Genomic DNA, 56,573 nt, shown 5'->3' on the forward strand with positions numbered 1-56,573 from the left:
GGCGACGGCCCGTGCAACGCCCAGCGCATGGCGCACCGGCGCGCCGCGCACGAGGACGGCGCGTGGGTGCGCGAGGCCGCGACGGCGTTCGCCGAGAGGTCGGCCGCGCGGGCGCGGGAGGAGGCACGATGAGCGCCGACCGGCGGGAATGGCCGCTGTACGAGGTGTTCGTGCGCGGCAAGCGCGGCCTCAACCACGTGCACGTCGGGTCGCTGCACGCGCCCGACGACGCGATGGCCCTGCGGCACGCCCGCGACGTCTACACGCGCCGCAACGAGGGCGTGAGCATCTGGGTCGTGCGCGCCGACGCGATCACCGCGTCCAGCCCGGACGAGAAGGACCCGCTGTTCTCGCCCAGCGGCGACAAGGTCTACCGGCACCCGACGTTCTACGAGATCCCCGAGAACGTCCCGCACATGTGATCGATCCGATCGTCCCCACCGACCCCCACGACCTGAAGGCCTACCACCATGAGCGACGAACACGGCACCATCTTCGATGGCCTGATCGGCGGCGACTCCTCGCAGTGGGCGTTCGGCACCGGCTTCGAGGACCCCCTCGCCGGCGTCGACACCACCGTGCCGGACGGCGTCGTCGGCGCCGACCTCGCCGCGTACTGCCTGATGCTCGGCGACGACGCGCTCGTCATGGCGCAGCGTCTGTCGGAGTGGTGCAGCCGCGCCCCCGACCTCGAAGAGGACATCGCGCTCGCGAACATGGCCCTCGACCTGCTCGGGCAGGCGCGGCTGCTGCTGACACGGGCGGCCGCCGCCGACCCCGGCATCGTCCCCGTCCTCCCAGCGGGCTCTCCGGTGCCTGGCGAGGACGCGCTCGCCTTCTTTCGCGAGGCCGGCGAATTCCGCAATGTCCGCCTCGCCGAGGTCGCCAACGGCGACTTCGCGCACGTCGTCGTCCGCCTGCTGCTGTTCTCCGTGGCGCGGCTCGCGCTGCTGGAACGGCTCCGCGCCAGCACCGACCAAGTGCTGGCGGCCGTGGCCGCCAAGGGCGTCAAAGAGGTCGCCTACCACCGCGACTGGGCGGGCCGCTGGTTCCTCACCCTCGCGCAGGGCACCGACGAATCACGCCGCCGGCTGCTCACGGCACTCGACGCGCTCTGGCCGTACCAGAACGAGCTGGTCTCGCTTCACCCCGTCGAGTCGCGTGTCGCCGAGGCGGGCGCCGGTGTCGATCCCCGCTCGCTGCGCGGCGAAGTGGACGCCGTCCTCGACCAGGTGCTGGCCGTCAGCGGCGTCGACCGGCCGGACCGCGCGCCCCTCGCCGGGATCGGCGGGCGGACGGGACGCGACGGCATGCACACCGAGGCGCTCAGCCGGATGCTCGCCGAGATGCAGGCCGTCGCGCGCGCACACCCGGGCGGGCGTTGGTGAGCGTCCGCGAGCGCGCCCTCGAAGCGGCCGGGCGGGTGCGCGACCCCGAGATGCCGATGCTCACCCTCGCCGACCTCGGCGTGCTGCGCGGCGTCGACGTCGAGCGCGACGCCGACGGCGGAGAGGCCGTCGTCGCCTCGATCACCCCGACCTACACCGGCTGCCCGGCCCTCGCGACGATGCGCGACGACCTCGTCCACCGGCTGAACGACGCGGGCTTCGAGCGCGTGCGCGTCCGGGTCGTCCTGGACCCGCCGTGGTCGAGCGACTGGATCTCCGAGCACGGCCGGGCCGCGCTGCGGGCGGCGGGCCTGTCGCCGCCCGGCCCGGCGCCGCGCCGCACCGGGCCGGTGGCGCTCACGCTCGGGCGGGTCCGCCGTGCCCCCGCCTGCCCGCGCTGCGGCGCTGCCGCGACCGGGCTGACCTCGGAGTTCGGCGCCACCGCCTGCAAGGCCCTGTACCGCTGCAACGCCTGCCTCGAGCCGTTCGAGCACGTCAAGGAGATCTGACATGACCACCCTCGCGCCCGCGGCCGCACCCGCCCGGTCGGCCGTCTTCCACCCACTCACCGTGGCGGCGGTCGACCAGATCTGCGAGGACGCGGTGGCGATCACCTTTACCGTCCCCGATGGCCTGCGCGAGGACTACGCCTTCCGCGCCGGGCAGTCACTCACCCTGCGCCGCATCATCGACGGGCGGGAGGAACGCCGCTCCTACTCGATCTGCGCGCCCGCCGGCGACGCGCCGCGCATCGGCGTCCGCGAGATCCCCGGCGGGCTGTTCTCCTCCTGGCTCGTGCACGACGTCACGCCCGGCACGCGCATCGAGGTACAGACGCCCGCCGGCTCCTGGCGCGCCGACCCCGCGGCGGGCGAACGGCACCTGTGCATCGCCGCGGGCTCGGGCATCACCCCCATGCTCTCGGTCACCTCCACCGTCCTGACCCACCCCGACGCGCAGGTGACACTGCTGTACGGCAACCGCACCAGCCGCACCGTCATGTTCACCGAAGAACTCGGCGACCTGAAGAACCAGTACGGTCCCCGACTGCAGATCGCCCACCTGCTCTCCCGCGAACCCCGCGACGTCGAACTGTTCTCCGGCCGCCTCGACCACGACCGCCTCGCCCGCCTGCTCACCGACCTCGTTCCCGCCGAGGTCTTCGACCACGTCTGGCTCTGCGGGCCGCTGGAGATGGTGCAGGACGCGCGGCGAGTGCTCACCGGCCTCGATGTCCCCGCCGACCGTGTGCACGTCGAACTGTTCTACGTCGACGCGCCGCCGCCTCAGCCGCGGCGGACCGAGCACGGGGTCACTGCGGGCGCGACCACCGAACTGACGACGGTGCTCGACGGCTTCCAGACGACCAGCACCGTCGCCCGGGACACCACGATCCTGGACGGAGCCCAGGCCACCCGCGCCGACCTGCCGTTCGCCTGCAAGGGCGGCGTCTGCGGCACCTGCCGCGCCCGCGTCCGCGACGGCGAAACCGACATGCGCCGCAACTACGCCCTCGAACCGTCCGAGGTCGACGCCGGCTTCGTCCTCACCTGCCAGACGTTCCCGGTCAGCGAGCAGGTGACCGTCGACTTCGACTCCTGACTCCGCCCCGCCCTTTCCCTCCCGCACCTGAGCAAGGAGCATTTCCCGTGCCGGAAGCCTTTGTGGTGTCCGCGGTCCGGACACCGATCGGCCGCTACGGCGGCGCGCTCGCCCATGCACGCCCCGACGACCTGGCCGCCCTCGTCGTGAGTGAGGCCGTCACCCGCTCCGGGATCGAGCCGGACCTGATCGATGAAGTGGTGTTCGGCGCGGCCAACCAGGCCGGGGAGGACAACCGCAACGTCGCCCGGATGGCGGTGCTGCTGGCGGGTCTGCCGGACACGGTGCCCGGCTTCACCGTCAACCGGCTGTGCGCGTCCGGCCTCACCGCCGTCGCGGCCGCACGTGCCCTCATCGCCGCGGGCGACGCCGACGTCGTCGTGGCGGGCGGGGTGGAGTCGATGACCCGGGCGCCATGGGTCACCGAGAAGCCGGCCAAGGCGTTCGCCAAGCCCGGGCCCTCTTTCGACACCTCGATCGGCTGGCGTTTCACCAACCCCCGATTGGACCCGGCCATGACCGCGTCCATGCCGCAGACGGCCGAGACGGTCGCCGAGCGGTGGGGCCTGACTCGCGAGCAGTTGGACGCGTTCGCGCTGCGTTCCCACGAGCGCGCCGTCGCGGCGATCAAGGACGGCCGGTTCACCGACGAGATCGTCCCCGTGCCGGCCGGCGGCGGCGCCGTCGACACCGACGAAGGGCCCCGGGCGGACACGAGCCTGCAGCGGCTGGCCCGGTTGCGCCCGGTCAACGATCCCGAAGGGGTCGTCACCGCCGGGAACTCCAGCTCCCTCAACGACGGCGCCGCAGCGGTCGTGGTGGTCGCGACCGCTTCCTCGCCCGATCCGGGCTGACGCCGCGGGCCCGGCTGGTCGCGGCCGCCAACGCCGGGGTGCCGCCCGAGGTGATGGGGATCGGCCCGGTCCCGGCGACCCGCAAGGTTCTGGAACGCACCGGATGGTCCGTCGGCGACCTCGACGCCGTCGAACTCAACGAGGCGTTCGCCTCCCAGAGCCTGGCGTGCATCGGTGATCTGGACTTGGACCCCGACCGGGTCAACGCCGACGGCGGCGCGATCGCGCTCGGGCACCCGCTGGGGGCGTCCGGCACCCGCATCCTGGTCACCCTGCTGGGCCGCCTGGAACGCACGGGCGGCCGCCGCGGGCTGGCGACCATGTGCGTGGGCGTCGGTCAGGGAAGCGCGCTGCTGGTGGAGCGGCCATGACGAATCTGATCATCGAGCAGGCCGCCGATCGGGTGGTGTGGCGACTCAACCGCCCGCACAGGCCCGCAACGCGATCGACCAGGAGATGGTCGCCGCCCTGCACGACGCCTGCGCCGACGTTGAACAGGACCCGCGGGTCGTCCTGCTGATCGGTGAAGGCCCCGCCTTCGCGGCCGGAGCCGACATCGCCCAGCTTCGCGACCGCCGCCGCGACGACGCACTGCGCGGCATCAACTCGGGGATCTTCGACCGGATCCACCGGCTGCCGATGCCGACGGTGGCGCTCGTCGACGGGTACGCCCTGGGCGGTGGTGCCGAACTGGCCTACGCCTGCGACTTCAGGATCGGCACACCTCGCACCCGGATCGGCAACCCCGAGACCGGCCTGGGCATCCTCGCGGCGGCCGGCGCGGCCTGGCGGCTGGCCGAACTGGTCGGTGAACCCTTGGCCAAGGAGATCCTGCTCGCCGGCCGAGTGCTCACCGCCGACGAAGCCCGGGCGGTGCGGCTGCTCAACGACGTTGTCGAACCGGAGGAACTGCCGGCCGCCGGGCATCGGCTCGCCGACCGCATCACCGCCCAGGCCCCATTGGCGACACGACTGACCAAAGCGGTCTTCCACGCACCCCGCGACGCACACCCGTTCATCGACGACCTCGCCCAGGCGGTCCTGTTCGAAACCGCCGACAAACACACGCGCATGACCGCGTTCCTGGACCGTAGAAAGGCGAACGGATCATGACCCGCGACACAGGCGGGCTGCCGGACAAGGTCGGGGTCATCGGCGGTGGACGCATGGGAGCCGGGATCGCCCAGACCTTTCTCACCCGCGGTACCGGCGTCGTCATCGTCGACAGCGACCCGCAGCGGGCGGACGCGGCACGCACCCGGGTCAGCGACGGCCTGACCAAAGCCCACAGCAAGGACGGGTCCGTCGTTGCGCCCGCCGCCGCTCTGTCCCGGCTGCGCACCTGCGTCGATCCTGGTGACCTGGCGGGCTGCGGGTTGATCGTCGAGGCGGTCCCCGAGGAGCCGGTGCTCAAGGCCAAGGTGCTCCAGGCCGCTGCCGCGGCCGCGCCGGATGCGGTCCTGGCCTCCAACACCAGCAGCCTCTCCATCGACGGGCTCGCCGACGGGCTGCCCCGGCCCGAGCACTTCATCGGTCTGCACTTCTTCAACCCCGTCCCCGTCAGCGGCCTGGTCGAGATCGTCGTCGGCTCACGCACCGCGCCGACCCTGGTGTCGGCGGCGCAGGACTGGGCTCGGGCGCTGGGCAAGGCACCGATCACCGTGACCGACTCGCCGGGCTTCGCCAGCAGCAGGCTCGGGGTCTGCCTGGCGCTGGAGGCCATGCGGATGCTGGAGGAAGGCGTCGCGAGCGCCGCCGACATCGACACCGCGATGACCCTGGGCTACCGGCATCCGATGGGCCCCTTGCGCACCACCGACCTCGTCGGACTCGACGTACGGCTCGCGATCGCCGAACACCTGGCCGGCGAACTGGGGCCCCGCTTCCAGCCACCGCGGATCCTGCGCGACCTCGTCGCCAAGGGAAATCTCGGGCGCAAAACCGGACAGGGCTTCTACACCTGGTGAACCGACCGGACGTACCGGGCGCTGGTGCCCACGATCGGCGCTGTCCGCAGGCGCGTGACCGGCACCGACCCGCGCTCGGACAGGGTGAGTTCGTCGCTACTGCTCAGCCGGCGTTCCGGGCCATTCGGGGCGGAGGATGGAGTGGACGACCGAGTCCCGCCAGGCGTCGTTCACGCGGATGTGGCCGCGGATGCGGCCTTCTTCGATCATTCCGAGGTTGGTCATGAGTCGGGCCGAGGCGGTGTTGTCGGGGCTGCGAGCGCCCCAGAGCCGGTAGAGGTTCAGTTCCTCGAATCCGAGGCGGAGGAGGAGCCGGACGGTTTCGGTGCCCAGGCCCCTCCTCCAGTGGCCGGTGGCCAGGGCGAAGCCGAGCTGGCCGCTGGACTGGCCGGGGTGCTGGGCGTCGATGGCGAGGCGGGCGAAGCCGATCGCCTCGGCCGACTCCCTCGCCACGACGGCGAGGGAGTACTCCGTTCGCGGGTCGGCTGCCCCGGCTTCGATCACGCCGGTGAGGGTGGCGGCGACCTGTTCACGGTTCCGCGGTTCGAACGACAGGTGCTCGACCACGGTCGGGTCGCCGTACACCTTCAGAATCGCGTCGACGTCGTCGGGCGTGAACTCGCGCAGCGCCACGGCGCCGCCTGCGATCGATACCGGGTGCATGGGAGGACGTTAACGGCCGGGCGGGAGCGCCGGTCCATTACGGCGTGCTCAGGTTCCGTTGTCTTCTGCCGGCGTGGCAACGCAAAGTTCCCGGTACGCCTCCTGCAACTCGGCCGCCATGGGAACCTGCCGCGCTTCCATGGCCTTGATCACCTCGGCCGCACGCCAGTAGTTCGACGGCAGGAGACGGCCGCTCTCCACCGCCTCCTGCGCCGTGGCCGCCGCCTCGTCCGGCTGGTCGGCGGCGAGCAGCGCGAGCGCCAAGTCGAGGCGCGCGGACACCGCACGGCGGGGCCGGGCGGGGCCGCTCATCGGTTTCTCCAGTCGGGCGAGCACGCCGCGCGCGTACGGTTCGGCGGCCGGGTCGCCGATCCACGCGAGGGTCGTCGCGGTGTAGGCGTCGCTCTTGGCCGGGTCGTACCGGTAGTGGTGCTCGGGCCGGTCCGGCATCGGCAGGGGCGCGACGAGCCGCTCGACGCGGCCGAGCGCCCCCCGCGTCTCGGCTCCGGCACCGAGCCTCGCCCACGCCCGTCCCTCCTGCGCGGTCGCCTGGATGAACGCCGACCCAGTGCGCGGCGCGATTTCCTGCGCGCCCTGGGAGAGCATGATCGCTTCGCGGTAGTCCCCATCGGTGAGCCGCTGCCACGCTTGCGTCTCCAGCGTCCACGCCAGGATCTCGGGATGCTCGGCGTGGCGGGCGAGCTGTGCGGTCGTGCGGAGGCGCGCGGCGGCGGCCGGACGCTGTCCGAGGTCGATGTCACAGGTCGCGGCGAGCAGGGACAGCCATCCGCCGACGACCACCAGACGGCGCCGCTCACCGAGTGTCATGCGTGCGTCCATGAGCCGCGATACGTACCCGAGGTGCTGGCGGACGCGCATCAGCAGTTGGTCCGGCGGCACCTGCGGGTAGGCCGACGCGAGTTCGTCCACAGTCATCTCGAGCGCGACGAGCGTGTCGTCCCCGACATCGCTTGCGGCGACCCGTCGTGAAAGGTCGAGCGCCTCCAATTCGTCGTCGACCACGCTGGGAGAGACGACGCACCGAGTACCTCGACGGGCGGTGAGGACGGGGCGAACAGTTCGTCCTCGGTCATGTCGAATGCGCGGGAGTACAGCAGCCGGTAGCGGGGGCCGGGCTCGGTACCTGCCTCGTGCCCGCGGATCGTGCGCTCCAGGTCAACCAGCTTGGGTAGGCGACGCCGGACGTGCTCGGGCGCGACGTCGCGCCACCGTTCGGCGAGGTCGGCGACCGTGAGTCCGCGTTCCCTTCGCGCCGCGCGCAGACGTGCGCCGATGGCTTGCTTGTCGGCTGGCATGTCGCGACGCACCTCAGGCCGGATGTCCGCGGACACGGTCTCGTGTCCGTGCTCATCCGCGATTATCACGCTGACGTGCCCGGTCCGCCATGGGTTCACTAACAGTGACCGAACGCACGCTGCCCCGGCCCGCTGCGCGAACAGCGGGAGCTCCGGGGCCTGACCAGGAACGAGGTCCTGGCTATGAGCAACGTAGCCGATCCCCCGCCCGCGCCGAAGCCCGAACAGGACGGCCCGGATGAGCGGCTCGCCACGTTGATGCACCTGCTCAGGGGGCGTCCGTTCCGCCTCGAACTGGACGGCGACGTCCTGCTCGTCCGGTTGGCCGGAGCCGAGGCACCGGCTCTGCGGATCACGTGCGCGCCATGGCCACTGCGCAGGATGCATTGTGGTTCCTGGTCGACGGGCACGCGTTCGAGGCGGCCGGAGAACTCGACCACATTGAGACGGCGGCGTATCTCATCGGGGGGCGGTTGACGCAGATGGCGCGGGAAGCCCAGCGTGCCTGAGCCGTTCATGCACGTCCCGTTCCCTGTTGCTCTTCCCTCCATGAGCCATTGGAGTCCCACCCCCGATCTCGTAGGAACCGCCATGCCCGCAACGACATTGCCGCAAATTCGGGCCAAAGCCGCCTTGGAGAAGGAATTCCCTGGGTGGCGGGTCATCATCACCGACCGCTCCAACTGGTGGGCCATGCGCGGTCCGCTCCCGCCCGACCGGATGAACGAGCGGGACACGGTCGAGGCGACCTCGCCCGAAAAGCTTCGCGAGGCGCTGCAGCGCTTGGCGACGTTGGCGGGCGAAGAGCCGGCGGCGGCCGTACGTCCGGACGTCGACCATCTGTCCTCGGGTGGGAGGTCGTAGGTGATCGAGGTCGAACTCATGCCGCCTGACGTCTGTGGATTCGATCCGGCGGTACCGAACTGGCCTCGGGTGTGGAATCACTGGCTGGGCGGCCGGGACAGCTACGTAGTGGACCGTCACTACGCGGACGGGGTCGCCCGCTTCATGCCCGGCATCCGCCTCCAGGCCCGCGTGCATCGCCACTGGATGTGCCGGGTCGTGCGCTTCATGGCCGCTGAGCAGGAGATCGGTCAGTTCCTGCAGGTGGGTGTCGGGTTTCCGATGGACGAGGACGACCCGCACCGGCTCGCGCGGCGCATGAGGCAGGACGCGCGGTTCGTCCACGCCGACAGCGACCCGCTGGTCCTAGCACATGCCCGGGCCTTGGCCGCCGACGGATCGTCCGGTGCGTGCGCGGTCGTGGAGGCGGCCCTCGGCGATGCCGCAACGATCCTGGAGAGCGCCGCAGCCCACCTCGACCTGCACGTACCGGTCGGCGTCCTGTTGCCCGGCGTCCTGCACCGGCTGCCTGGCGCGGAGGCACGCGAGTTGGTCACGGGCCTCGCGGACGCGATCGTCCCGGGCAGCTTCCTCGCGATCGCGCACCCCACCGCGATCACCGCCCCCACGGCCATGCGGACGGCCGCGCACTGGTTCGAGGCCGCAGGCGGCGGCACGTTCGTCGCACTCGAACGACCGGCACGGCCGTCACCAGCGGTGCCGCCGAGGCCGCTGGGCGCGGATGGTCCGCCGACTGGCTCCGTTCCGGGCCGCGCCGGACGCGACGGCGCCGGAGCCGCGCGTTCGTCCGAGCACGGGCGGCGATGCTGTGTGGCGAGAGATCTGCGACCAGACGGCGCTGCGGATCGAGACGTTGACCGAGCAGGTCCGCCCCGCCTTGGACGCGCTGGAGAGCGACGAAGCCGACCCCGAGCGGGTGCAGCGCCTCTACGACGTGGACCACGGCATCTCCCGGATGCGCCGCACGGCCCGCGACCTGCGGATCCTGGCAGGTCGGTGCCCGGACGAGATCGGGAGATCCCCGACCTCGTTGCTGGACGTGGTGCGGGTGGCGACGTCCATGATCGAGCACTACGGGCGTGTCCAGGCCGAGGGGATCGCCGACCGGGTGGTTCTAGGGCATGCCGCCGACGACCTGGCGGCCCTCCTTGCGGCACTGCTGGACAACGCCACCCGGTACTCGCCGGTCCCCGCATGCGTCGGCACCCACGTGTTCGGCGACGGCAGCCTGCTCGTCCGCATCGAGGACGGCGGGCCCGGCATGGATCCGGCCTCGCTCGAAAAGCTCAACCGGACGCTCGCGGGGCCGGTCCGTCCGGTCGGCGCGGCCACCGTCCGGCGGACAGGTTTCGCGGTCGTGCACCGACTGGCCCGCAAGCACGGCATGGAGCTGGCGCTGGTCAACCGGGGAGCGGCCCGCGCCGTCCGAGGGCGGTGCAACACCGGAGACCAGAGCGGCACGGTGGCGATGGTGACCGTGCCGCCCGAACTGCTGACCGTCCTCGACAGACCCACCGGCGGAGCTCCGCCGCACGTCCGCGAAGGTTGCTGAACAGGGGGTACGCCCGCCCGGCGAAGTGCGGTGGTCCGGTCCTTGTCGGGGTGGTGTTGGTCGCCAGCAGCAGCCCTACGGCATGCGCGCTGCACTCGTGCGTTCCGACGGTCTCGGGGCGGACGAACGCCTGCCCGCGGCCGCCGTCCTCATAGGCCACGTCGCCGACCTACCGACGATCCTCGACGCGACCCCACAAGTGAGAAGACCGCGGGTGGAGCAACGCAGCAGCCGAGGGTGTCGGCTGCCCGTGATTTCAGCAGACGGTGCCTCCTTCGTAGGCGAACCAGCCACACTTGTTGTCCTGGTCCAGGAACTGGCAACCTCGCCGGGACATACGCCGTAAAGGGTCGTAGGCCGTTCCTTCGATCAATCAACGGCGAGGCTGATTGTAACTATGTGTTGATCATTGATAGCCAAGCGAGATGGCGCACGATGTTCCCCCGGCACCGGATGGGCAGCTCCCTCCCGAGCCCTACGACGAACCCTGGCGGGTCACTCCCCCGCCGCGTTCCGGCCGCTTTCGCTGGCGGTGGGCGATCCCCGCAACGGTCACCGGCATACTCGCAGTGTTCGGAACCGGCGCCGCCCTTCAGCTCGGCGGTACGCCGAGCGGGCCATCACCGTCGGCGCCGCCGCGGGCGGTGACCGCGACCGAGCAGGAAGCGTCACCGAGTTCGAAGGCGACCGGACGAGCGGAGAAGGCCACCCCCAGGCGGACGCCGAAGCAGCGGAAGCAGCAGAACGAGGATCGGCGTGCTCCGGATCGGCGGCGGGCCGAGACGGACAGAGACCCGGCACCGAAGAGGACGTCCGGCAGTACTCGGCCGCCCCGAGTGCCCCCGCGCCATGAAGAAAAGCCCCGGCGACGCGACGACGTGCGCGACCGTCCGCGCGTTCGCAAGCCGCGGCCCAAGCCCGGATGGATCGGCGCCGAGTGTCGCCGCCGTTTCCCCAAGGACGCCACCCGCCGCAATGCGTGCACGGCAGCCCTGCGCGGCTACTTCGGCAGGTGACCCCTCTGGATACGTCGGCGGTGGTTCGCCGCCGAACCGGCCGCCGACCACATCGAGGAGACGGTGCAACGGCCGGTCAGGGGATCTGGAAGTCGTTGGACAGGGCGACGTCGAGTGACATGTCGAGCCGACGGTCCATGAAGTCGAAGGCGGTCTCGATCATCTCGACGGCGATGTCGCGCTGCTCGGGCTTGATCGGCCGGTCCAGGAAGGGCGGCGCCGCGACTTTCCGGCGTCCGGCCAGGTAGTCGAGGCGCAGTCCGGTGTCCGACTCGGCCCTCTCCGCCAGGGGCACGAGGTTGCCGAGGAGGATGTCGGTGGCCTCCGACATCGCGCTGACGAGCCACAGGCGCAGCATCGGGTCATGATGCCCTGTCGCGAACTTGGTCATCGCGACCCGGTTGTGGCGGTGCACGTCCATCGTCCGGCTCAGGTAGTAGAACTCGAGGGTGTCACCGGCGTTCCAGCCGAGCAGTTCGTCGAGGTCGAGCCGTTTCCAGTCGTCGACGAAGAGCTCGTTGCGATCGGTCAGCTCCTCTCCCCAGACGTTCACGGTGCGCTCCAGTTCGGAGGCGGGCTCGGGGTAGCCGACGGCATAGCGGTGGAGATCGCGGTATCCCATGACGTCCATCGCCCACAGCGGGACGAACCGCTGGAGGACCTGCGTCGCGGAGATGCCGGGGCCATGGTGGCCGAGCCATGTGTAGAACGGGTGCCTGCCGCTCCGGGTCCGGCACTCCTGCAGAAACCGTACGACCGGCGCCTGGGAGGGGTGGACCGGAACATCGGCGGTCGCGATGCGCCCTGCCGGTCCGGGGGGCCGGTCCGCAGCGGGACGAGGCGGGGTGCCCGTCGCGGCGTGCTTCAGCGCGTACTCGTGGATCCCGTCCAGGATCTCCCGGAACACGTCGATCATGACATCTGCCAGCTCACGGGCCCGCCGCCGACGCTCAGGGTCCAGCACCAGCGACTCGAAGACCTCCTCGGCTCCTTCCCCCTCCGCCTCGATGTGGTGCGCGCCGAAGTAGAGCATGGCGAGGCCCGTCCGGTCCGATAGCTCCCCGGCGACCGCGGAAATGTGCTTGAAGAACAGCTCGCGCGCACACAGTTCGCCGACTTCGGCGTGTGCGAAGCGCAGCAGCGGGTCCCCGCGGTCGGCGGCGGCGATCGACAGGAAGTACATGCAGTGGCCGCGGATCACCTCGTTGGCGTCGGCCCGGAAGAGCCACCACAAGGTGTCGGAGGCGTCCCATCCCAGGCGGCGGTCGAGCCCCAGCCGTTTCCAGTCCTCGAGGAACAGCCGCGAGTGGGTCTGGTCCTCGAAGGTGTGGACGTTGATGCCGCGTTCCAGGTCGTCGGCCGCGTGGGGGTAGCGCAGCACCCATTTGTTCACGTCGCGGAAGCCCATCGCGACCGTCGCCACGCTCGGCAGGATCATCAAGCGTTGCTTGGGCGGCAGTTCGTCCGAGGCCAGCCAGGCGAACAGCGGGTGGTCGTCCAGAGCCGCGACCCGCCGCTCGACGTACGCCAGGACGTCCTTCACGGTGTCACGCTCCTTGCGGTCGGGGAGGCCGTGCCGTTCACGCGATGCCGAACTTGTTCGAGAGGGCGACGTCGAGCGAGATCTCGAGTTGTTCGTCGGCGGCGTCGAAGACGGTCTCGATCATGTGGGCCGCCACCTCGCGCGCGGCCGGTGCCAGGGGCCGGTCCTTGAAATGGACGGCGGGCGCCGCGGAGGAGGCCGGAGCCTGGTGCGCGATCTCGTGGCGGTCGCCGAGATAGTCCAGACGGACGTCCGTTGCGGCCTCGGCCTCGTCCGCCAGCGCCTTGGTCCGTCGGAAGAACGGTTCTCCGCTGGTCTCCAGCGCGTGCATGAGCCACAGCCGCAGCAGCGGGTCGTCGTTGCCGACGGCGAGCTCGGTGAACTTGACGATGTTGCGGCGGTGCACGTCGGTCTGCGGGTCCAGGTAGCAGAACTCGAGGGTGTCGCTGCCGTTCCACCCGAGGATCTCGTCGAGCCCGAGCTGCTTCCAGTCGTTGAGGAAGAGGGTGTTGTGGGTCGTGAGGTCGTCGACCCAGGAGTTGACCGCGCGGTGGAGGTCCCCCGCCGGCTCGGCGTAGCGCATGGCGTACCTGTTGAGATCGCGGTACCCCATGATGTCCATCGTCCACATGGGGATGAAGCGCTGGAGGGCCTGGAGCGCGGTGACCCGGTCGCCGCGGTTCTCCAGCCAGGAGTAGAAGGGGTGCGCCTCGCTCCTCTTCCGGCGTTCCATCAGCAGTTTCTGGAGGGGCTCCTGGCTGGGATGGACCGGCCCGTCGGCGACCGGACGCGGGCCGGGGACGCCGCCCGCGCTCCTGTCGATCATCGGCCGGGCGGCCGGGCGCGGCGGGTTGCCGCTGTCGATGTACTTCTGGGCGTACACCAGCCACATGTCGAGCTGCTCGGAGAAGATCTGGTAGATCGTCTCGGCCAGTTCCAGGGCGCGTTCGCGGCGCCGTTCGTCGAGGCGCTGCTCCTCGAACAGTTCCTCGCAGTCCATGTGGCCTGTTTCGAGCGCCAGGTGGAAGGGCCCCATGTACGGGAGTTCGGTCCCGGTCCGCTCGGTGAACCGAATCGCGATCTTGGAGGCGTGCTTGAAGAAGACCGCTCCGAGCGCCTCCATCATCTCCGACTGCGCGAAGCGCAGGAGCGGGTCCTTGGCGTCCGCGACGGCCATGGACAGGAAGTAGACGCCGTGGTCGCGGGCCACCTCGTTGACCTCGGCCCGGAACAGCCACCAGAGGGCGTCACTGGCCTTCCAGCCGAGGCGCTCGTTCAGCCCCAGCCGTTTCCAGTCTTCGAGGAACAGCCGCGAGTGGGTCTGGTCCTCGAAGGTATGGACGTTGATCCCGCGCTCCAGGTCGTCGGCCGCCTCCGGGTACCGGAACACCCACTTGTTCACGTCCCGGAAGCCCATGGAGAACGTCACCATTGCCGGCATGATCAGCAGCGGATCCGGCACCGGCGTTTCGTCGGAGTTCATCCAAGCGAACAGAGGATGCCGATCGAGGTCCTTCTGTCGTTCCGCCACCAACGCGAGCACGTTCTCCACGAAAAGCCCCTCTCTTCATGCCCTTGGAGGCCATCCCCCGGCCTCAGGCAATCGTTGACACGGCTCGGAAGAACGGCAACTTCGAGATTGCTCTCCTGCCTTGTACAGCACGATCGAAGATGCCGTTGATGTCGGTCGCGCCTAATATCCGGGATCATGCATGCGCGCTATGGGCATGCGCGCCGGGGGACAGAGGAAAGCTCTTCCGGTCCGCTCCTTTGGATACGGTTCACGGTCCCATGCGATGACCGCTTATTTCGCGGCACGGTAAGAGCACGGTGGCGGCCGAAGGCTTTGCGAAGCCTGAGTGCCGAGGTGTCCGCCGATCTCTCGGCGTGTTGCGCGGTCCACTACGGGGACCGCTTTGACCTGCGCATGAGCACATGTCGCGGAGGCGCCGGACGGACATTCCAACGGGGCTTCACGCGATCGGCATCGGCCATGCGCCGGGCAGAGAGGGAATGGCATGTCGATTCATGAGCCCCCGGAAATTCGTGACCAGCCGGAACTGTTCGGCCCCGACTTCGTCCGCGACCCTTATCCGACGTACGCGTGGCTGCGCGAGCACAGCCCGGTCCACCGGTTCACACTGCCGCAGGGCATGCCCGCCTGGCTGGTCACCCGGTACGACGACGTCCGCGCGTGGCTGAACGACCCGCGGCTGGCCAAGGGCCTGGAACGGTTCCTCCCCCCGGAGGCCCTTCCCAGCCCGGCCATCCGGGACGTGCTCACCAACAACATGCTGCAGAGCGACCCGCCCGGGCACACCCGCCTGCGACGGCTCGCCGCGAAGGCGTTCACCGCCCATCGCGTCCAGGCCCTGCGCCCGCGCATCGAGGAGATCGCCGACGAGCTGCTGGACGAGATGGGCCCCGAGGGCGAGACGGACCTGATCGACACGCTGGGCCTGCTGCCGATCAGCATGATCTACGAGTTGCTCGGCGTGCCGAAGCGCGACTGGGAGACGTTCCGGCGGTGGTCGGTTCTCGGCTCGGACGAGCAGTCGACCGGCAGCGCGGAGTTCGAGGCGGCCACCGAGGCGCTCAAGGCGTACACCCGGGAGCTGATCGCCGACAAGCGCGTGACGCCGGGTGAGGACCTGCTCTCCGACCTCATCGTCGTCCGCGACGAAGGGGACGGGCTCTCCGACGACGAGCTGACCGCGATGGCCTTCCTGCTGCTCCTCGGCGGGCAGGAGACGACGATCAGCCTCATCGCCGCCGCCGTCTACCACCTGATCGGGCATCCGGACCAGTTGGCCCTCCTGCGGGCCGAGCCGGAGCGGTTGCCGGCGGCGATCGAGGAGGTCCTGCGGTTCGACGGTCCCGCCATGAACGCGAGCATGCGGTTCGCCACCGAGGACATCGAGGTGCGGGGCGTGCCCATCCCGGCGGGCGGCGTCGTCTTCCTCGGGCTGGGGTCGGCCGGGCACGACCCGGAACGGGTGCCCGACGGCGAGCGCTTCGACATCCGCCGGACGGGCGTCAGGCATCTGGCGTTCGGGCACGGGATCCACACCTGCATCGGGTCGGCCTTGGCGAGGCTGGAGGGGGAGGTCGCGATCGGCCGCCTGCTCGACCGCTATGCCGAGCTGGAGCTCGCCGTCGCCCCGGACGAGCTGAAGTGGCGGCCGGGAATGCATTTCCGCGGACCGGCCGAGCTTCCCATCCGCTACCGGTCCGAGCCCCGATGACGACCGAGATCAGAGTGGCCCCCGAGCGTCCGCGCGACGGCCGCCTCGACGACGACATGGCGACCGTGCTCGCCTGGCTTCGCGACTACATCGGCGCCCCGTCCGAGCACCTCGGCCGGCAAGGGCTGGTCTGCCCCTTCGTGCCCGCGGCCCTCAACGCCGAGGCGATCCGTTTCAGCTTCCACTACGGGGTCGACGCGTGCGACGTCGATGAACTTCAGCGCCTCGTCTCCGCCGAACTACGCGACTTCAAGGCGGCGACCGAACCGCCGAAGAGGTCGGGCGTCTCGCTGCACAGCCTGCTGGTCGTCCTGCCGGACGCCGCCGAGGAGGGCTGGCGGAGGATCGACGAGAGTTACGACGCGCTCAAGAACCTGGCCGTCGACGCGGAGCTCATGATCGGCCAGTTCCATCCGGCCTGCGCCGAACCGGCCGTGCACAACCCCGCCTTCCGGGTGTCCCGGTCGCCGATCGCGCTCTACGCCGTCCGGCACATGGCGCCGCACGACTCGCTGTTCCTGCACGCCGAGCGGCGATGGTTCGAGAAGTACCGGGCACGGTTCCCCGTGCGGGCCCGCTCCGCGGCCGCGGACGGTTCTGTCCGGCCACGGGCTCTGCCGGGGCGCCCGGACGGGTTGAGGAGGGGCAAGTGACCATGGTGGGCGAGACGCCGGGAGCGGTGCTGGTACGGCAGATGATCTTCGGGCAGTTGCTGTCCCGCGCCGTCTGCACCGCGGCCGAACTCGGCCTGTCGGATCTGCTCGCCGACGGCCCGCTGCAGGTGACGGAGCTGGCCGACCGCGCCGGTACCGATCCCCGCCGGTTGACGCAGCTCATGCGATGCCTGACGGCGTTCGGGGTGTACTCGGCCGGCTCCGACGGTTCTTACGAGCTGACCGCGGCCGGTGCGGCGCTGCGCACCGGCGCCCCCGGGTCGGCGCTCCCGACGGCCCTGCTCGCGGCCGGCGGGGTCGGCGCCGCGTGGACGGGCATGCTCGGCACCGTGCGGACCGGCAAGACGGCGTTCGACGAGCTGTTCGGCGAGAGCTTCTTCGAGCACCTCGGCCGCGACGGGCGGCTCCGGGGGCTGTTCGACCGCTCGCAGACCCACGATCAGGAGCTGGAGATCGACCAGTTGCTGTCGGCGGTCGACTTCTCCCGGCACCGCCGCATCGTGGACGTCGGCGGCGGCGACGGCGCGCTGCTGGCACGCCTGCTCCAGGCCCACCCCCGCACGGAGGGGGTCCTGCTGGACGGCGCCAAGACCGCGGCGAACGCACGAGCACGGATGAACCGGGAGGGCCTGACGGACCGCTGCACCGCGGTCGGCGGCGACTTCTTCTCCGCCGTGCCGGCGGACGGCGACCTCTACGTGCTGCGCCAGATCCTGCACGACTGGGACGACGAGCGCTGTGTCGAGATCCTGCGCGTCTGCCGGCAGGCCATGCCTCCGGGCGCCCGGCTCCTGATCATCGAGCGCATCGTCGAGGAGGGGGCCACCGGGCAGGACGCGCGGTTCGCGGCGCTCATGGACCTCTACATGATGACCGTCGTGGGCGGTGCGGAGCGCACCGCCCGGGAGTTCGGCGACCTGCTGGCAAAGGCGGATTTCGCCGTCGAAGCCGTCCACCGCCTGCCCACGGCCGCCGCGGTGATCGACGCCCGCCCCGGGGCAACGGCCGACTGAGACGGTCGCCCCTCGAAGGCGCCGGTGAGCCGCTGCAGCGCACCGGCGCCTTTACCGATGGCGCATCCGGCCGCCGCCGGGTCGGCCTTCTCGGGAAGCTCGTGACTCCGTAGGAGGCTCACTCCGCCGCGTTCGCGCCGTTACCGCGTTCTCCCGCCTCGGGTGATCCCGCGTGCGGCTCCATCGCGTCGTTGCAGAGCCCGTCGGTGCTCTTTCCGCACCAGCCGCCGCGGCGGCGGCCGGAAGGTCGCCCACGGTGGCCGCCCGCTTGAGCGGGGACGTGGGCCGGCCCCGCACCCGCACGTGCCGGTCATCGTGAGTCTGACGCCTCCTCCGGCTCCTGACACTGCTCAAGTTCGTCGAGGGCCGTCCCGGACCCGCGCGCCATTCAGAAACCGCTGGAGTGGACGTTTTCGCGTTCGGTGCGCCCTCGCTGAACGATGCCATGGACAGTCGGGCGTGGATGGCTCATGACGAGCCATTTAGTGATCCGAGTTGCAGTTCACCTCGGCCGCCGTGCGCCAGATGACTTCGCGGCAGATTTTCCGCGATCGCGTCGCGGGGTCCGTGACGGGACAGTCGTCCACTGGTTACCGATGTTGGCACAACAAGGGCTCCTGGCCATCTTTCAAATTGCGCAGGGTGGTGCCATGTGACCCAAGCTCCGTTAGATAACGCTCATATCTCAGACAACGTGCCCCCGGGGCCGCTGGTGATCCATCGATCATACGGGCTGCTTATAGACGTTTTGCTTGTTCGGAAGTTGATGAACCAATGATTCGTCTGTGTTGGTGAGGTAAGGCCGACGCCCGCCCGCGTGACGGGGTGTCGCAATTTGTGAGATGCGCATCCTAGAGCACGATCTCAGAATGCATAGGTGGCCGGGGAGCATCCTGACCGCGGCCGAGTGTGGGGGGTGAAAGTTCGGCCATCGGAGCTTCGTATCGGCCCTGTTCGCTCAGTTATCCGCTGTCCTGGACTTCGACTCAGAAATGCGCGCGAACGATGCTGGAGTCGTTCACAGCACAGGAGGAGATGCTTTATGCAAGATGCCGTGGAGCGGGTCATTGAAATGATGAGAGCGAACCTCGGTGAGCGGATCACCGTGGACGATATGGCGCGTACGGCAATGTTCAGTAAATTCCACTTTACTCGAAGATTCCAGGAGATCACCGGCGTTTCTCCCGGACGGTTCCTGTCGGCGTTGCGGCTGGCGGAGGCGAAGCGCCTGCTGCTGACCACGTCCCTGACGGTCACGGAGATCAGCAATCGGGTGGGGTACTCCAGCGTGGGCACCTTCAGCTCCCGGTTCAAGAACAGTGTGGGCCTGGCGCCGAGCGCGTTCCGGCAGACCGGCGGCTACCGCGATCAGATGGCCGCCGGCAACGGGCGGCGTCCCGCCGAGCCGGCCATGACCGTCCAGGGACGGATCCATCCGTGGCCGATGACCGCGCACGGGCCGGTGTTCGTCGGGCTTTTCCCGGGGTGCGTCCCGGAGGGAGTCCCGGTGAGCTGCGCGGTGCTGCGGGCGCCGGGCGACTTCACGCTGGACAACGTTCCGCGAGGCACCTGGTACCTGCTCGCCCACTCCGTCGCACCGGGACACGACGGCTTCGACGAGGCCCGTTCGTTCGTCGGCGTCTACGGGCCGATAACGATGCATCCGGAAACGATCGTCAAGCCGGCGAACGTGCGGCTGCGTCCCAAGCAGGTCCTCGACCCGCCGGTTCTGCTGGCCTTCGTGGGCCCCGACCCGGTGGCCGTGGCCGTCGAAGCGAGCTGAGCGGCCGGTGCGAACGGAGCGTTCCGGCCGCTGCGGCCGGGACGCTCCGGTGCCGGCGTCCGAAGGACCACGTGAGGCGGTCAGGCTCCGATGCGGTCGCCGTCCGCGGTGAAGCGGCCCCGGATGTTCCGCCGCCAGAGTTCGTAGGCCGGCTCGTCGTCGGGGAGGCCCGCGCGATGGGGCTCGGCGGTGTCGTCGGCCAGTTCCACCGCTTCGTCCATGGAAAGGGCGGTCAGTGCGGTGACGGTCGTCGCGCTATAGGAGGGGACGTGTCCGGCGTACGACCGGGCCTTCGCCGCGAAGACGGCGCCTTGGGCGAGATGCGGCAGGCACGGGCCGGCCTCCGCCCGCAGGGTCGCCAGACCTTCGGGCTCGCAACCGCCGGCGAAGGCCGCGGCCAGGCCGACGCCGCTCCACAGGTCGGCCTGCCGGTGGCGGGCGAAGCGGGCCACCGCGGAGGCCACCGCGGCGGGCTGCGCGCGGTGGATGAACCACAGTGCCCGCCCGATGCCCTGGTCGACCGCTCTCGGGAAGTACTCCGGTGCCCCGAGCCAGGGATAGGGCTCCGGGACCCGCTGCTCGTCGACCCATCGCCGGGTGTGGAAGTAGGCCAGGTCGAAGCCGTATCCGTCGACGGCCAGCCAGCTCATCGTCGGGTGGTACGGCGAACCGGGCAGGTCGGGCAGGACCCGGGACCACAGCCGCCGCGGAAGGCGGGTCATCGCGAACCCGATGCCGATGTAGGAGAGGAAGATGTGCCGCTCGCCGCCGCCGAGCAGCAGCTCGCGCGTCCGCCGTCCGCGCCCGCCCATGGCGTCGAGGATGGTGAAGGCCATCGTGGCGCCCTCGTAGGCGAAGCCGCGGTGCTCGGCCGCGACGAGCTGCAGCCGCCGTTCGACCTCCCAGCGGTCGCGTGCGTCGATCCCCCACTCGAAGCCGCAGATCACCGCCTGCGGGATCGCCTCCAGATGCGCGGTCGCCGTGGCGTCCGCGCCGGGGAACCCCCGTTCGGCGAAGGTCACCTTGCGAAGTGAGGGGGTGAGGACGAATCTGCGAAGCGAACCGAAAGCGGTCGGCATGTGCTCCCCCGCGCGGTCGAACGGCCCTGGACTTCGTTCCATGGTCATCGGCCGACGAGCGGAACGGCATCTCTGGGCGTGCGCGCCCGCGCCTTCAGGAAGGGAAGCGCACGGTGCGCATGAACTCCGGCAGCAGCCAGGGCCGCCGTCCTCCGACGCGCACTTTTCCGGAGGCCATGGCGCGGACTTTGCCGATCCGGCCGAACAGCATCAGGACGAGCGCGGTCGGCTCGAACGTCATGAGCAGGTCCGGCCGCTGTCCGGGCGGCTCGACGCTCACCCGGTCGCCGTCGACGACCAGCGTCACCGCGGTGATGTGCTCGGAGCGGAACTCGGCGGTGACGCGCCGGTCCTTCGGCGGTTTCGGCGTCTCCAGCAGCCGGCCCACCCCGTTCCGGGACATCCCGATGACGAACAGTTCGAAGAACCGCGCGGAGTCCTGGGAGGGGATCGTCCACGGCGTGTTCACGGCCCGGGCGATGTCGAGACCGTGCACCGCCATCTCGTTGGCGTGGTGGGCCAGCAGACCGGCCAGCGGCACCCGGGCTCCGCCCAGCCAGCTGACCGGGGTGGCGGGGTCCATGTCCTCGGTGGCGCGCAGGACTTCGTCGATGTCGGAGCGCAACCGTTCCGCGAGCACCTCGGTGTCCCGCTCGGGGTTCTCCGCGAGAGCGACCACGTTCAGGTCCGCCACCCGGTCGACGTTCGTCTCGCCGAGCCGGTCGGTGACCGCGGAGATCGGGCTGGGCGTCCCGTCCCGGCGGGTCAGCCAGACGTTCATCGTTCCGATGGAGAGGACGTGCGCGGCCGTGTCGGCCACCGTCCAGTCTGCGGTGGCCATCGCCCGCGGGTCGGTCGCGGCGATCAGGTCGGCGAACCGGGAGCCCGTGTTCCGCAGGCAGCCGCGGGCCGCCTCCCACTGGGCATCGGAGACGGCGGCGTTCACGCTTCTCCTCTTGGTCGAGCGCGACAACGGCAATGAGTCGGAATGATTCGACTTCCGCACGATAGCAGTGGAGAAAAGCGTTATGCGAAGCTCGGCCAATGACCGCTTCCGGTCATGTGACGTGGTGGACGGAACGCCGCAGGTCTGCCCTCACCGCGTTTCCCGTTATCGGATCACCTGGCGCGAGGTGGAACGGAGATAAAGGCGGGCAAGGCTTTTCTGCTGATCAAAGATCTGTGGGCATCCTCTGTACGCAGCCGGCCGGTCCGCCGATTCCGGGGGGCACACTCCTGTGACTCCCCGGGGGCGCGGGCAGGTGTGAAGACGGCCCCGGGATTCGCCGAAGGGCGCGTGTCACGCGGCGGCGGGCGGCTCTCCGCTCGACTCTGCCGGTGAGGTCAGCAGGCCGCGCGCGCGAAGCAACGGGAGCACGCCCTCACCGAAGGCGGTACGCCTCCTCCAGGTGCGGCTGGGCCGAAAGGATCAGATGCTCCACGCCGATCGAGTGGTACTCCTCGATGCGCTCGGCGACCTCCTCGTGGCTGCCCACGAGCGCCGCGCCGACCCCCGGACGGACCAGCCCGTAGCCGGCCCAGACGTTCGGGTGCACTTCCAGGTCCCGGGTGCGCCCCCCGTGCATGGCGGCCGCGCGCCGCTGCCCCTCCGACTCGCTCCGGCGGAACCGCCGCTGTGCCTGGCGGATGCGCTCGGGGTCCATGTCCGCCAGGAGCCGGTGGGCGATCGACCAGGCTTCCGCGGAGGTGTCCCGGCTGATCACATGGAACCGGGTGCCGAACGACAGTTCACGGCCCGTGCTCTCGGCGGCCCGGCGGGCCCGCCCGAACAGGTCGGCCAGCGCGGCGGGCTGCTCGCCCCACGCCAGCAGGACGTCGCCCGAGTCGGCCGCGACACGCGTTGCGGCGGCGGACGACCCGCCCACGAGGATCGTCGGCGGCACCGGATACGGCCTGGTCAGCAGGCCCTTCTCTAGCCGGTAGTGCTTGCCGTCGAAGTCGAACCGCTCGCCCGGCCACGCCCGCCGGAACACCTCGAGGAACTCCCCGGTGCGCTCGTAGCGCTCGGAGTGCTCGGCCCGGTCGCCGTAGCGCCGCTGCTCGTCGGGGTCGCCGCCGGTGACGATGTTGAGCTGCAGCCGTCCGCCCGACACCCGCTGGAACGTCGCGGCCATCTGCGCGGCGAGCAGCGGGGAGACCAGGCCGGGACGGAGCGCGATCATGAACTTCGTCCGGCGGGTCCGGCCCGCCAGCGCCGCGGCCGTCACCCAGGGGTCCTCGCAGAAGAGGCCGAAGGGAGTCAGCATCCCGGTGAACCCGAACCTGTCGACCGCGAGCGCGACCTGCGTCAGGTAGTCGAGCCCGGGTTCGCGGCGGGCGCCCTCGACGGTCGCCCCGGACGCCCGCTTGGCGATCTCCCTGCCGTCACCGTGCAGCGGCAGGAACCAGTGCAGCTCCAAGGACCCTCATCCTCCCCACGCCGGTACGGGATCCGTACCGCGTCCGCCGGACGACCGCCCGTCCGTCGCCGGCTGATCGCACCATAACCCGGTGAACCGGTCCCTGATCAGGGTCGGGAGCGAGGTCGGCAATCCATGAGAAGGGCGGGTGCGCAGCACACCGGGAGATGCGGCCGCGAACCCGCCGAGCCGACGATGACGCCGTGATGGCGGGCCCGGGACCGGTGCTCCGGCCCGGCGGTTCCGAGGTTGGGGAGGTGGACGCATGCGCGTGGAAGTCGACTACGACATGTGCGACGCGAACGGCCTGTGCGTCGAGGTCGCGCCAGAGATCTTCCAATTGGACGGCGACGACGAACTGCACGTCCTGGTGAAGCATCCGGGACCGGACCACGAGGAGGCGGCCGAGTCCGCCGCGCGGGCCTGCCCCAAGCTGGCCATCGCGCTGCGGGAGACGGACTGATGCCGTCGTCTCTCGGAGATCGCACGCCCGTCATCGTGGCGGCGGCGCGCACTCCGCTCGGGCGGCGCGGCGGGCGGCTGGCCGGGCTCAAAGCCGTCGAGCTGCTCCGGACCGTCCAGCTCGAGGTGATCGCGCGCGCCGCGATCGCCCCCGGCGAGGTGGAGCAGATCATCGGCGGCTGCGTGACCCAGTCGGGCGAGCAGAGCCTCAACGTCACCCGCAACGCCTGGCTCAGCACGGGCCAGGACCCGGCGGTCGGCTGCACCACCGTGGACGTCTCCTGTGGGTCCGCCCAGCAGGCGGGCCATCTGGTCGCGGCGCTGATCGCCGCGGGCGCGATCGACGTCGGGATCTCCTGCGGGGTCGAGTCGATGAGCCGTGTGCCGATCGGCACGAACCTGTACCAGGGGCCCGGGCACTACAAGACCTCCGACTACCCGTGGGACGACCCGCCGAAGGCGCAGTTCGGCGGATCGGAGCGCATCGCCGCCCGGGAGGGGATCACCCGCGCGGACGCCGACGCCTACGGCCTGCTGTCCCAGCGCCGCGCGGCCGCCGCGTGGGAGGACGGCCGGTTCGCGCGCGAGGTGGTGCCGGTCACCGCGCCGGTACTCGGCCCGGACGGCGAGCCGACCGGCGAGACCCGGCGCGTGGACCGCGACGAGGGCCTGCGCGAGACCACTCCCGACGGGCTCGCGGCGCTGCGGCCGAACGTCGAGGGCGGCGTGCACACGCCCGGCAGCACCTCCCAGGTGTCCGACGGGGCGGCCGCGATCCTCTGGACCTCGCTGGGGAGGGCCCGCGCGCTCGGGCTGCGGCCGCGGGCCGTCCTCGACCATCAGGTCGTCACCGGAGCGGACCCCTACTACCTGCTCGACGGCCCGGTCGCCGCGACCGGACGGATCCTGGACCGCTCCGGGATGAAGATCACGGACCTGGACCTGTACGAGGTCAACGAAGCGTTCGCGTCGGTGGTGCTCAACTGGGCGGGCGCCTATGACGTCGGCCTCGAGCGCGTGAACGTGAACGGCGGGGCGATCGCGCTGGGCCACCCGCTCGGCTGCACCGGCACGAGGCTGCTGGTGACGGCGCTCCACGAGCTGGAGCGGACCGGCGGCGAGACCGCACTGGTCGCGATGTGCTGCGGCGGATCGCTCGGCACCGCGTCCGTCCTGCGGCGGCTCTGACGGTTGCGGACACGGCACTCGGACACGGAAGGGCGTACCGGCGCATGCGCGACCAGGACTTCGGCGAGCAGGCTTTCTACCGGGAGGCGCGGGGCGGATCGCGCGGCCCGCTGGAGGGCGTGCGCGTGCTCGGCGTCACCAAGGTGTGGTCCGGCCCGCTGGCCACCTGCGTCCTCGCCGACCTCGGCGCGGACGTGATCAGCGTGGAGCTTCCCGAGAAACGGGACGGCCAGGTGCCGCCCGTCATCCCCGGCACGGAGCTGTCGTGGTTCCGCGAATCCGTGCATCGCAACAAGCGCAGCGTCGCGCTCGACCTGCGGGCCGACGAAGGACGGGCGCGTTTCCTACGGCTCGTGTCCACGGCGGACATGGTGGTGGAGAACTACCGGCCCGGCACGCTCGCGGAGTGGGGCATCGGTTACGACGACTGCAGGCGGGTGCGGCCGGACATCGTCTTCGTCTCCGTCTCCGGCTGGGGCCAGTACGGACCGAAGACCCGCGAACCGGCGTACGACCCGGTCGTGCAGGCGGCCGGCGGCTGGATGGCGCAGAACGGGCTGCCCGGCGGTTCGCCGGTGCGGGCTCCCACGTTCCTCGCCGACGAACTGGCCGGGCTGCACGCGGCCATCGGCGGGCTGGCCGCGCTCTCCCACCGGGACCGCACCGGGGAGGGGCAGCACGTCGACGTGTCCATGCTGGACAGCCTGCTGTTCAGCAGCAGCGGGCTGCCCACGCTGGCCGCGACCGGCGCGCCCCCGCCGCGGCTCGGGAACGAGACCGACTTCGTCGTGCCGTCGAACGTCTACGCCTGCTCGGACGGCCACGTCTACCTCGCCGTCGCTCTGAACAAGCACTGGCGCGCCCTCGCCGAGGCGATGGGCCGCCCCGAACTCGCGCGCGCACCCGGCTACCGGACGAACGAGGAGCGGCTCGCCGATCGCGACGGGATCAACGGGATCGTCGCCGACTGGTGCTCCGCGCGCACGGTGCGAGAGGTCCTCTCGGAGCTGTCGGGGCGGGGCCTCGTCGTCTCCGCGGTGCGGACGTTCGCGGAGGCGGCGGCCGACCCGCACGTGGCCGCCAGGCGCACGCTCGTCCCCACCAGGCTCAGCGACGGCACGGTGGTGCCGCTCGTCGCCCCGCCGGCCCGGTTCTCGCGGACGCCGACCGGGATCCGCCGGGGCGCTCCGGCGCCCGGTGCGGACACCGCGGAGGTGCTGGCCGAGGCGGCGGTCCCGGAACGGCGCCCGCGCCCGGGAAAAACGGATCGGGCCGACCACGCCGACCACCAAGCAAATTAGAGTAACGACCTTTTCGTGTCCAGCGTCTAGTGTGCATAAAGGAAAGGCGACCAGGGACGGTGGGCGGCGGATCGATGCGGTTCGGGAAGAGAAAGAATAATTCGAATTTCGGTCTCTATTTCAACGAATCGATCGAGGAGGCGGAGTGACCGGCCGGCAGGGTGTCCTGGTCACCGGGGCGTCGCGGGGCATCGGCCGCGCGGTGGTGCTGAGGCTCGCCCGCAATGGACACGCGGTCGCGGGCTGCTTCGGAAGTGACGGGCCCGCGGCGAAGGAAACCGAGGCGGAGGTGCGGGCACTCGGGGTTCCCTGCCATTTCGCGGCGTGCGACGTGGCCGACCCGGACGCGACCGAGGCGTTCATCGCCGACGCCGAAGAACGGCTCGGGCGGCTGGGGCTCCTGGTCAACAACGCCGGCATCGCCCGTGACGCTCCATTGGTTCTGTCCTCCAAGGAGGACTGGGACGCGGTTCTGGCGACCAATCTCTCCGGCACCCGCAATTTGTGCCGTTCCATGGCCTTCCGCTTCATGAAGAGCGGCGGCGGCGCGGTGGTGAACATGTCGTCGGTGGCCGGCGTGTACGGTAACGCCGCTCAGACGGCCTACGCCGCGAGCAAGGCCGGGATCATCGGTTTCAGCAAGTCCCTGGCCAAAGAGGTCGCCCGGTACGGGGTGCGCGTGAACGTGGTCGCCCCCGGGTTCATCGAGACCGACATGACCGGTGCGCTCCCGGAGAAGCTGCGGGAGCAGGCGCTCACCCAGATTCCGCTCGGGCGTTTCGGCCGGCCGGAGGAGGTCGCCGACCTCGTCGCCTTCCTCCTGTCGGAACGGGCGGCCTACGTCACGGGCCAGGTCTTCCAGGTCGACGGCGGGATCCTGCTGTGAGAGCCGCCGCCCCGGCCGGATGGACCCCGGTCATGAAGCCGCCCGCGGGGGCGGCGCCGCTCCGCGCGGTGGACGCCTGGCATTGCGAGCGCGACGGCACGAGGCTCGTCCTGCGCACCCAGACCCTCGTCCGCCGCGACGACCCGAACCTGCGCGGGCACTTTCCCGGGCAGCCGATCTTCCCCGGCGTCTTCGTCGTCGAGGCTCTGTGCCAGGGGATGACGCTGGCCTTCCCCGAGTCCGCTCCGGAACTGGTCGCGCTCCGGTCGGTCCGGTTCACGGCCCCGCTCCTGGCCGACGACAGGCTGTCGGTGGACGCCGTCGTGGAGCCCCGGGACGACGGCGGCTGGGACGCCGACGCGACCGGTCGCCGCCGGGACGGCACTGTCGCCACCCGCGTGCGCGCGCGGTTCGCCCCGTCCGGCGCGGCATCGCCGGCGGCGGGACCGGCCGCCCGGCGACGCGCCGCAACGCCGTCCACGGGGCGGGACGGCCGGCGGGACGGCGGCCGCCATGCCCGTGACCACCGGCAGGTCCGGACGGTGCTGCCGCAGCGGCATCCGCTGCTGCTGGTGGACCGGGTGCTGGACATGGAACCGGGGCGCTCCATCACCGCCGTCAAGGCCGTCACCGGAACGGAACCGGCATACGCGAGGCTCGCCGACGACGCCGGTCCCGGCCACTACCGCTACCCCCGTTCGCTGCTCGTCGAGTCGCTCGGGCAGACCGCCGCGCTGCTCTGGCTGGACGGCGCCCCCGCCGCGGCCGACGGCGCGGTGCTGATGTTCGCCGCCGCCAGGGACGTGCTCTTCGAGAGCCATGCGCTCCCCGGCGACGTCCTGCGGCACCACGTCCGGCTCGAGTCGGTGGTCGCCGACACGGCCTTCGCCTCGGGCGAGACCTGGATCGGCGACCGGCGCGTCGCCGCCGTCCGCTCGCTCATCGCCACCCGGCGCTCCGTGCGCCCGACAGAACTCGCGCCGCCCGGCCCCCGGGGCGGCGGCGCGGGCACCGGCCGCGCGGGCGGTGCCGCACCCACCGATGAAGCCAGGGAAGGAACAGGATGACGCAGAAAGAGCAGCTGGAGCAGCTCCGGGAGATGATCGCCGAGGTCCTCGAGGTGGAGCCCGAAGAGCTCACCGACGACGGCGACTTCGTCGAGGACTACGAGGCCGACTCGCTGCGCGCCATCGAGATCCTGGCGCGGATCGACAAGGTCCACAAGGTGGAGATCCCCCAGTCGGAACTCCCCGAGCTGCGCAACCTCAAGTCCGTCCACGCGGCGCTGCTGCGCCACTCGGGTCGGGGCTGAGCCATGGTCCGCGTCGCGGTGACCGGCCTCGGCCCGGTGTCGAGCATCGGGGTGGGGACGCGGGACTTCGCCGCCGCGCTGCGCGCGGGACGCTCCGGAATCTCCCGGATCACCAGCTTCGATCCGTCCGGGTTCCCGCACCGCAACGCCGGCGAGGTGCACGGCTTCGACCCCGCCCGGACGCTGCGCAGGCTGGACCCGGCCCGCTGGGGCCGGTCCAGCCAGTTCGCCGCGAGCGCGGCCCGGCTGGCCATGATGGACGGTGGTCTCGACCCGGCGGACGTCGCGCCCGAGCGCGCGCACGCCGTCATCGGGACCACCAGCGGCGAGTCACAGGTCGTCGAGGCCCTGACCGCCCAGATCGTGAACGGCGACTTCGCCGCGCAGGACCCGGCCGTGCTCGCGCAGCTGCCCGCCGGCCGACTGGCCAACGCGGTCAGCACGGAGCTGGGCCTGCGCGGTGAGTCGCTGACCATCGCCACGGCCTGCTCGGCCAGCAACTACGCCATCGGATACGGCTACGACCTGCTCGTCACCGGTGCGGCGGACATGGTGCTGGCGGGCGGTGCGGACTCGGTGTGCCGGTGGGCGCACGCGGGCTTCTACCGCCTCGGAGCGCTGGCCCGGGACGCCTGCGCGCCGTTCGACCGCGACCGGACCGGCATCGTCACCGGCGAGGGCGGCGCGGTGCTGATGCTGGAGACCTTCGAGCACGCCCGGGCGCGCGGCGCCAGAATCTACGCCGAACTGCTCGGTTACGGCTCAACTGCGACGCGGTGCATCCGGTCGCGCCGGACGCCGAGAGCGTCGCCGAGTGCATGCGCCTGGCGCATCGCAACGCCGGTGTGAAGCCCGAGGACGTGGACTACATCTGCGCCCACGGCACCGGGACGCCCACCAACGACCTGGTGGAGAGCCGGGCGATCCTGGAGGTCTTCGGGGACCGGCCGCCCCCGCTGAGCTCGATCAAGTCCATGATCGGCCACACCATGGGCGCGGCCTGCGGCTTCGGCGCGATCGCGGCCGTGCTGGCCATCGACCAGGGCTTCCTGCCGCCCACGGTCAACTGGGTCTCCCCCGACCCGGAGATGCCGGGCATCGACCCGGTGCCCAATACCGCCAGGCCGGCCGAGGTGCGGATCGCGCAGAACGACGGGTTCGCCTTCGGCGGTAACAACGCGATCGTGATGTTGGGAGCCGCCGCGTGACCGCCGTGACCGTCACCGGATGGAGCGTGCTGACCTCGGCGGGCGCGGGCGCCGCCGTACTCGCCGGCGCCCTGCGGGGGCGGGCGCCGGCCGGCCGTGGCGACGTCGTCACGGACATGTACCCGGAGCCGCTTCCCGAGCCCCGCGCGCACGTGCTGACCGACTTCGACGTCCGCGCGCGCCTCGGGCGCAAGGGCACCGGATCGTACGACCGGGCCACCGCCCTCGCCGTCGTCTGCTGCCAGGACGCGCTGCACGAGGCGGGGACGATCGTCGACGACGCCACCCGGGCCAGGGTCGGCGTCGCGCTCGGCACCAGCCTCGGCAGCTTCAAGTCGACCAGCGACTATTCCCGAGAGACCCTCGTCGCGGAGCGTCCCTACCAGGTCAACCCCCTGCTGTTCCCCAACACGGTGATGAACGGGGCGGCCGGTCAGGTCGCGATCCGGTTCGGGCTGCGCGCGGTGAACGCCACGATCGCGGGCGGTCCCCTGGCGTTCCTCAACGCGGTCCGCTACGCCGCCAACGCCATCGACCGCGGCTACGCCGACGTCATGCTGACGGGGGCGGCGGAGGAGTTCAGCCCGCACCGCGCCTGGGCCTCGCACCTCACCGGCGCGACCACCGCCGTCGCCTCCGGCGAGGGCGCGGCCGTGTTCGTCCTGGCCGCCGACGGGGGGCCGCCGGAGTGGGCGGGGACCCGGCGGGCGGCGCGCGTCCTGTCCGTCGCGACGGGTTTCGGACCGGACGGCGCCGAAAGCGTCGACGAGGCCCTGGCGGGCTGCGTCGCCCGCGCGCTCGCCGGCGCGTACGCGTATCCGGGAGAGGTGTCGGCCGTGCTGACCGGCGAAGCGGGCGAGGACGACCTCGCCGAGTACGGGCCCGCCGTCCGGGCGCTCGGGCACCGCCCCGAGCGGATCACGACCAAGGCCCTCTTCGGCGAGTGCGACGCGGCCTCCCCCGCGATGGGACTCGGCGCCCTGCTCGCCTCCGGCAGGCTGGGCGCCGCCCGCGACGGCCTGTGCCTGGTCACGGCCAGGGGGCCCGACGGCGCGGTCGGCGCCGCGCTCGTGGAGGGAGCCGCCGATGCCGGCGCTGATCGCCGCTAGCGCGGTGCGCACCTGCCTCGGGACGGGCGAGGAGACCTTCGCCGGGCTGCTGCGCGGAGAGTGCGGCGCCGGACCGCTGCGGTTCGGTGATCCCGGGGCGCTGAACGTGGCGGCGGGCTACCACGTTCCGGACGGCGACCCGGCACGGCCCTTCCGCGCCGGGCGGCTGCTGGCCGGGTGCGTGGCCGACGCGGCCCGGCGGGCCGCGCTGGACACCTCCCGGCAACGAGTGATCGTCGTCGTCGGAACCGGCCTCGGAGAGCTCTCGGCCATCGAGGACCGGGCCCTGAACGGCACCGCCGTCGCGCTCTCGGACCTGCACTTCGGCGCCGCCGTGCGGGCCGTCCTGCCGGGCGCGGCCGGGGTGACCACCGTCTCCAACGCCTGCGCCGCCGGCGGTCACGCGCTGGCGCTGGCGCAGGACCTGGTCGAACTCGGGGAGGCCGACGCGGTGGTGGCCGCGGCGACCGACACCATGACCCGGTCGATGCTGACGATGATCGGCAAGGTGGGCGACCCGCCGGCGGACCGGGTCAGGCCGTTCGACCGGAACCGCCGCGGGGTGCTGCTCGGCGACGGCGCGGCCGCCGCCGTGGTCGTCCCGGAAGGCGCTCCGGGGCCGGTGCTGGCGCGGCTCGCCGGGACCGGCCTGTCCTGCGACGCCCGCCATCAGACCGCTCCCGACGTCGCGGGGATCGGCCGGGCCATGCGGGACGCGTTCGAGCGCACCGGCCACGAGCCGTCCGACGTGGATCTGGTCGTGGCGCACGGAACCGGGACCGCCCTCAACGACCCGGCGGAGTGCGAGGCCCTGCGCGCGTCGTTCGCCGACGGCCGTTCCGGGACCGGGGCAGACGGCGTGCCCGGCGAGGGACCGCTGGTGACGGCGGTGAAGGGTGCCGTCGGCCACACCTCGGGCAGCGCCGCGCTGGTCAACCTGGACGTGGCCGTCCGCTGCCTGACCGAAGGCGTGGTGCCGCCGGTGGTCGGGCTCCGCAGCGTCCTGGACGAAGGAGAGGGACTGCGGTTCGTGACGGGTTCTCCGGTCCGGCGGCGACCGCGGCTCGTGCAGTCCGACGCGTTCGGCTTCGGCGGAGTCAACGCGGTGACCCTGCTGGAGGCCCCGTGAAGCCCCCCGTCCTGGCGACCGGGTGGAGCCTGTACCTTCCCGGGACGCGGCCCGCCGGGGCCGCCGCCGAACACTTCGGCCCGCTCCGCGGGGGCTGGGCGGAGGCCGAATCGCCGCCGCCGGGCGAGGCGGCGTCGGTGCTAGGGCGCAAGGGCCTGCTCGGTAAGGAGCCCGCGACCCGGCTCGCGCTCTGCGCCGTCCACCGGGCCCTCGGCCTCCCGCCCGGCCGCCGCCCGGCCGGGGCCGACCCCGACCCCCGGACGGCCGTGGTCGCCTGCGGGAACCTCGGCAACGCGGAGACGGTGGCGAACGTCGCCCGCGCGGTGGCCGCCGGTGAGGCCGGATCGGTCAGCGTTCTCGACGCACCGAACGTCTCCGGGAACGTCATCGCCAGCACGGTCGCGCTCTGGCACGGCTTCGGCGGTCCCAACCTGATGGTCTGCTCGGGCGGGGCCGCGGGATTCGACGGTCTGCGCCTCTCCATGCTCCTGCTGCGCGCCGGCCGCGCCGACCGGGTCGTCCTCGTCGGCGCGGAACCCGCCGACGCGACCGCCTCGGGACTGCACGCGGCGTCCCCGCCGCCGCGTCCGCCGTTGCACGCCGGCGCGGCGTGCCTCGTGCTCACCCGCACGGCGGACGTACCCGCGCGGGCGGTCCTGATCGAGGACGTGTCCGGCGCGGCACCCGACGCCGCCGCTCCGAGCGGGGCGCCGCTCGCCAGGGTCGGGCCCGGCGGGTTCGATCCGGCCGCGCACTGGGGAGACACGGCGCGGGCGGCCTCGTCGCACTCGCGCTGGCGGCGCACCTCGCCGCGGACGAGGGCGTCCCGGCGGTCGCGGTCCGCTGCGCGTCGCCGGACGGCGCGGGCGCGGCGCTGGTCCGGCCGGCCGGAGGTGAGGGACGGTGACCGGGCGGGCCTCGCCGCCGGTGGGCGTGCGGACCCTCGCCGAGGGCGAGCCGGGTGCGCCGCTGGTGGTCTTCGCGCACGGACTCGAGGACTCCTGGACGAGCTGGCGCCCGCTCGCCGCGGCGCTCGACCCACGCTGGCGCGCGCTCGCCCTCGACCTGCCCTGGCGGCCCGGCAACGACTACGGCTGGCGCGGCCGCCCCGCCCGCCACTGGCTGGGGCTCGGGCTCGACCTGGTCGGGGAACCGCCCGCCGCGCTGGTCGCGCATTCCTTCGGAGCGAGCACGGCCCTGGAGCTGATGTGCGCGCGCGACCGGCGGGTCGGCGCCGCGGCGGTTCTCATGTGCCCGCTCTACCGGATGCCGTCGCAGCCGGTGAGCAGGCACGCGTTCGAACGCGCGCGGGCGGCGTTCGTCCAGCACGTTCGGGACGGCGTGCGGGCCAAGATGGGCGACCGCGCCGACGCGCTGGACCCCGAGGTGCTCGCGGCGATGATGGACCGGGCCGTCGACCGGGTCGGCCCGCTGGCCTTCCTGGCCGTCTTCGAACGGTTCGTGGAGAGCGCCGCGCTCGGCCTGGGCGACATCTCCCTGCCCGCGCTCGTGCTCGCCGGCGGCGCCGACCCCACGCTGTCGGAACGCGCGGCGGCCGCGCTCGCGGCGGCCATCCCCGGCGCCGACCTGCACATCGACCCGGACTACGACCACTTCTGCCATCTCCGGAACGCACAACGCATCGGTGGCCTGGTCGGCGACCTCGTCGGCTCGGCCCATGCGCAGGACAGAACGGCGGGACGACCCAGATGACCCAGACCATGGAACCGACGGTGGTGCACGGCCGCCCCGCCCGCGAGGGCGCCAACATCCGCACCTGGATCGGCTTCAAGCACTTTCTCTATCTGGTCGAACAGGCCGTCCTGCAATGGGCGGCCGACCAGGGCGCGGGGGCCGCGGCCCTCTTCCACGACCACGGCCTCGGCCTGCGGATCGTCGACTGCTCGGTGCAGCTGCCGGCCGTTCTCGAACTGGACGACGACGTGCGCACCGAGGTCGCGGCCCGCGCCGACGGTCGGCTGGACGTCCGCATCGTCGTGTTCCGCGACGGCCGGGAGGTCACCGCGCTCCGCGGCAAGGTCGGCCTGGCGATCACCCGGGAGCGCGCCGCCGAGCGGCAGCGGCCCGCCCCGCCTGCGCTCGCCCGCTGGGAACGCGAGCCGGTGCCGCCGGACCCGATCCGCGTCCCGCCGGGCAGCCGGGTGGAGGACGTGATCGCGACCGGACCCGGCGCCTACCTGTGGTCGTGGCGAGCCCCGTACTACTACTGCCAGTACTCCGACGGTGTCCAGTTCTCCGGCTTCGTGCGGGCGCTGGAGGAAGTGGTCGACCGCTTCCTCGCCGACCGCGGGATCTCCGTCGGCCGCATGCTCCGGGAGCGCGCGTGGATCCCGGTGGTGTCCAGGGTCGGTCTCCGCCTGTTCTCTCCCGCCCAGATGGAGGAGGAGATCCACACCGTCTTCCGGGTGCGGGAAATCATGCGCGGAGTGATGTTCGACGCCGACATGGACTGCTACGTCCGCCGAGGCGACGAACTGGTGCACGTGGCCACCGCCCGCATCCTGCACGGGTACGCGATCGCCGCCGGCGAGGGGGCCGGAGGGCTGGCCGAACTCGACGACGGGGTCGTCGGCGCGCTGCTGGGGAGCGGGACGTGAGAGGGCGTCCGCGGCTGTACTTCTCGTTCCGCAGCCCCTACAGCTGGCTGACCGTGGACCGTCTCCGCCGCACGGCGCCGGACGCCTTCGAGGCGATGGACCTGTTTCCGTACTGGGATCCGGACGAACGCACCGGTGCGGCACTGGCCGGCCTGGGCGGCGAGTTCCACTACGTGCAGATGAGCAGGGCCAAGCACCTCTACATGCTGCTCGACACCAAGCGGCTGGCCGAGCGGCAGGGCATGCGGATGGCGTGGCCCGTCGACGTCGACCCCTGGTGGGAGCCGCCGCACCTGGCGTGGCTGTACGCGCGCAGGCAGGGCAGGGCGACGCGGTTCTACGACGCGATCGTCGAGGCGCGCTGGGGCCGGGGAGAGGACATCTGCCTCCCCGAAACGGTCCGGGCCGCGGCCGAGCGGGCCGGACTGGACCCCGACCGAGCCGCGGCGGCCCCCGACGACCCGGATATCCGGGAGGAAGCGGCCAACTGCCTCTATCAGGCGTATCTGGACGACGTGTTCGGCATTCCCTATTTCAAGTGGGGGCGGCACCGGTTCTGGGGGTTCGACCGCCTGGACGCCTTCCTGGACGTCTGGCGGCCCGCTACGGAAGGAGCGAGGGCATGACCGAGACCGAGATCGGGGCCGGCACGACGGCGCTGGGAGACCACGCGGACGAGCACGGGCGCGAGCACGACCCGTGGGCGGGCATCCCGGCGGAACTGCTCGACGCGGCCCGGTCCTACGGCACCGATACTCCCGGCGGCTGCGGATGAGCCGCGCGCGGCGTACACCCGACGCCGAACGGCTGTACCGCAAGCAGCGCCTCGCCGCAGCGCTGCGGCTGTTCGCCCGGCACGGCTTCGACGAGGGCGCGGGCGGCCACATCACCGCCCGCGACCCGCAGCGGCCGGACCGGTTCTGGATCAACCCGTTCGGCGTCCACTTCGGGCACGTGAGCGTCAGCGACCTGCTGCTCGTGGACGCGCCGGGACCGTCCTGGAGGGAGAGGGGACGGTCAACCCGGCGGGGTTCGCCATCCACTCCGAGGTGCACGCGGCCCGCCCGGACGTGGTGGCGGCCGCGCACACGCACTCCGTCCACGGCCGGGCCTGGTCGACGCTCGCCCGGCCGCTCGACCCGCTGACCCAGGACGCCTGCGCGTTCTACGGCGACCACGGCGTCTACGACGGTTTCGGGGGCGTCGTCCTGGACTCCGCGGAGGGCAAGCGCATCGCCGCGGCCCTCGGCGGCGGCAAGGCGGTCATCCTGCGCAACCACGGCCTGCTGACCGTCGGCGGCACGGTCGCGGAGGCGGTCTGGTGGTTCCTCACGATGGAGCGGTCGTGCCAGGTCCAGTTGCTCGCCGAGGCCGCGGGCGCCCCCGTGCACATCTCCGACGACGTCGCCCGGGACACCGCCGCGACCATGGGCGCGCCGGGCATGGGACGGCTGAACTTCAGGCCGCTGTACGACGACATCGTCCGCGCCGAACCCGACCTGCTCGATTGACCGGAGCCGCCCGGCCCGGAGAGAGGAAAAACGTTCATGCCCACCTTGCTCGACCGACACATCGCGCACGACGGCGACGGGATCGCCGTGGCCGACGACGACGGTGCGCTGAGCTGGGCCCGGCTCGGTGAGCGGGTGAACCGCTGGTCGGACCTGTTCGCCCGGCGCGGCCTGCGCCCCGGGGACAGGGTCGCCTGCGTCCTGGGGAACCGGCGGGAAACGTTCGAGGTGCTGCTCGCGTGCCTGCACGGCGCCTCACGGCGGTGCCCGTCAACTGGCATCTGACCGACGGGGAGATCGCGTACATCCTCGCCGACTCCGGGAGCAGGGCTCTGGTGACCGAGAGGGGGTACCTGTCCGCGACCGCCCGTGCGGCCGAGACGGCCGAAGCGGGGGACGCCGGGGCCGACACCCGCGATCGACGGTTCGTGCTCGGCGACATCGACGGAAAGGGCTTCGAGGCGGTCGAGCCGCTGCTGGCGGCGGGCGACGGCGGCGAGCGGGACGACCAGGTCTGCGGTGCCACCATGCTCTACACCTCCGGCACGACCGGGCGGCCCAAAGGCGTGATCAACAACCTCTTCGTGACCGGCGCCCCCTTCTCGGACGTCGATCGGCTCGGCCGGTACGCCGGCGCGGTGCTGCGGATACCGGTCCGGGAGCGGGTGCTCCTCGACGGCCCCTGGTACCACTCGGCCCAGTTGTTCTTCGCCCTGCTCTCCCTGCTGCAGGGCTCACGGCTGGTCATCCGCCCCCGCTTCGAGCCGGCGGCCACCCTCGAGACCATCGACCGCGAGCAGATCACGGCGGTGCACCTGGTACCGACGCAGCTGTTCCGCCTGATGCGGCTGGACGAGCCGCTGCGGCGCGAGTTCTCCGGCGCGAGCCTGCGCGCGGTCTGGCACGGCGGCGGCCCCTGCCCGGACGACGTGAAACGGCGGATGATCGAGTGGTGGGGCCCGGTGCTGCTGGAGTACTACGGCGCCACCGAGGGCGGAGCGGTCACCCTCATCGACTCGCGGGAGTGGCTGCGCCGCCCCGGCAGCGTGGGCCGGGCGGTTCCGGCGTACGAGATCCTCGTCGTCGACGGGGACGGCGCGCCGCTTCCTGCCGGACGGACGGGCAGGGTCTTCGTCCGCCGCAAGTCGGGCGGCACCTTCAGCTTCCACAACGCGCCGGACAAGACCCGGGCCGCTCACCTCGAGCCGGGGGTCTTCACCTTCGGCGAGATCGGCCGTCTCGACGAGGACGGCTACCTGTTCCTCAGCGGCCGCGAGCAGGACATGATCGTCAGCGGCGGGGTGAACGTCTACCCGGCCGAGGTCGAGGAGGTGCTCCTGCGCCACCCCGGCGTGCAGGACGCGGCGGTGGTCGGGCTCCCCGACCGGGAGTTCGGCGAGCGGGTGACCGCGGTCGTCCAGCGCGCGCCCGGAGCCCCGGTGGAGATGGCCACGGTGCTGGACGCGCACTGCCGTGCCTCGCTCGCCGGATTCAAGTCCCCGCGCGCGTACCGCTTCGTGGACGAACTCCCCCGCGAGCCGACGGGCAAGCTCCGCAAGGACGCGCTGCAGGCCGTGTTCGAGGACGCGGCCGGCGTCGGGGGCCTGCTGTGACGCGGCCCGCCGACGCGGCCGGGCAGGACCCCGGCGGCCCGCGCGAGCGTCCCGACATCGCCCACCCGGTGACCTATGCGAGCGGGGTGCCGCACGGGGAGTTCGCGCGGCGCCGCCGGGAGGAGCCGGTGGGCTGGGTCGAGGAGCCGCTGCTGTTGCGGCACGGCGCGGGCGGGCGGATGGCCCAGCGCGGCAGCGGATTCTGGGCGGTCGCCTCGCACGAGCTGGTCACGTCGGTGTCGCGCCGACCCGAGGAGTTCTCCTCGGCGGCCAAGGGCGCGTTCCTGACCGATCCGCGCACTTCCGCCGACCTGCGGCAGGCGAGGGAACTGCTCGTCAACATGGACGCGCCGCGGCATCTGCGCATCCGCAGGCTGATCACCTCCGTCTTCACCCCCAGGGCCGTCCGCGCCCTCTCCGCGTCGGTCGCCGCGCACGCGGAGTCGCTCGCCGAGCGGGTCGTCGCGGCCGACCGGTTCGACGTGGTGGCGGACCTCGCCGCGGAGCTGCCGCTGCTCGTGCTCTCCGATCTGCTCGGGATGGAGCACGAGGATCGGCATCTGCTGTTCCGGTGGAGCAACCACCTGGTCGGTTTCGACGACCCCGAGTACGGCGGCGGCGACATCGACGTCTACCGCGCCACGTTCGCCGAAGCGTTCCAGTACGCCCTGCGGCTGGCGGCGGAGCGTCGCGAGAATCCGGGCGGCGACCTGGTCAGCCGGCTCGCCACCGCCGAGGTGGACGGCGAGCGCCTGTCCGATCGGGAGTTCTGTTCCTTCTGGCTGCTGCTGATCGTCGCCGGCAACGAGACCACCCGGCACCTGATCAGCGGCTCCCTGCAGGCGCTGGCCGATCATCCGGCGGAGCGGGACCGGCTCGTCTCGGGCGAGGCCCCGCTGGACGCGGCGGTGGACGAGCTGGTCCGGTGGGTGACGCCGATCATGCAGTTCCGCCGGACCGCGACGCGCGACACGGTCCTGGGCGGGCGGCGCATCCGGGAGGGAGAGAAGGTCGTCATCTACTACACGTCCGCCAACCGCGACGGCGCGGTGTTCGACGGGCCCGACCGCCTGGACCTCGGCCGCTCCCCCAACCCCCACCTGGCGTTCGGGATCGGCCCCCATTTCTGTCTCGGCGCCCACCTGGCACGGCTGGAGCTGAAGCTCCTGCTGAGCGCGCTGTGCCCGCACTCGCACGCTTCCGGCGGCTCGGCCCGGCGACGAGGCTGGAGTCCAACTTCGTCAATGGTGTGAAGAAGATGCCGGCGCGCTTCGCCTGACCGGCTGCGCGGGGCGGCCGCCGGTCAGGGATCCTCGACGGGCAGGACGCCGTCCAGGCCGGTCAGGACCAGAAGCTCGCGGAGCGCTGTTCCGGGGGCCCGGAGGACGACGCTTCCGCCGAGCCGGCGCGCGGCCAGCTGAAGCCGCGCCAGCACTTCGAGCGTGTTGATGTCCGGGTCGTGGAGCGCCCCGAGATCGCAGACCACCTCGGTGGCGCCCGGCGACACCATCATGTCCCGCAGCCGTGCGCTGAGCGGTTCGATGTCCGCGACGGTGAGCGCGGGGCCGAGGAACAGCACGTTCCCGTTCGTACCGGGGGCACGGGCTTCTCCGTGCTGCACGTGGTCGTTCCGCACCCGGTCGTCTTGTACCTGGCGGTCGTCTTGCGCGTGGTCGTCGTGCATGGCACTTCCGTCCGCATCTCGGGGGCGGGGGCGACATTCGCAGGGCGCGAAGAAGCGGCCGGGGGCCGCTCCATGCCCCCGGCCGCGGTCCGGTCCGGTCTTCGTCAGCCCGCCGGGGACGGCACGGCCGCGGCGGTCCGGGTGGTCGGCGGCCCGGACGGCGGCGTCCCGCTCTTCAGCACCCGGTAGATCATGTCGGGGCTCATGAGCGCGTCGGCGGGGTCGACCAGCCCGGCCACTCGCATGAACGTTCGGGTCACCTCCGGGTCGCGCGTCGCGGCCGAGTGCATCAGCGCCGAGTAGGCGTTCATCATTTCCACCATCGGCGGCCTCGGCCCCTCCACCTCCGGGTAGGCCAGGTCGCCCCCCGCGGAGATCTGCCAGGGAGCCTCGATGACGCCCGCGATGTCCTTCAGGAACGCCAGCGGGTCGGGGACGCCGCGGCCGAGGTGCGCGCGCAGCGTCAGCGCCTCCATCGCCGCCACGGTCATGCCCTGCCCGTAGACGGGGTTGAAGCTGCAGGCGGCGTCGCCGATCACCAGCAGCCGCTCGGGGAACCGTTCGAGCTGCTCGTAGTGCCGCCGGACGCTCGCCGGGTAGGTGAAGGCGATCGGATCGTCGAGCGGCTTCGCGTTCTTGATGACCTCGTAGACGTCCGGCACCTCCATGGACCGTGCCCACTCCAGGAAGCCGTCCGGGTCGGTCGGCGCGGCGTCGCCGAGCACGCCGGTCAGCGACACGATGCAGCGGCCGCCGTCGATGCGGGAGAAGAAGGCCCCGCGGGGATGCGACGGCGAGGACACCGGGTTGATCGACAGGTCGCCGTCGAGGATCGACTCGTCGGGCAGCCGGTAGTGCCGTGTGGTGTAGGTCAGGTCGATCTTGATCCGCTGCTCCGCCGGCCGGTCGTAGCCGAGCTCCGCCAGCCACACGGGAGTACGCGAGCCGCGACCGGTCGCGTCGACCACCAGGTCGGCGGCGAGCTCCTCGGCGGCGGTCTCGACCCCGCGCCGCTTCACCCGCACCCCGGTCACCCGCGCGCCGTCGTCGGTGGCACAGAGCCCGAGGATGTCCGTTTCCTCTAGGAAGCGAACGTTCGTCCAGTCCCCCAGGGACCCGCGGACGTGCGCCTCCAGCACGGGCCGGTCCGCCGAGACGCAGACCAGCCCGGTGGCGGCCGGACGTAGCCGCCGGCCGTTGAAGAACCAGCGCAGTTCGCCGAGATCCCCGGTGGGGATGCCGGCCGCGACCGCGCGCTCGGTGAAGCCGGGGAAGAGCTCGTCGAGGATCTGCTGCCCCCGGGCGAGCAGCCCGTGGACGTGCCGTCCCTGCGGGACGCCGCGCCGGGGCGTGCGCACCGCGGACAGCTCGTCCCGGTCGACCACCAGCACCTCGTCGTAGGCGTCTGCGAGCACCCGGGCCGTGAGCAGTCCCGCCATGCTCCCGCCGAGCACCACGGCCCGCCGGCCCACGTTCGTGTCGGAATCGGTCACCGTCGTCTCCTAGGGTCGTGGGTCCTTGCCGGGGTCGCCCGGCTCAAGCCGGATTGCGGGGACAGTTCTGGTACGAGGCGAGCCGCCACTCGCCGTCGTGCTTGACCGCCAGCCAGGAGGCACGGATCGCGTCCTCGTCGGCCAGATCCTCCCGGCCGGCGGCGATCACGCCGCCCTCGGTGATGAGGAGGCACACGTCCGGGCCGAGGAACCGTATGTTGAGGGGCTGGCCGGTCACCCGGGTGCCCTTGAAGACTCCGGTGAACGCCTCCTTCATGAAGGCGGCGATCGCCTCGCGCCCCGCCTGGTAGACGCCGGGGAGGAGCAGCGTCCCGTCGTCGGTGAACAGGCCGCCGAAGCCCTCGGCGTCGTGCTTCGCCCAGACCTGAACGAGTCGCTGAGGGAGCCGGGCCACGGCGACCTGGTCTTCCGCCGAAGTACCGGAGCCGGTGGGGCGTTCAGCCGTCATTTCATTTCCTCTCCACGATGATCTCGTATCCGCCGTGCGCGCACTCAGATCCTTTCGTGACCCTAGAGGCCCGACAATCTTCTGGATTGCTCTACAGATCTCTCGGAAAGGCAATCCAACGGATGAGGGTGTTCGCCTCCCGATGTCACTATTCCCGGGACCATGGACAATTCTTCGGAGGAGGACAGGGGTGGCACTCGCTCAAGCACCGTCACGGACGGAACTCGTTCGCAACGCGGCGTCGCTGACGCCGCTGCTCAAATCGCATGCTTCCTGGCACGAGCAGAACCGGCGGCTGCACGATGAGACCGTCGAGGCGCTCGCGGACGCCGGGGCCTTCCGGCTGCGGCTCCCCGCCCGCTACGGCGGGTACGAGGCCGACGCCCGTACCGCCGTCGACGTCATCGCCGAGCTCGCCCGCGGCGACGGGTCCGCGGCGTGGGTGGCCGGCGTGAACGCCATCACCACCTGGATGGCGGGCCTGCTGCCCGACGAGGTCCAGGACGAGGTCTTCGCCGAACCCGGTACCCGCCTCTGCGGCACGCTGAGCCCCACCGGCATGTGCGTGCCCGCGGACGGCGGCGTCGTCCTGAACGGCAAGTGGGGCTTCATCAGCGGCGCGCACCACGCCCGGTGGCAGGTGATCGTGGCGATGGCGCCGGCACCGGACGGCGGGTTCTGGCCCATCATGACGGTCGTGCCGATGACCGAGCTCACCATCGTCGACGACTGGGACACCTCGGGGCTGCGCGGTACCGGAAGCGTCAGCACCGTGGCCGAGAACGTGTTCGTGCCGCAGGCGCGGATCCTGCCGCTGCCGCTCGTGCTGGCCGAGCAGTACGCCTCGGCCGCGAACGCGAATTCGGCCGTCTTCCGGGCCCCGCTCCTGCCCACCGCGTCGGCGCTGTCGGTGGGGACCGCGGTCGGCCTGGCCGCCGCGGCCCGGGAGGAGTTCTTCGAGCGGCTGCCCGGCCGGAAGATCACCTACACCGGATACGAGAACCAGCACGAGGCGCCGCTGACCCACCTGCAGGTCGCCGAGGCGACGATGCTGATCGACGAGGCCCGCTTCCACGCGCACCGGCTCGCCGACCTCGTCGACGCCAAGGGCGCGCAGGCCATTGAGGGCGCGGGCGGCGCGTGGAGTCCGGAGGAGCGCGTGCGTGCGCGCGCCGACATGGGCCGCGCGTGCCGACTGTCGAAGGACGCCGGGGACGTCCTCGGCCAGGCCAGCGGCGGGTCGTCGATCTACAGCGACGTGCCCATCCAGCGCATCACCCGGGACCTGAACGCGATCGTGATGCATGCGCTGATGCACCCGGACACCAACGACGAACTCTACGGCCGCGTCCTCTGCGGCCTCGAGCCCGACACCCTCTACATCTGACGGGTCCGGCGCCCGCCGCCGCGTACACGAGAGGACCGCCGCGGACGATCCGCGGCGGTCCCTTCGTGTGGATCTGCGTCCCAGCTCGTGCTTTCTGCGAGGAGACGCACACAGGAGGAGATGCGGGTCACGAGACGTGCGGACCGGCCGCGGGGACCTCCCCGCGGCCGGCTCGATGTTCCCGGGCGCTCGTCAGGGCGCGCAGGGAGCGAGATCGCCGGTCGGCGCCTCCTGCGGCTCGGGCCCGAAGAACAGCGTCGCGCACTGCTTCAGGAACTCGGGGTTCTCCTCGGGGATCCAGTGCCCGGTGTCAGGGGCGACCGCCTGCCGCACGTCGGTGGCCACCTGCCGGAACGACTGCGCCACGGCGGGCCCGAAGACCGATTCGGAGCCCATGGCCAGCACCGGCATCGCCAGCTTCTCGCCGGCGCCCGCCTTGTTGTCGGCGGCGTTCGCCGGGAACGCGCGGTAGTACTCGAACCCGGCGCTGAGGCGGCCGTCGTCGGCGTACGCGGCCATGTACGCCCGCTGCGCGATGGCGTCGGGGTACTTGGCCGAGCTGTACAGCCAGCCGAGGTAGGTGCGGACGTCCCGCCAGCCGTCGATGAGGTCCTCGGGGACCGGCCCGGCCGTCTGGTTGAACAGGAAGTGCCAGCTCAGTCCGTAGGCTTCCTCGAGCCCGAAGCCGTTGAGCGGGGTCTCCAGCGCGGCGAGCCGGGACACGTCCTCGGGGTAGTCGCGGGCGTAGGAGTAGGCGACGAGCGAGCCGAGGTCGTGGGCGAGGATCCCGACCTCGCCCAGGCCGAGCGCCTCCGCCCCCTGGTGGACGCGCGCCGCGGTCGTCGCGGTGTCGTACCCGCCGGACGGGATGTCGGACCGTCCCAGCCCGGGCAGGTCGAACGCGACGACCGTGTGGTTCTCGGCCAGCGCGGGCATCACCTTGCGCCATTCCCACCAGGTCTGCGGCCAGCCGTGCAGCAGCACCAGCGCGGGGCCGGAGCCCATCCGCACGTAGTGCAGGTCGCCGCCCTCCACCGGCACGGTTCCCTCGGTGGCCCCCGGGAGGCCGGCGGCCTGCGCCGCGGTTCCGGTCGCGGCCCCGGACCGGGAGGGACCGGAGTCGTTCCCGAACTGGCGCCCGCCGTCGAGCCGACAATGACGACGGCGGCGGTCGCGACGGCGCCGATGCCGCTGCGCCACCACTTCGTGCGCCGCCTGCGGGCCTCGGAGGAGGCCACCGCCTCCTCGAGGTCGTTCCGTTCTTCCTGCTGCGGCATTTCGGTTCCCTTCGTGTCGTACGCGAGTGGAGCGATCCGGCTTCCGCGGTCGGCGTTCCGCGCCGCCCCGATGACCGCGGTTCGGTGAACCGGCTCGGTGACAGGGACGTCCGGGGGCGGGCGGCCCCCGGAGAGTCAACGACCGGCGGAGCCCGCCGGTACGGTCAAACGCACCGGCAGGGTGCGGTGGCCGTTCATGATGAACGTCGGCAGCGGCTGAAGCTCGTCGCGCGGGACCGCCAGCTCCAGGTCGGGGAACCTCCCGAACAGGCCCGCCAGCCCGACCCTGGCCACCAGCCGGGCGACCCCGGCACCGAGGCAGTAGTGCGGGCCGTGCCCGAACGACAGGTGTTCCTTGTCGGCGCGCGTGATGTCGAACCGGTCGGCGTCCCCGCCGTGCAGGGCCGGGTCGCGCCCGACCGCGCTGTAGTTGACGAGGATCGGGTCGCCCTTGGGGATGGTCACCCCGTCGAGCTCGATGTCCTCGACCGCGTACCGCAGCGGCAGGTGCGCGAGGGGGGATTCCACCCGCAGGGTCTCGTCGATGACGTCGTCCCAGGTGGCCCGGCCGTCGAGCACCATGCTCCGTTGCTCGGGGTGGGTGAGCAGCGCGGTGATGGCGTTGTCGAAGAAGTTGATGGTGGTCTCGGACCCGGCACCGAGGATCGCGAAGATGGTGTCGCTCAGCTCCGACTCGCTGAGCCGGGAACCGTCCTCGTCCCGCGCCGCGATGAGGTCGCTGGTGATGTCCTCGCCCGGCTCGCGCCGCTTGAGCTCGATGAGCTCGGCCATCGCGCCGCGCCACCCCGCCAGGGTCGCCTGCGCCTGCTCGGGCGACACGGTCGTGTCCACCATCATGTCGATGACCTTGGCCGTCTCGACCCGGGCCTCCTCGTTCATGCCGATGAGGTCGGCCACCAGCCGGGCGGGCAGCGGATACGCGAAGCGCTCCCGCAGGTCCACCACCTCACCAGGGCCCGCCGCGGCGAGCGCGTCCAAGAGCTCGCCGGTGAGCTGCTCGACGCGCGGGCGGATCGCCTCGGTCCGGCGCGGAGTGAACGCCTTGCCGACCAGCCGGCGCAGCCGGACGTGGTCCTTGCCGTAGGCGGTCACCATGTTGTCCATCGCGATCCAGCTGATCATCTCCCAGTCGGGCGGGATCTCCCCGTTGATGAACGCCGGCCAGTGGTTGCGGGCGCTCTTGGTGACCCGCGGGTCGGTGAGCAGCCGCTTGATGGTGTCGTGGCCGTTGACCGACCAGGCGCAGACGTCGCCGGGAAGCCCGATCAGCACGGCGGGACCGCGCTCGCGCAGGCCGGCGGCCTCCTCGTGGATGTCGCGCCCCGTCGGGTCCAGCTTCACCGGGCAGCGGTTCTCCATCAGATGTCTCCAGTTCGTCGTCCGGATGCGAGAACGGTCATTTGAGCGACCGGAAGAACGCCCGGACGTCCTCGGTGAGGAGGCCGGGCTGTTCCATGGCCGGGAAGTGGCCGCCGCGGTCGAACTCGGTCCAGTGCGAGATGGACGGCAGGTCCCGGTCGGCGAAGCGGCGGATCGGCAGGAACACGTCGTGCGGGAACACCGCGACGCCGACGGGGACGGGGACGGGGGGCGGCACCGCCCCGGCGGCCGCCTGGGCGACGGCCTCGCGGCCCTCGTAGTAGAAGTGGGCCGAGGAGCCCATCGTGCGGGTGAACCAGTAGATCGAGGCGTTCGTGAGCATCTGGTCCCGGTCCACCGCGTCCTCCGGGACGGACTCGGAGTCCGTCCACTCCCGGAACTTCTCGACGATCCAGGCGAGCTGGCCGACCGGTGAGTCGTGCAGCGCGTACGCGAGGGTCTGCGGCCGGGTGGCCATGATCTTCATGTAGCCGGACAACTCGGCGTCGAAGCGGGCGAGCGCCCCCAGCCGGCTCTGGTCGAGCTCGCTCAGATCCGCCATCTCGGCGGGGTCGCCGGAAGGGAACGTCATGAGCATGTTGACGTGCACGCCCAGCACGCGCTCCGGCTCGGCCCGGCCGAGCTGGAGCGAGATGACCGATCCCGCGTCCCCTCCCTGGACGCCGTAGGCGTCGTACCCGAGCAGGTCCATCAACCGCGACCACGCCGCGGCGATCCTCGGCACGTCCCAGCCGGTCTGCCGGAGCGGGCCGGAGAAGCCGTACCCCGGCAGTGACGGGATCACCAGGTGGAAGGCGTCGGCCGGATCGCCGCCGTGCGCGCGGGGGTCGCTGAGCGGACCGATGACCTTGAGGAACTCGGCCACCGACCCGGGCCAGCCGTGGGTCATCAGCAGGGGCAGCGCGTCCGGCTCGGGCGACCGCACGTGCATGAAGTGGATCGTCTCGCCGTCGATCTCGGTCGTGAACTGCGGTATCTCGTTCAGCCGGGCCTCGGCGGCCCGCCAGTCGAAGCCGGTGCGCCAGTAGTCGGCGAGGCCCCTCAGATAGTGCAGCGGCACTCCGCGGTCCCAGCCGACACCGGGCAGTTCGTCCGCCCATCGCGTCTCGGCGATCCGGCGGCGCAGATCATCGATGTCGGCTTGCGGAATCTCGATCCGAAATGGACGCATGGCGACCCCACCTCTTCGGGTTTCGCGGAAACGGCGGACATTCTGAAAGGGCGCCCCCCAGATGCTCGGCGGAGCCACGCCAAGAAGATCGCACCGGGTTCGGGGCCGTGCATCTTCCGCATTGCGAACGTTCTCGCACGGCGGCGGATACGCGGATTCCAACGGCGCCCCGAGGGTCGGATCGTCGAGGGATACGCACGATGGAATAGGACAGATCACGGCTGACCGGGTCATGCTGAAGCCCCGTTCCGACATGGGGGAGAGGACCGGCAGTGACTGATCTGAAAACAGTGATCGGCGACCTGACCATCGAGAGCGAGCAGATCGACCGCATGGTGGCGGACATCGACGACGCCCACTGGCGGCTGCCGACGCCGGCGCCCGGCTGGACGGTCGCGGACCAGGTGGCCCATCTGGCCTTCATCTTCCGGCTCGCCGGCACCGCCGCGTCCGACGCGGCGGCGTTCCAGGCGCTGGTGGAAGGCGCGAAGGACGACTTCGACGGCGCGGTCAACGCGGCCCTGGCCGAGTTCCGGGCGCTCTCCCCCCGCGAGCTGCTGGCCCGCTGGCGGGCCGAGCGCGACGCGGGGATCGCGGCGCTCGCCGCCGTCCCGCCCGACCAGACGGTGCCGTGGCTGGTCAACCCGCTTCCCCCGGTGATCCTCGCCTGCGCCGGGATCATGGAGACGTTCGCCCACGGCCAGGACATCGCGGACGCGCTGGACGCCGCGCCGGAACGCACCGACAGGCTGGAGCACCTGGTCGGGTTCGCGGCGCTGACCCGGGACTTCGCCTACCAGGCCAGGGGGGTGCCCGCGCCCGAGGCCGAGTTCCGGTACGAGATCACGCTGCCGTCCGGGCGGCTGCTGGAGATCGGCCCGGCCGACGCCGGCCAGCGGGTCGCCGGGCCGGCCGAGGACTTCTGTCTCCTGGTGACGCGGCGCAGGCACCGCGACGATCTCGCGGTGACGGCCACCGGCGCCGAGGCCGAGCACTGGCTGGACATCGCCCAGGCGTACCGGGGCCCGGCGGGCGCCGGTCGCTCCCCCGGCCAGTTCTCCACGACGTCCGCGTGACCCGACCGGGCAGGCTCAGGAGGAACCCTCCATCTCGGCCACCCTTTTGCTGAGGTAGCGGCGGTCGGCGTCGGCCGTGGCGAGGGCGAGAGCCGCGCGGTAGTGCTCGGCGGCCTCGCGGTTGCGGCCGAGACGGCGGAGCAGGTCGGCCCGGGTCGCCGGCAGCAGGTGGTAGTCCGCGAGTTCGCCCTCGTCCTCGATCTCGGCGACGGCCGCCAGCCCGGCGGCCGGCCCCTCCCCCATCCCGATTGCCACGGCCCGGTTGAGCTTCACTACCGAGGAACCCGTTATCTCCACCAGCCGGTCGTAGAGAGCGGCGATCTCGGACCAGTCGGTGTCGTCCGGGGTGGGCGCGGTGGCGTGGCAGGCGGCGATGGCGGCCTGCACCTGGTAGGGACCGAGAGTGTTCCGACGCAGCGCGTCGCCCAGCAGCGCGACGCCCTCGGCGATCTCGCCGGCGTCCCAGCGGGAGCGGTCCTGATGCTCCAGCGTCACCAGGTCCCCGGCGTCGTCCACCCGGGTGGCGCGCCGGGCGTCGTGCAGCAGCATCAGCGCCAGCAGCCCCATCACCTCGGGCTCACCGGGCATCAGCCCGTCCAGCACCCGGGCCAGCCGGATCGCCTCGGCGCACAGTTCCCGCCGGACGAGTTCGGTACCGGTCGTGGCGGAGTATCCCTCGGTGAACAGCAGGTACAGCACGCCGAGCACCGCCGTGAGGCGTTCCGGCAGCCGGTGCGCGTCCGGGACGCGGTACGGGATGCCGGCGTGCCGGATCTTCTGCTTGGCGCGGACGAGACGCTTGGCCATCGTCGCCTCGGACACCAGGAAGCAGTGGGCGATCTCGGCGGTGGTCAGGCCCGCCAGGGTCCGCAGCGTCAGCGCCACCCGCGCCTCCAGCGAGAGCGCGGGATGGCAGCAGGTGAAGATCATGCGCAACTGGTCGTCCCGGACGCCGCTGACGGCGGCTTCGCTCTCCGCGGGCTCACCCGGTAGCGAGATCCGCGCGACCTCGCGGAGCTTGGCCTCTCCGACCGCCTCGCGCCGCAACCGGTCGATGGCCCGGTTGCGGGCGGTCGCCGTCAGCCAGGCCCCGGGCCGCCGAGGGAGGCCCGCCCGCGGCCAGTTCTGCAGGGCCTCGGCGAAGGCGTCCTGGGTGCACTCCTCCGCCAGGTCCCAGTCGCCCGTGAGCCCGACGAGCATCGCGACGATCTTTCCCCACTCGTCGCGGAAAACCCTGCCGACCACTTCGTTTTCGGGTGTCACGTCTCGCGGACCGGGCGCGTCGCGACGGCCATGGCGGAAGTGCGGCCGCGGCTGGACATCTAGCTTCTGTACCCTCCTCACCGCCCGCAGAGGCTCGTCCTCGGTCCGGAGGGTCGGCGGCCCGCTCGGACCGCCGCCTTCCAGGGCGACACCGAGCATCGTAATCACGAACCCGGTCCGCGCCGCGGCGAGGGGGCGGAGTCACCCCGCAGGCTCGGAACCGATCCGCCGCTCGATGTCGTGCCGCAGCGCCCGCTTGTCGATCTTTCCGACCGCGGTGAGAGGCAGGTCGTCCGTGAGAACCAGCCGCTCGGGCAGCTTGTAGCGGGCGACCCCGGCGCGTTCCATCGCCTCCACGAACATTTCGAGACGGAGCCCGCGTCCCGCGCCGTTCCGCGGCACGACGTACAGGCACACCCGCTCTCCGAGGACGGGATCGGGCATCGCCACCGCCGCCGCCACGCCGACGCCCTCGACCCGGTAGGCGTGCTCTTCCACCTCCTCGGCGGCGATCTTCTCGCCCGCCCGGTTGATCACGTCCTTGTCCCGTCCCTCGACGACCAGGTAACCGTCCGGGCGCAGCCGCACGATGTCGCCGGTGTTGTACCACCCGTCCTCGGTGAACGCGCGGTCGTTGTGCTCCTCGGCCCGGTAGTAGCCGCGGATCGTGTACGGGCCGCGGGTGAGCAGGATGCCGGGTTCGCCGTCCGGCACCGGCCTGCCCTCGCCGTCCACCAGCCGCAGCTCGTCGTCGGGACAGACCGGCGCCCCCTGCGTGCGGCAGGCGAGCTCCTCCGGGTCGTCCGGCCGGGTGATGCAGATGAGCCCCTCGGCCATCCCGTAGCCCTGCTGCAGAGCGCAGCCGAGCGTCGGCGCGATCTTGCGGGCGAGTTCGTCGGCCAACCGGGCGCCGCCCACCTGAAGGATCTCTAGGGACGAGAGGTCGTGTCCGTGGCCGGAACGGTGGAAGTCGAGCCACCGCTGGACCGACGCCGGCACGGCACCGGTGACGGTGACCCGCTCGCGCTCCACGAGGGGGAAGACCGCCGCCGGGTCCGGGGACGTGCACAGCACGACCCGGCCTCCGGACAGCAACGTGCCGAGGACTCCCGGTCCCGCCAGGGTGAAGTTGTGCGCCGCGGGCAGCGCGGCGAGGAAGACCGTGTCCGGGCCGAACCGGCAGGCGCGCGCGGAGTGGTCGATACCGCAGCCGTAGTCGTCGTGCGTGCGAGGAATCAGCTTCGGGGGTCCCGTCGTACCGCCGGACAGCAGGAACACGGCCGCCGCGCGGGCGTCCGGCGGCGGAGGGAGGTCCGCGGCGTCCGGCCCGGTACCGGCCTCGGCGCCGGGCAGGCACATCTCGGTCAGGCTCACGCCGCCGTGACGTACGTCCTCGGCGGCGACCAGCACGCGCTCGAGACCGGGATGCTCCCGGACGAGCTCGTTGGCCATGGCCTGGTGGTCGAAGCCCTTCACCACACCGGGCACGGCGATCGCCTTGGCCCCGGAGTGCGCGACCACGTGCGCCAGCTCGCTCCGGCGGTGCGCGGGCAGGGCCATCACAGGCACAACGCCCAGCCGCAGGCAGGCCAAGGTGAGGATCACGAATTCCCAGCGGTTGGGAAGCTGCACGACGATCCGGTCCCCCGCGCGCAGGCCGAGGCGGGCCATGCGCGCCGCCGCGGCCAGGGCCCGCCGCCACACCTCGGCGTAGGTCAGCCGCACCTCGCCGTCCACCAGGGCGATCGCCGCGGGCCGGGAGCCCACGACCGAGCGAAAGCGTTCCGCGAGCGGAACCCCGGTCCAGTGGCCCGCCGCCACGTAGCGTTCCGCCACGTCGTCCGGCCAGGCCACCGTCCCGTCCGCCGCCGTCCTCCCGCCCGTCACCGGTCGTCCTCTCCGGCCGCCGTCCCGGTTCTCGAGCGCAACCTGACGGGCAGCGAGTCCAGCCCGTGCATGATCATGCTCGGCCGCCAGCGCAACTCTGTCTCGGGCACCGCGAGCCGGAGGTCGGGGAAACGGTCGAGCGCGGAGCCGATCGCGACGATGCCCTCCATCCGGGCGAGCGGCGCGCCGATGCAGTGGTGGATCCCGTAGCCGAAGGCGAGCTGCGGGTTGTCGGCCCTTGCCAGGTCCAGCACGTCGGGGTCGGCGAAGCGCTCCGGGTCCCGGTTGGCGGCCAGCAGCGAGACGAGGACCGTGGCGCCCGCCGGGACGGCCGTCCCCGCCAGCTCCAGCGGCTCCAGGCTGGTGCGCAGTGCGATCTGCACCGGACTCTCGAACCGCAGTGACTCCTCGACGGCCGACGCCAGCAGCTCCGGGTCGGCCCGGAGCGCGGCGGCCTGTCCCCGATGGGTCAGCAGCGTCAGCATGGTGTTCCCGATCAGGTTGACCGTCGTCTCGTGGCCCGCGGTCAGCATCACGAACACCATCGAGGTCAGCTCGTGCGCACTGAGCCCCTCCGCGCCGCCCTCCGCGCCGTCGTGCACGGCGACCAGAGCCGACAGAAGATCCTCGCGCGGCTCGCGCCGCTTGCGATCCAGGAGTTCCCGGATGTATCCGAGCATCTCCGCCGCGGCCGAGTTGAGTTCTTCAAGGGACAGCGTGCTGCTGGTGATGGACTCGGTCCAGTCGTGAAAGTCCGCCGCGTCCTCCTCCGGCACACCGAACATCTCGATCAGTACGCGGATCGGCAGCGGGAGCGCGAGCCCCGCATGAAGTCGGCCTCGTCGTGCCGTGCCATGGAGGTCAGCAACTCGTCGGTGATGGCTTGGACGCGGGGGCGGAGCCGTTCCATGCGCCGCCGGGTGAAGGCACCTGCCACCAGCCGCCGCAGCCGCGTGTGGTCGGGCGGGCCGGCGTTGAGCATGTGACTGTTCATGCCCTTGTCGAGGTCCTCGGGCAGGCGCCGCCTGTTGCCCACCGTCGCGGTTCGCCCCCGCAGCCTCGGGTCGGTGAGGGCCCGGCGCGCGGCCTCGAACCCGGTCACGAGGAAAGCGGTCTCCCCCGAGCGCAAGGTGACGCGGTGCACCGCCTCGGCCCCGCGCAGCCGCGCGTACTCGGAGTGCAGCCTCGCTGCGTCTGCCAGCAGGAAGTCGGCGGTCTGCAGAACCTGGGTCATACCAGCGATTCTTGATGGGGACTCAGAGGGCGGCATCTTCCCTCGTGCCGCCCTCCCCGCCCGTCCGGGTGCCCGCTAACGCCGGGCGGCGCCGCGGCCGGGGCGGACCGCCCGGATGCCGGCCGCGAACGGGACGGGCCACCGCACGCCCGGCCCGGAGTACCCCTGCCCGGCAGCCGCGCGGAGCGTCCACTGCGGGTCGGCGAGGTGGGCGGCGCCGAGCGCGCACAGGTCGGCCTGGCCCGCCAGGACGATCGAGTTGACCTCGTCGGCGGAGGTGATCCCGCCCGAGGCGATCACCGGGACCCCCGCCTCGTTGCGGACCCGCTCCGCGAAGGGCACCTGGTACAACCGGCCGTAGGCGGGGGAAGCGTCGGGGACGACCTGGCCCGTCGACACGTTGATCGCGTCCGCCCCGTGCGCGGCGAGCGCCCTGGCCGTCTCGACCGCATCGTCGACGGCCGTCCCTCCTTCGGCCCAGTCGGTCGCGGAGATCCGCACCGTCACCGGACGGTCGTCCGGCCAGGCGTCGCGGACCGCCCCCAGTACCTCCAGCGGAAAGCGGAGCCGGTTCGCGAGCGTGCCGCCGTATCGGTCGGTCCGCCGGTTGGTGAGCGGGGAGAGGAAACTCGACAGGAGATAGCCGTGCGCGTAGTGCAGTTCGAGCAGGTCGAAGCCGGCGCGGGCGCCCATCCGCGCGGCCTCCGCGAACCGCTCGCGGATCTCGTCCATCTCCGCGGTCGTCAGCGCGTGGGGAATCTGGTTCGCGTCCCGGTACGGGATCGGGGACGGCGCGACGATGTCCCAGTTGCCGTCCGGCAGCGGGACGTGGTCGGCGCCCCGGCCGGGCCGGCGGACGGAACCCTTGCGTCCGCTGTGGCCGAGCTGCAGGCCGATCGCGGCGGTGGACGCGGTGTGCACGAAGTCGGTGACGCGCCGCCACGCCGCCTCGTGCCCCGGCGCGTACATCCCCGTGCACCCGGGCGTGACCCGGCCGTCCGGTGACACGCCCACCATCTCGGTCATGACGAGCCCCGCTCCGCCCAGCGCCTTGGAGCCGAGGTGGACGAGGTGGAACTCTCCGGGCGTGCCCTCGTCGGAGCAGAACATCCCCATCGGGGACACGGTCACGCGGTTCTCCAGGGTCAGCCCGCGCAGCCGGAGCGGCTGGAACATCGGCGGCCGCGGGTCGCCGAAGACCTTGGCGGCGACCCCGTCGACGAACTCGGCGTCGCGCTCGCGCAGGTCGCCGTAGCCGACGCGGCGGCTGCGCGTGAGGAAGCCGAACGCGAGCCGCTCCGGATCGTGCCGGGCGTGCCGATCGATGCCCTCGAACCATTCGACGCTCGCGCGGGCCGCGCGCTGGACGGCGGACGCGACCGGTTTGCGCGCCGACTCGTACGCCTCGAGCGCGGCGGGGACGTCGTGATGCGCGTGCAGGTTCGTGGCGAGCGCCAGCGCGTCCTCGAGCGCCAGTTTGATCCCCGGTCCGATGGAGTAGTGGGCGGTGTGCGCGGCGTCTCCGAGGAGCACGACGTTTCCGTGCCGCCAGGTCCCGTTGCGGACCGTGGCGAAGTCGAGCCACTTGGAGTTGCTGCCGATCAGGCGGTGACCGTCCAGGATCTCCGCGAAGAGCCGCTGCAACCGGTCGATGCTCTCGCCGTCGCTCTCCCCCGGCTCGAGGACGGTCGAGCGGAATCCGGCGGCCCGCCACACCGGATCCCGCATGTCGACGATGAACGTGGAACGGGTGGGGCCGTACGGGTAGGCGTGGACCTGCATCAGCCCGTGCGGGGTCTCCACGACGTGCAGCTCGAACTCGTCGAAGACCCGATCGGTGCCCAGCCAGATGTACTTGGATTCGGCGGTCTCGACTTCGGTCCCGAAGGCGTCGGCGTACTTCGCCCGGGTCGCGACCCCGCTCCGTCGGCGGCGACCACCAGGTCGTGGGAGGCGGCCAGCTCGTCCACCGACGGCGCCTCCGTCCGGAACATCAGCGTGACGCCCAGCTCGGCGCAGCGGCGCCGCAGTGCTTGTTGCAGGCTCGCGCGGCTCATCGCGGCGAGACCGTGGCCGCCGGAGCGGGCGGCACGTTCGCCGGCGTGGACGGTGATGCCGTCCCAGCGGACCAGCTCCCGGGCCACCGCCGCGTCCACCGCCGGATCGGCGGCGGCGACGCCGCCGAGCGACCAGTCGGAGACGATGATGCCGAACCCCGACGCGTCGTCGGCGGGGTTGCGCTCCCATACCGTCACCTCGTCGTCGGGCCCGAGCCGCCTTGCCGCCGCGGCGAAGTACAGGCCCCCGGGACCGCCACCGATCACCGCGATGCGCATGCTGCCTCCTGTCCGACCTGACCGGGCTCCGACATGTACACGGTGGGCCCGGGGCGCCCGCGCCGCATCTTCCCGATTGCCGTTGGGGCGCCGGAGGTGCCGACGCACGGGAAGGCCGCCCACCACGGGCGGTGGTGGGCGGCCTCGCCGACAGGCGGGTTACGAGAAGGAGATCGGCACGGGGGCCGCGCCCTGGCCGGCGAAGTCACCGACGCCGATGAAGCAGGACGCGGTGCCGCAGTCGACGGTGCCGGCGGAACCGCTGCCGTCGACGTAGGCGCCGACGAAGGTGCGGTTGAGGACCATCGTGGTCGACGCGCTGCCGCCGGCGTCGGCGGTGAACTCGGTCTGGTTGGCGGGGTTGCAGGCGATCTTCGAGCCGACGGTCGCGCACTGACCGGCGGTCAGGACGTCGCCGGCGTCGAAGCCGGCCGCGGCGACTTGCACCGTGGCGCCGTCGGACAGGCCGCTCGACGGGGTGACGGTGGCCGTCTGCGCCGCCGCGGATGCGGTCTGGGCGCCCATGATCAGGCCCCCTCCGAGCACCGCGGTGACGCCGGCCATGGACAGGAGCCTGCCTCGGCTCTTGCTCTTCACCACTTTCCTCCGTTTCAGTGGTGGACATCAGGTTGGAGTGGGAGCGAATCAGTCTTTTGTGATTCATCCTCCACCGGTCCGAACTCTAGCCACGTCCGCACCTATCGTCGTCTTCCAGATTGCTCATGCTCGATTCGCTTCCGATGCCTCCGGGCAGAGCCGGCGCATCGGCTCCCTCTTGCTGGTGCCGGGGTCCGTTTTCATTGTCCGCACCCGAAAGTGGCAAATTAAATTACGGTGTTATTGTTAAATATTGCGCGAAAGCATGATCGAAGAAGGTGTCAATGGCGCGATAAGGCACCCTGATATCGCTGATGATGTTTTCGTCGCGTCCGGGAAGTGCCCTGGTAGCGGCGCGGTCCGCCGGGCGCGAGGACCGAGAAAGGAATCCCGTGAGCACTTCGGAGGCCGACTTCGTCCCCGTGCCGGTGCCTCGGCCGCGCCCCGCCCGCGGAAAGGAGAGGAACGGAGCCCACTGGGCGGGACCGCCGCGGGCGCGTGCCGCTTCTCCCGAGCAGGAGCGCGCGGAGTTGCGCGAACGGATCGTGACCGGCCGCCGCGCGGCGATCGAGCGGCAGCACGGGCTCGGCAAGCGCACCGCCCGGGAACGGCTGGAGCTCCTGCTCGACGAAGGGACGTTCGTCGAGTTGAACATGTACCGCCGCGGACACGCACGCGGCGACGGGACCGCCATGCCGCACACGGACGGGGTGATCACCGGATCGGGGACGGTCGACGGCCGCCGCGTCTTCGTCTACGCCCAGGACTTCACGATCTTCGGAGGGTCGCTCGGTGAGGCGCACGCATCAAAGATCCACAAGGTGATGGACCTCGCGATCGCCAACGGTGCTCCTCTCATCGGGCTGAACGACAGCGGGGGCGCCCGGATCCAGGAGGGGGTGATGGCGCTCAACGGGTACGGGGGGATCTTCCGCCGGCACGTCCGCGCGTCCGGCGTGATCCCGCAGATCAGCGTCGTGCTCGGGCCGTGCGCCGGCGGTGCCGCCTACTCGCCGGCGCTGGCGGACTTCACCTTCATGGTCCGCGACACCGCACAGATGTACCTGACCGGGCCCGATGTCGTGGAGGCGGTCAGCGGTCAGCGGGTCAGCCACGCCGAACTCGGCGGCGCCGAGGTGCACGGGCGGCATTCGGGCGTGGCCACGTTCTCTACGACGACGAGGAGACGTGCCTCGAGGAGGTGAGGTACCTCCTCTCGCTGCTGCCCTCCAACTACCTCGAACCCGTGCCGGCGGGGCCGCCCCGCGGTGCGGCCGACGATGCGCGGCCACGGCTGGCCGAGATCGTCCCGGCCGACCCCAGCAAGCCCTACGACATGCGGCTCGTCATCGGCGAACTGGTGGACGACGGCGAGTTCCTCGAACTGCACGAGAGCTGGGCGCCCAACGTGATCTGCGCGCTGGCCCGGATCGACGGGGGCTCCGTCGGGATCGTCGCCAACCAGCCCACCTGGCTCGCCGGGGTCCTGGACGCCGCCGCCGCGCAGAAGGCAGCACGTTTCGTCCGGTTCTGCGATGCCTTCGGTATTCCGCTGGTGACGCTGGTCGACGTACCGGGATTCCTGCCCGGCACCGACCAGGAGCATTCGGGTGTGATCCGGCACGGGGCCAAGCTGCTGTACGCCTACTGCGAGGCGACCGTCCCGCGGATCCAGGTGATCCTCAGGAAGGCCTACGGCGGCGCCTACATCGTGATGGACTCCCGCTCCATAGGCACCGATCTGTCGCTGGCATGGCCGTCGAACGAGATAGCGGTGATGGGCGCGGAGGCCGCCGTCAACGTCGTCCACCGCAAGCAGCTGGCGGACGCGGACGACCCGGCGGCGCTGCGGGCGGTGCTCGTCGACGAGTACGCCCGTGAGCTCATGCATCCTTACTACGCGGCGGAGCGCGGTCTCGTCGACGATGTGATCGACCCGGCGCGGACGCGGGCCGCGGTCGCCGGCGGCCTGGCCATGCTCC

The 56,573-nt window shown here is 71.8% G+C and carries 52 protein-coding genes and 6 pseudogenes (1 of these 58 running past the window's edge); 38 read left to right on the top strand and 20 right to left on the bottom strand.

The genetic code is table 11. The features are described from left to right. The 8 genes and pseudogenes from BJF79_RS54385 to BJF79_RS36675 form a co-directional block, all read left to right on the top strand. Positions 1-132 (top strand): annotated as a pseudogene (locus tag BJF79_RS54385) (1,2-phenylacetyl-CoA epoxidase subunit A); the annotation flags it as partial. Beyond that, on the top strand, positions 129-422 hold the full coding sequence (gene paaB, locus BJF79_RS36645) for a 1,2-phenylacetyl-CoA epoxidase subunit PaaB (protein WP_075904313.1): 294 nt from the start codon (positions 129-131) through the stop codon (positions 420-422). The pseudogene BJF79_RS54385 and the gene paaB, both read left to right, overlap by 4 nt. Before the next feature lie 48 nt (positions 423-470). Next, positions 471-1,388 (top strand): 1,2-phenylacetyl-CoA epoxidase subunit PaaC, encoded by a 918-nt coding sequence (gene paaC / locus BJF79_RS36650; protein ID WP_075904315.1) that lies wholly within the window; start codon positions 471-473, stop codon positions 1,386-1,388. Then, positions 1,385-1,897, top strand: a complete 513-nt coding sequence (gene paaD, locus BJF79_RS36655) for a 1,2-phenylacetyl-CoA epoxidase subunit PaaD (RefSeq protein WP_262403099.1) — start codon at positions 1,385-1,387, stop codon at positions 1,895-1,897. Before paaC ends, paaD begins: the two co-directional genes overlap by 4 nt. A gap of 1 nt (position 1,898) precedes the next feature. Continuing rightward, complete coding sequence (gene paaE, locus BJF79_RS36660) at positions 1,899-2,990, top strand: 1,2-phenylacetyl-CoA epoxidase subunit PaaE (protein ID WP_075904319.1); 1,092 nt, start codon at positions 1,899-1,901, stop codon at positions 2,988-2,990. A gap of 47 nt (positions 2,991-3,037) precedes the next feature. Further along, positions 3,038-4,215 (top strand): annotated as a pseudogene (locus BJF79_RS36665) (thiolase family protein). 85 nt (positions 4,216-4,300) lie between these two features. Then, the gene (locus BJF79_RS36670) at positions 4,301-4,957 is read left to right on the top strand and encodes an enoyl-CoA hydratase/isomerase family protein (RefSeq protein ID WP_262403100.1); all 657 of its coding nucleotides are present in this window, start codon (positions 4,301-4,303) and stop codon (positions 4,955-4,957) included. Continuing rightward, positions 4,954-5,811 carry a 3-hydroxyacyl-CoA dehydrogenase family protein gene (locus BJF79_RS36675; protein ID WP_075904321.1) on the top strand — a complete coding sequence of 286 codons (858 nt, stop codon included), beginning with the start codon at positions 4,954-4,956 and terminating at the stop codon, positions 5,809-5,811. The genes BJF79_RS36670 and BJF79_RS36675 overlap by 4 nt, the downstream gene beginning before the upstream one ends. Before the next feature lie 96 nt (positions 5,812-5,907). Here the strand turns inward: BJF79_RS36675 and BJF79_RS36680 are convergent, their stop codons facing one another. After that, positions 5,908-6,474, bottom strand: a complete 567-nt coding sequence (locus BJF79_RS36680; protein ID WP_075904323.1) for a GNAT family N-acetyltransferase — start codon at positions 6,472-6,474, stop codon at positions 5,908-5,910. A gap of 48 nt (positions 6,475-6,522) precedes the next feature. Then, positions 6,523-7,497: a transcriptional regulator gene (locus BJF79_RS36685; protein ID WP_143220731.1), complete on the bottom strand. Its 975-nt coding sequence runs from the start codon at positions 7,495-7,497 to the stop codon at positions 6,523-6,525. A 658-nt stretch (positions 7,498-8,155) separates the two neighbouring features. On the opposite strand from BJF79_RS36685, the gene BJF79_RS56390 reads away from it, so the two are divergent. From BJF79_RS56390 to BJF79_RS63400, 4 genes and pseudogenes are all read left to right on the top strand, one after another. Beyond that, positions 8,156-8,299: a hypothetical protein gene (locus tag BJF79_RS56390; protein ID WP_158079405.1), complete on the top strand. Its 144-nt coding sequence runs from the start codon at positions 8,156-8,158 to the stop codon at positions 8,297-8,299. A gap of 82 nt (positions 8,300-8,381) precedes the next feature. Continuing rightward, a complete protein-coding gene (locus tag BJF79_RS36695) occupies positions 8,382-8,654 on the top strand; it encodes a hypothetical protein (protein WP_143220732.1) in 273 nt (90 codons plus the stop codon). 18 nt (positions 8,655-8,672) lie between these two features. Further along, a pseudogene (locus BJF79_RS67740) lies at positions 8,673-9,287 on the top strand (SAM-dependent methyltransferase); the annotation flags it as partial. 175 nt (positions 9,288-9,462) lie between these two features. Beyond that, the gene (locus BJF79_RS63400) at positions 9,463-10,206 is read left to right on the top strand and encodes an ATP-binding protein (protein ID WP_262403101.1); all 744 of its coding nucleotides are present in this window, start codon (positions 9,463-9,465) and stop codon (positions 10,204-10,206) included. 1,092 nt (positions 10,207-11,298) lie between these two features. Here BJF79_RS63400 and BJF79_RS36710 read toward each other — a convergent pair. Both BJF79_RS36710 and BJF79_RS36715 read right to left on the bottom strand, forming a co-directional pair. After that, positions 11,299-12,765, bottom strand: a complete 1,467-nt coding sequence (locus tag BJF79_RS36710) for a hypothetical protein (RefSeq protein ID WP_075904332.1) — start codon at positions 12,763-12,765, stop codon at positions 11,299-11,301. A 37-nt stretch (positions 12,766-12,802) separates the two neighbouring features. Then, positions 12,803-14,248: a hypothetical protein gene (locus BJF79_RS36715; protein ID WP_143220733.1), complete on the bottom strand. Its 1,446-nt coding sequence runs from the start codon at positions 14,246-14,248 to the stop codon at positions 12,803-12,805. A 535-nt stretch (positions 14,249-14,783) separates the two neighbouring features. Here BJF79_RS36715 and BJF79_RS36720 point away from each other — a divergent pair. The 4 genes from BJF79_RS36720 to BJF79_RS36735 all read left to right on the top strand — a co-directional run bounded on the left by BJF79_RS36720 (position 14,784) and on the right by BJF79_RS36735 (position 19,480). Beyond that, positions 14,784-16,010 carry a cytochrome P450 family protein gene (locus BJF79_RS36720; RefSeq protein ID WP_075904335.1) on the top strand — a complete coding sequence of 409 codons (1,227 nt, stop codon included), beginning with the start codon at positions 14,784-14,786 and terminating at the stop codon, positions 16,008-16,010. Then, complete coding sequence (locus BJF79_RS54395; protein WP_075904337.1) at positions 16,007-16,663, top strand: DUF6875 domain-containing protein; 657 nt, start codon at positions 16,007-16,009, stop codon at positions 16,661-16,663. Before BJF79_RS36720 ends, BJF79_RS54395 begins: the two co-directional genes overlap by 4 nt. A 2-nt stretch (positions 16,664-16,665) precedes the next feature. Then, positions 16,666-17,697: a methyltransferase gene (locus BJF79_RS36730; protein WP_075904339.1), complete on the top strand. Its 1,032-nt coding sequence runs from the start codon at positions 16,666-16,668 to the stop codon at positions 17,695-17,697. Positions 17,698-18,739: 1,042 nt separating this feature from the next. Next, positions 18,740-19,480 (top strand): helix-turn-helix domain-containing protein, encoded by a 741-nt coding sequence (locus tag BJF79_RS36735; protein WP_075904341.1) that lies wholly within the window; start codon positions 18,740-18,742, stop codon positions 19,478-19,480. An 80-nt stretch (positions 19,481-19,560) separates the two neighbouring features. On the opposite strand, the gene BJF79_RS36740 is transcribed toward BJF79_RS36735, so the two are convergent. From BJF79_RS36740 to BJF79_RS36750, 3 genes are all read right to left on the bottom strand, one after another. After that, entirely contained in the window at positions 19,561-20,559 is a 999-nt protein-coding gene (locus BJF79_RS36740; protein WP_075904342.1) for a DUF1702 family protein, read from the bottom strand. A 94-nt stretch (positions 20,560-20,653) separates the two neighbouring features. After that, a complete protein-coding gene (locus BJF79_RS36745; RefSeq protein WP_083734523.1) occupies positions 20,654-21,505 on the bottom strand; it encodes a maleylpyruvate isomerase N-terminal domain-containing protein in 852 nt (283 codons plus the stop codon). A 436-nt stretch (positions 21,506-21,941) separates the two neighbouring features. Continuing rightward, entirely contained in the window at positions 21,942-22,979 is a 1,038-nt protein-coding gene (locus BJF79_RS36750) for an LLM class flavin-dependent oxidoreductase (RefSeq protein ID WP_262403102.1), read from the bottom strand. 265 nt (positions 22,980-23,244) lie between these two features. Between BJF79_RS36750 and BJF79_RS36755 the strand changes: the two genes are divergently transcribed. From BJF79_RS36755 to BJF79_RS36830, 19 genes and pseudogenes are all read left to right on the top strand, one after another. Then, positions 23,245-23,442 carry a ferredoxin gene (locus tag BJF79_RS36755; protein ID WP_075904344.1) on the top strand — a complete coding sequence of 66 codons (198 nt, stop codon included), beginning with the start codon at positions 23,245-23,247 and terminating at the stop codon, positions 23,440-23,442. Then, complete coding sequence (locus BJF79_RS36760; protein WP_075904346.1) at positions 23,442-24,629, top strand: steroid 3-ketoacyl-CoA thiolase; 1,188 nt, start codon at positions 23,442-23,444, stop codon at positions 24,627-24,629. Before BJF79_RS36755 ends, BJF79_RS36760 begins: the two co-directional genes overlap by 1 nt. Before the next feature lie 44 nt (positions 24,630-24,673). Continuing rightward, a complete protein-coding gene (locus tag BJF79_RS36765; RefSeq protein ID WP_075904348.1) occupies positions 24,674-25,930 on the top strand; it encodes a CaiB/BaiF CoA transferase family protein in 1,257 nt (418 codons plus the stop codon). 145 nt (positions 25,931-26,075) lie between these two features. Further along, positions 26,076-26,816 (top strand): beta-ketoacyl-ACP reductase, encoded by a 741-nt coding sequence (locus tag BJF79_RS36770; RefSeq protein ID WP_075904349.1) that lies wholly within the window; start codon positions 26,076-26,078, stop codon positions 26,814-26,816. Between the two features lie 32 nt (positions 26,817-26,848). After that, positions 26,849-27,883 carry a polyketide synthase dehydratase domain-containing protein gene (locus BJF79_RS63405; protein ID WP_075904351.1) on the top strand — a complete coding sequence of 345 codons (1,035 nt, stop codon included), beginning with the start codon at positions 26,849-26,851 and terminating at the stop codon, positions 27,881-27,883. Continuing rightward, on the top strand, positions 27,880-28,128 hold the full coding sequence (locus tag BJF79_RS36780) for an acyl carrier protein (RefSeq protein WP_075904353.1): 249 nt from the start codon (positions 27,880-27,882) through the stop codon (positions 28,126-28,128). Before BJF79_RS63405 ends, BJF79_RS36780 begins: the two co-directional genes overlap by 4 nt. A 3-nt stretch (positions 28,129-28,131) precedes the next feature. Further along, entirely contained in the window at positions 28,132-28,977 is an 846-nt protein-coding gene (locus tag BJF79_RS36785) for a beta-ketoacyl-[acyl-carrier-protein] synthase family protein (RefSeq protein WP_262403103.1), read from the top strand. Next, a complete protein-coding gene (locus BJF79_RS63410; protein ID WP_262403104.1) occupies positions 28,947-29,336 on the top strand; it encodes a hypothetical protein in 390 nt (129 codons plus the stop codon). Before BJF79_RS36785 ends, BJF79_RS63410 begins: the two co-directional genes overlap by 31 nt. Continuing rightward, positions 29,333-30,445 (top strand): beta-ketoacyl synthase N-terminal-like domain-containing protein, encoded by a 1,113-nt coding sequence (locus BJF79_RS36790; RefSeq protein WP_075904436.1) that lies wholly within the window; start codon positions 29,333-29,335, stop codon positions 30,443-30,445. Before BJF79_RS63410 ends, BJF79_RS36790 begins: the two co-directional genes overlap by 4 nt. Further along, on the top strand, positions 30,423-31,574 hold the full coding sequence (locus tag BJF79_RS36795; protein ID WP_075904355.1) for a beta-ketoacyl synthase N-terminal-like domain-containing protein: 1,152 nt from the start codon (positions 30,423-30,425) through the stop codon (positions 31,572-31,574). The genes BJF79_RS36790 and BJF79_RS36795 overlap by 23 nt, the downstream gene beginning before the upstream one ends. Positions 31,575-31,711: 137 nt before the next feature. Beyond that, positions 31,712-32,098, top strand: a pseudogene (locus BJF79_RS67745) (beta-ketoacyl synthase N-terminal-like domain-containing protein); the annotation flags it as partial. A gap of 379 nt (positions 32,099-32,477) precedes the next feature. Next, positions 32,478-33,287 (top strand): alpha/beta fold hydrolase, encoded by an 810-nt coding sequence (locus BJF79_RS36805; protein WP_143220734.1) that lies wholly within the window; start codon positions 32,478-32,480, stop codon positions 33,285-33,287. After that, complete coding sequence (locus tag BJF79_RS54410) at positions 33,284-34,192, top strand: thioesterase family protein (RefSeq protein WP_075904437.1); 909 nt, start codon at positions 33,284-33,286, stop codon at positions 34,190-34,192. Before BJF79_RS36805 ends, BJF79_RS54410 begins: the two co-directional genes overlap by 4 nt. After that, positions 34,189-34,818 (top strand): 2-hydroxychromene-2-carboxylate isomerase, encoded by a 630-nt coding sequence (locus tag BJF79_RS54415; protein ID WP_075904359.1) that lies wholly within the window; start codon positions 34,189-34,191, stop codon positions 34,816-34,818. Before BJF79_RS54410 ends, BJF79_RS54415 begins: the two co-directional genes overlap by 4 nt. Then, on the top strand, positions 34,815-34,967 hold the full coding sequence (locus BJF79_RS56395) for a hypothetical protein (RefSeq protein WP_158079407.1): 153 nt from the start codon (positions 34,815-34,817) through the stop codon (positions 34,965-34,967). The genes BJF79_RS54415 and BJF79_RS56395 overlap by 4 nt, the downstream gene beginning before the upstream one ends. Next, positions 34,964-35,703 (top strand): annotated as a pseudogene (locus tag BJF79_RS36820) (class II aldolase/adducin family protein). Before BJF79_RS56395 ends, BJF79_RS36820 begins: the two are co-directional and overlap by 4 nt. A 36-nt stretch (positions 35,704-35,739) precedes the next feature. Then, positions 35,740-35,988 (top strand): AMP-binding protein, encoded by a 249-nt coding sequence (locus BJF79_RS52070; protein ID WP_083734524.1) that lies wholly within the window; start codon positions 35,740-35,742, stop codon positions 35,986-35,988. Further along, positions 35,943-37,316 carry an AMP-binding protein gene (locus tag BJF79_RS36825; RefSeq protein WP_262403105.1) on the top strand — a complete coding sequence of 458 codons (1,374 nt, stop codon included), beginning with the start codon at positions 35,943-35,945 and terminating at the stop codon, positions 37,314-37,316. The genes BJF79_RS52070 and BJF79_RS36825 overlap by 46 nt, the downstream gene beginning before the upstream one ends. Further along, positions 37,313-38,569, top strand: coding sequence for a cytochrome P450 (locus BJF79_RS36830; protein WP_262403106.1), 1,257 nt, complete (start codon positions 37,313-37,315; stop codon positions 38,567-38,569). Before BJF79_RS36825 ends, BJF79_RS36830 begins: the two co-directional genes overlap by 4 nt. 50 nt (positions 38,570-38,619) lie before the next feature. Here the strand turns inward: BJF79_RS36830 and BJF79_RS36835 are convergent, their stop codons facing one another. From BJF79_RS36835 to BJF79_RS36845, 3 genes are all read right to left on the bottom strand, one after another. Further along, positions 38,620-39,000, bottom strand: a complete 381-nt coding sequence (locus BJF79_RS36835; RefSeq protein WP_075904361.1) for an STAS domain-containing protein — start codon at positions 38,998-39,000, stop codon at positions 38,620-38,622. Between the two features lie 104 nt (positions 39,001-39,104). Beyond that, positions 39,105-40,493, bottom strand: a complete 1,389-nt coding sequence (locus BJF79_RS36840) for an FAD-dependent oxidoreductase (RefSeq protein WP_262403107.1) — start codon at positions 40,491-40,493, stop codon at positions 39,105-39,107. Between the two features lie 43 nt (positions 40,494-40,536). Next, entirely contained in the window at positions 40,537-40,962 is a 426-nt protein-coding gene (locus BJF79_RS36845; RefSeq protein ID WP_075904362.1) for an SgcJ/EcaC family oxidoreductase, read from the bottom strand. Positions 40,963-41,152: 190 nt separating this feature from the next. Between BJF79_RS36845 and BJF79_RS36850 the strand changes: the two genes are divergently transcribed. Beyond that, positions 41,153-42,349, top strand: coding sequence for an acyl-CoA dehydrogenase family protein (locus BJF79_RS36850; RefSeq protein WP_143220735.1), 1,197 nt, complete (start codon positions 41,153-41,155; stop codon positions 42,347-42,349). A 192-nt stretch (positions 42,350-42,541) separates the two neighbouring features. Here BJF79_RS36850 and BJF79_RS36855 read toward each other — a convergent pair whose 3' ends face one another. The 3 genes from BJF79_RS36855 to BJF79_RS36870 form a co-directional block, all read right to left on the bottom strand. After that, positions 42,542-43,390, bottom strand: coding sequence for an alpha/beta fold hydrolase (locus BJF79_RS36855; RefSeq protein WP_262403108.1), 849 nt, complete (start codon positions 43,388-43,390; stop codon positions 42,542-42,544). 371 nt (positions 43,391-43,761) lie between these two features. Next, complete coding sequence (locus tag BJF79_RS36865) at positions 43,762-45,006, bottom strand: cytochrome P450 family protein (RefSeq protein WP_075904367.1); 1,245 nt, start codon at positions 45,004-45,006, stop codon at positions 43,762-43,764. Between the two features lie 37 nt (positions 45,007-45,043). Beyond that, positions 45,044-46,198 (bottom strand): epoxide hydrolase family protein, encoded by a 1,155-nt coding sequence (locus tag BJF79_RS36870; RefSeq protein WP_075904369.1) that lies wholly within the window; start codon positions 46,196-46,198, stop codon positions 45,044-45,046. 272 nt (positions 46,199-46,470) lie between these two features. Between BJF79_RS36870 and BJF79_RS36875 the strand changes: the two genes are divergently transcribed. Further along, positions 46,471-47,274, top strand: coding sequence for a TIGR03084 family metal-binding protein (locus BJF79_RS36875; RefSeq protein WP_075904371.1), 804 nt, complete (start codon positions 46,471-46,473; stop codon positions 47,272-47,274). Positions 47,275-47,289: 15 nt separating this feature from the next. Here BJF79_RS36875 and BJF79_RS36880 read toward each other — a convergent pair whose 3' ends face one another. The 7 genes from BJF79_RS36880 to BJF79_RS36900 form a co-directional block, all read right to left on the bottom strand. After that, positions 47,290-48,519: an RNA polymerase sigma factor gene (locus BJF79_RS36880; protein WP_262403109.1), complete on the bottom strand. Its 1,230-nt coding sequence runs from the start codon at positions 48,517-48,519 to the stop codon at positions 47,290-47,292. Between the two features lie 219 nt (positions 48,520-48,738). Then, the gene (locus BJF79_RS36885) at positions 48,739-50,424 is read right to left on the bottom strand and encodes a (2,3-dihydroxybenzoyl)adenylate synthase (protein WP_075904375.1); all 1,686 of its coding nucleotides are present in this window, start codon (positions 50,422-50,424) and stop codon (positions 48,739-48,741) included. Next, entirely contained in the window at positions 50,421-51,209 is a 789-nt protein-coding gene (locus BJF79_RS63415) for a cytochrome P450 (protein ID WP_262403110.1), read from the bottom strand. The genes BJF79_RS36885 and BJF79_RS63415 overlap by 4 nt, the downstream gene beginning before the upstream one ends. A 5-nt stretch (positions 51,210-51,214) precedes the next feature. Then, complete coding sequence (locus tag BJF79_RS63420; protein ID WP_262403111.1) at positions 51,215-51,658, bottom strand: cytochrome P450; 444 nt, start codon at positions 51,656-51,658, stop codon at positions 51,215-51,217. A gap of 75 nt (positions 51,659-51,733) precedes the next feature. Beyond that, positions 51,734-53,461, bottom strand: a complete 1,728-nt coding sequence (locus tag BJF79_RS36895; RefSeq protein ID WP_410050192.1) for an FAD-dependent monooxygenase — start codon at positions 53,459-53,461, stop codon at positions 51,734-51,736. Beyond that, a complete protein-coding gene (locus BJF79_RS66015) occupies positions 53,440-53,994 on the bottom strand; it encodes a lycopene cyclase family protein (RefSeq protein ID WP_316043513.1) in 555 nt (184 codons plus the stop codon). The genes BJF79_RS36895 and BJF79_RS66015 overlap by 22 nt, the downstream gene beginning before the upstream one ends. Before the next feature lie 159 nt (positions 53,995-54,153). Next, a complete protein-coding gene (locus BJF79_RS36900) occupies positions 54,154-54,558 on the bottom strand; it encodes an enediyne antibiotic chromoprotein (protein WP_075904442.1) in 405 nt (134 codons plus the stop codon). A 563-nt stretch (positions 54,559-55,121) separates the two neighbouring features. Here BJF79_RS36900 and BJF79_RS36905 point away from each other — a divergent pair. Then, positions 55,122-56,573: pseudogene (locus BJF79_RS36905) on the top strand (acyl-CoA carboxylase subunit beta); it runs 53 nt beyond the window's last position.

The organism is Actinomadura sp. CNU-125 (genome assembly GCF_001942465.1).
Taxonomy (GTDB): Bacteria; Actinomycetota; Actinomycetes; order Streptosporangiales; family Streptosporangiaceae; genus Spirillospora.

Coding starts and splice junctions, on each gene's coding strand:
- BJF79_RS54410 (WP_075904437.1), top strand. CDS start 33,284: ATGACCCAGACCATGGAACCGACGGTGGTGCACGGCCGCCCCGCCCGC.
- BJF79_RS52070 (WP_083734524.1), top strand. CDS start 35,740: ATGCCCACCTTGCTCGACCGACACATCGCGCACGACGGCGACGGGATC.
- BJF79_RS56390 (WP_158079405.1), top strand. CDS start 8,156: ATGGCCACTGCGCAGGATGCATTGTGGTTCCTGGTCGACGGGCACGCG.
- BJF79_RS36780 (WP_075904353.1), top strand. CDS start 27,880: ATGACGCAGAAAGAGCAGCTGGAGCAGCTCCGGGAGATGATCGCCGAG.
- paaB (WP_075904313.1), top strand. CDS start 129: ATGAGCGCCGACCGGCGGGAATGGCCGCTGTACGAGGTGTTCGTGCGC.
- paaC (WP_075904315.1), top strand. CDS start 471: ATGAGCGACGAACACGGCACCATCTTCGATGGCCTGATCGGCGGCGAC.
- BJF79_RS63420 (WP_262403111.1), bottom strand. CDS start 51,658: ATGACCCAGGTTCTGCAGACCGCCGACTTCCTGCTGGCAGACGCAGCG.
- BJF79_RS36735 (WP_075904341.1), top strand. CDS start 18,740: ATGCAAGATGCCGTGGAGCGGGTCATTGAAATGATGAGAGCGAACCTC.
- BJF79_RS63415 (WP_262403110.1), bottom strand. CDS start 51,209: ATGTTCGGTGTGCCGGAGGAGGACGCGGCGGACTTTCACGACTGGACC.
- BJF79_RS36670 (WP_262403100.1), top strand. CDS start 4,301: ATGGTCGCCGCCCTGCACGACGCCTGCGCCGACGTTGAACAGGACCCG.
- BJF79_RS36675 (WP_075904321.1), top strand. CDS start 4,954: ATGACCCGCGACACAGGCGGGCTGCCGGACAAGGTCGGGGTCATCGGC.
- BJF79_RS36720 (WP_075904335.1), top strand. CDS start 14,784: ATGTCGATTCATGAGCCCCCGGAAATTCGTGACCAGCCGGAACTGTTC.
- BJF79_RS36835 (WP_075904361.1), bottom strand. CDS start 39,000: ATGCACGACGACCACGCGCAAGACGACCGCCAGGTACAAGACGACCGG.
- BJF79_RS63405 (WP_075904351.1), top strand. CDS start 26,849: ATGAAGCCGCCCGCGGGGGCGGCGCCGCTCCGCGCGGTGGACGCCTGG.
- BJF79_RS36795 (WP_075904355.1), top strand. CDS start 30,423: ATGCCGGCGCTGATCGCCGCTAGCGCGGTGCGCACCTGCCTCGGGACG.
- paaE (WP_075904319.1), top strand. CDS start 1,899: ATGACCACCCTCGCGCCCGCGGCCGCACCCGCCCGGTCGGCCGTCTTC.
- BJF79_RS66015 (WP_316043513.1), bottom strand. CDS start 53,994: ATGCGCATCGCGGTGATCGGTGGCGGTCCCGGGGGCCTGTACTTCGCC.
- BJF79_RS36845 (WP_075904362.1), bottom strand. CDS start 40,962: ATGACGGCTGAACGCCCCACCGGCTCCGGTACTTCGGCGGAAGACCAG.
- BJF79_RS36740 (WP_075904342.1), bottom strand. CDS start 20,559: ATGCCGACCGCTTTCGGTTCGCTTCGCAGATTCGTCCTCACCCCCTCA.
- BJF79_RS36760 (WP_075904346.1), top strand. CDS start 23,442: ATGCCGTCGTCTCTCGGAGATCGCACGCCCGTCATCGTGGCGGCGGCG.
- BJF79_RS56395 (WP_158079407.1), top strand. CDS start 34,815: ATGACCGAGACCGAGATCGGGGCCGGCACGACGGCGCTGGGAGACCAC.
- BJF79_RS36695 (WP_143220732.1), top strand. CDS start 8,382: ATGCCCGCAACGACATTGCCGCAAATTCGGGCCAAAGCCGCCTTGGAG.
- BJF79_RS54395 (WP_075904337.1), top strand. CDS start 16,007: ATGACGACCGAGATCAGAGTGGCCCCCGAGCGTCCGCGCGACGGCCGC.
- BJF79_RS36865 (WP_075904367.1), bottom strand. CDS start 45,006: ATGGAGAACCGCTGCCCGGTGAAGCTGGACCCGACGGGGCGCGACATC.
- BJF79_RS36900 (WP_075904442.1), bottom strand. CDS start 54,558: ATGGCCGGCGTCACCGCGGTGCTCGGAGGGGGCCTGATCATGGGCGCC.
- BJF79_RS36715 (WP_143220733.1), bottom strand. CDS start 14,248: ATGAACTCCGACGAAACGCCGGTGCCGGATCCGCTGCTGATCATGCCG.
- BJF79_RS36765 (WP_075904348.1), top strand. CDS start 24,674: ATGCGCGACCAGGACTTCGGCGAGCAGGCTTTCTACCGGGAGGCGCGG.
- BJF79_RS36785 (WP_262403103.1), top strand. CDS start 28,132: ATGGTCCGCGTCGCGGTGACCGGCCTCGGCCCGGTGTCGAGCATCGGG.
- BJF79_RS36755 (WP_075904344.1), top strand. CDS start 23,245: ATGCGCGTGGAAGTCGACTACGACATGTGCGACGCGAACGGCCTGTGC.
- BJF79_RS36730 (WP_075904339.1), top strand. CDS start 16,666: ATGGTGGGCGAGACGCCGGGAGCGGTGCTGGTACGGCAGATGATCTTC.
- BJF79_RS63410 (WP_262403104.1), top strand. CDS start 28,947: ATGCGCCTGGCGCATCGCAACGCCGGTGTGAAGCCCGAGGACGTGGAC.
- BJF79_RS36870 (WP_075904369.1), bottom strand. CDS start 46,198: ATGCGTCCATTTCGGATCGAGATTCCGCAAGCCGACATCGATGATCTG.
- BJF79_RS36680 (WP_075904323.1), bottom strand. CDS start 6,474: ATGCACCCGGTATCGATCGCAGGCGGCGCCGTGGCGCTGCGCGAGTTC.